Source organism: Nakamurella antarctica (assembly GCF_003860405.1).
In the GTDB taxonomy this organism is placed as follows: Bacteria; Actinomycetota; Actinomycetes; order Mycobacteriales; family Nakamurellaceae; genus Nakamurella; species Nakamurella antarctica.
On sequence record NZ_CP034170.1, the window covers coordinates 1 to 57,227 of the forward strand.

53 protein-coding genes, 2 tRNA genes and 3 pseudogenes (1 of these 58 running past the window's edge) are annotated in these 57,227 nt (G+C 61.2%); 27 read left to right on the forward strand and 31 right to left on the reverse strand.

Translation table 11 applies throughout. The features are described 5' to 3' along the window. Positions 1 to 100 precede the first annotated feature (100 nt). From dnaA to EH165_RS00050, 11 genes are all read left to right on the forward strand, one after another. Complete coding sequence (dnaA, locus tag EH165_RS00005) at positions 101 to 1,573, forward strand: chromosomal replication initiator protein DnaA (RefSeq protein WP_277870507.1); 1,473 nt, start codon at positions 101 to 103, stop codon at positions 1,571 to 1,573. 564 nt (positions 1,574 to 2,137) lie between these two features. Further along, positions 2,138 to 3,253, forward strand: coding sequence for a DNA polymerase III subunit beta (dnaN, locus tag EH165_RS00010; RefSeq protein ID WP_124797480.1), 1,116 nt, complete (start codon positions 2,138 to 2,140; stop codon positions 3,251 to 3,253). 62 nt (positions 3,254 to 3,315) lie between these two features. Next, complete coding sequence (gene gnd / locus EH165_RS00015) at positions 3,316 to 4,221, forward strand: phosphogluconate dehydrogenase (NAD(+)-dependent, decarboxylating) (protein WP_124797481.1); 906 nt, start codon at positions 3,316 to 3,318, stop codon at positions 4,219 to 4,221. Between the two features lie 114 nt (positions 4,222 to 4,335). Further along, the gene (gene recF / locus EH165_RS00020; protein WP_124797482.1) at positions 4,336 to 5,562 is read left to right on the forward strand and encodes a DNA replication/repair protein RecF; all 1,227 of its coding nucleotides are present in this window, start codon (positions 4,336 to 4,338) and stop codon (positions 5,560 to 5,562) included. Further along, positions 5,559 to 6,131, forward strand: a complete 573-nt coding sequence (locus tag EH165_RS00025) for a DciA family protein (RefSeq protein ID WP_124797483.1) — start codon at positions 5,559 to 5,561, stop codon at positions 6,129 to 6,131. The genes recF and EH165_RS00025 overlap by 4 nt, the downstream gene beginning before the upstream one ends. A 264-nt stretch (positions 6,132 to 6,395) precedes the next feature. Continuing rightward, complete coding sequence (gene gyrB / locus EH165_RS00030; RefSeq protein WP_124797484.1) at positions 6,396 to 8,372, forward strand: DNA topoisomerase (ATP-hydrolyzing) subunit B; 1,977 nt, start codon at positions 6,396 to 6,398, stop codon at positions 8,370 to 8,372. Between the two features lie 210 nt (positions 8,373 to 8,582). After that, positions 8,583 to 11,123 (forward strand): DNA gyrase subunit A, encoded by a 2,541-nt coding sequence (gyrA, locus tag EH165_RS00035; protein WP_124800192.1) that lies wholly within the window; start codon positions 8,583 to 8,585, stop codon positions 11,121 to 11,123. Continuing rightward, the gene (locus EH165_RS00040; RefSeq protein WP_124797485.1) at positions 11,120 to 11,674 is read left to right on the forward strand and encodes a DUF3566 domain-containing protein; all 555 of its coding nucleotides are present in this window, start codon (positions 11,120 to 11,122) and stop codon (positions 11,672 to 11,674) included. The genes gyrA and EH165_RS00040 overlap by 4 nt, the downstream gene beginning before the upstream one ends. Positions 11,675 to 11,782: 108 nt before the next feature. After that, positions 11,783 to 11,856, forward strand: a tRNA-Ile gene (locus tag EH165_RS00045). Between the two features lie 37 nt (positions 11,857 to 11,893). Beyond that, positions 11,894 to 12,016 carry a DLW-39 family protein gene (locus EH165_RS15935; protein WP_239020627.1) on the forward strand — a complete coding sequence of 41 codons (123 nt, stop codon included), beginning with the start codon at positions 11,894 to 11,896 and terminating at the stop codon, positions 12,014 to 12,016. Between the two features lie 32 nt (positions 12,017 to 12,048). Continuing rightward, positions 12,049 to 12,121 (forward strand) — tRNA-Ala (locus EH165_RS00050). A gap of 1,187 nt (positions 12,122 to 13,308) precedes the next feature. Here the strand turns inward: EH165_RS00050 and EH165_RS15940 are convergent. The 3 genes and pseudogenes from EH165_RS15940 to EH165_RS00070 form a co-directional block, all read right to left on the reverse strand. Then, positions 13,309 to 13,902, reverse strand: a pseudogene (locus EH165_RS15940) (transposase family protein); the annotation flags it as partial. 505 nt (positions 13,903 to 14,407) lie between these two features. After that, positions 14,408 to 14,914, reverse strand: a complete 507-nt coding sequence (gene ispF, locus EH165_RS00065; RefSeq protein ID WP_124797488.1) for a 2-C-methyl-D-erythritol 2,4-cyclodiphosphate synthase — start codon at positions 14,912 to 14,914, stop codon at positions 14,408 to 14,410. Beyond that, positions 14,898 to 16,325: a CorA family divalent cation transporter gene (locus EH165_RS00070; RefSeq protein ID WP_124797489.1), complete on the reverse strand. Its 1,428-nt coding sequence runs from the start codon at positions 16,323 to 16,325 to the stop codon at positions 14,898 to 14,900. Before EH165_RS00070 ends, ispF begins: the two co-directional genes overlap by 17 nt. 32 nt (positions 16,326 to 16,357) lie before the next feature. Between EH165_RS00070 and EH165_RS16670 the strand changes: the two genes are divergently transcribed. After that, the gene (locus EH165_RS16670) at positions 16,358 to 17,149 is read left to right on the forward strand and encodes a glycosyltransferase (RefSeq protein WP_124797490.1); all 792 of its coding nucleotides are present in this window, start codon (positions 16,358 to 16,360) and stop codon (positions 17,147 to 17,149) included. Here EH165_RS16670 and EH165_RS16610 read toward each other — a convergent pair. Then, positions 17,119 to 17,316, reverse strand: coding sequence for a hypothetical protein (locus EH165_RS16610; RefSeq protein WP_338418498.1), 198 nt, complete (start codon positions 17,314 to 17,316; stop codon positions 17,119 to 17,121). The two genes, EH165_RS16670 and EH165_RS16610, sit on opposite strands and share 31 nt — an antisense overlap. Positions 17,317 to 17,553: 237 nt before the next feature. Between EH165_RS16610 and EH165_RS16615 the strand changes: the two genes are divergently transcribed. After that, entirely contained in the window at positions 17,554 to 17,988 is a 435-nt protein-coding gene (locus tag EH165_RS16615) for a hypothetical protein (protein ID WP_338418499.1), read from the forward strand. A 250-nt stretch (positions 17,989 to 18,238) separates the two neighbouring features. Here the strand turns inward: EH165_RS16615 and EH165_RS00085 are convergent. From EH165_RS00085 to EH165_RS00095, 3 genes and pseudogenes are all read right to left on the reverse strand, one after another. Then, positions 18,239 to 18,687 (reverse strand): annotated as a pseudogene (locus EH165_RS00085) (transposase); the annotation flags it as partial. Between the two features lie 305 nt (positions 18,688 to 18,992). Next, positions 18,993 to 19,430, reverse strand: a complete 438-nt coding sequence (locus EH165_RS00090) for a PucR family transcriptional regulator (protein ID WP_164479024.1) — start codon at positions 19,428 to 19,430, stop codon at positions 18,993 to 18,995. A 389-nt stretch (positions 19,431 to 19,819) separates the two neighbouring features. Then, positions 19,820 to 20,248, reverse strand: a complete 429-nt coding sequence (locus EH165_RS00095) for a hypothetical protein (RefSeq protein WP_124797493.1) — start codon at positions 20,246 to 20,248, stop codon at positions 19,820 to 19,822. Here EH165_RS00095 and EH165_RS00100 point away from each other — a divergent pair. Next, positions 20,247 to 20,837, forward strand: a complete 591-nt coding sequence (locus EH165_RS00100) for a DUF6198 family protein (RefSeq protein ID WP_124797494.1) — start codon at positions 20,247 to 20,249, stop codon at positions 20,835 to 20,837. The two genes, EH165_RS00095 and EH165_RS00100, sit on opposite strands and share 2 nt — an antisense overlap. A gap of 163 nt (positions 20,838 to 21,000) precedes the next feature. On the opposite strand, the gene EH165_RS00105 is transcribed toward EH165_RS00100, so the two are convergent. Next, positions 21,001 to 21,771, reverse strand: a complete 771-nt coding sequence (locus tag EH165_RS00105) for a DUF6226 family protein (protein ID WP_124797495.1) — start codon at positions 21,769 to 21,771, stop codon at positions 21,001 to 21,003. Between the two features lie 523 nt (positions 21,772 to 22,294). On the opposite strand from EH165_RS00105, the gene EH165_RS00110 reads away from it, so the two are divergent. From EH165_RS00110 to EH165_RS00120, 3 genes are all read left to right on the forward strand, one after another. Further along, complete coding sequence (locus EH165_RS00110; protein ID WP_124797496.1) at positions 22,295 to 23,158, forward strand: hypothetical protein; 864 nt, start codon at positions 22,295 to 22,297, stop codon at positions 23,156 to 23,158. A 261-nt stretch (positions 23,159 to 23,419) separates the two neighbouring features. Continuing rightward, positions 23,420 to 24,490 (forward strand): NAD(P)/FAD-dependent oxidoreductase, encoded by a 1,071-nt coding sequence (locus EH165_RS00115; protein ID WP_124797497.1) that lies wholly within the window; start codon positions 23,420 to 23,422, stop codon positions 24,488 to 24,490. Positions 24,491 to 24,610: 120 nt separating this feature from the next. After that, the gene (locus EH165_RS00120) at positions 24,611 to 25,762 is read left to right on the forward strand and encodes an APC family permease (RefSeq protein WP_124797498.1); all 1,152 of its coding nucleotides are present in this window, start codon (positions 24,611 to 24,613) and stop codon (positions 25,760 to 25,762) included. 215 nt (positions 25,763 to 25,977) lie between these two features. Here the strand turns inward: EH165_RS00120 and EH165_RS00125 are convergent, their stop codons facing one another. Beyond that, positions 25,978 to 26,331: a hypothetical protein gene (locus EH165_RS00125; protein ID WP_124797499.1), complete on the reverse strand. Its 354-nt coding sequence runs from the start codon at positions 26,329 to 26,331 to the stop codon at positions 25,978 to 25,980. Between the two features lie 217 nt (positions 26,332 to 26,548). On the opposite strand from EH165_RS00125, the gene EH165_RS00130 reads away from it, so the two are divergent. Continuing rightward, positions 26,549 to 27,535: a DUF2332 domain-containing protein gene (locus EH165_RS00130; RefSeq protein WP_124797500.1), complete on the forward strand. Its 987-nt coding sequence runs from the start codon at positions 26,549 to 26,551 to the stop codon at positions 27,533 to 27,535. Between the two features lie 56 nt (positions 27,536 to 27,591). On the opposite strand, the gene EH165_RS16675 is transcribed toward EH165_RS00130, so the two are convergent. Beyond that, the gene (locus EH165_RS16675; RefSeq protein WP_124797501.1) at positions 27,592 to 27,816 is read right to left on the reverse strand and encodes a hypothetical protein; all 225 of its coding nucleotides are present in this window, start codon (positions 27,814 to 27,816) and stop codon (positions 27,592 to 27,594) included. 169 nt (positions 27,817 to 27,985) lie between these two features. Between EH165_RS16675 and EH165_RS16680 the strand changes: the two genes are divergently transcribed. From EH165_RS16680 to EH165_RS00145, 3 genes are read left to right on the forward strand one after another with little or no spacing between them, the layout of a single operon-like run. Beyond that, positions 27,986 to 28,255 carry a GNAT family N-acetyltransferase gene (locus EH165_RS16680; protein WP_422392163.1) on the forward strand — a complete coding sequence of 90 codons (270 nt, stop codon included), beginning with the start codon at positions 27,986 to 27,988 and terminating at the stop codon, positions 28,253 to 28,255. Further along, positions 28,156 to 28,437, forward strand: a complete 282-nt coding sequence (locus EH165_RS15570; RefSeq protein WP_206426014.1) for a GNAT family N-acetyltransferase — start codon at positions 28,156 to 28,158, stop codon at positions 28,435 to 28,437. Before EH165_RS16680 ends, EH165_RS15570 begins: the two co-directional genes overlap by 100 nt. Positions 28,438 to 28,489: 52 nt before the next feature. Further along, complete coding sequence (locus tag EH165_RS00145; RefSeq protein ID WP_206426015.1) at positions 28,490 to 29,020, forward strand: dihydrofolate reductase family protein; 531 nt, start codon at positions 28,490 to 28,492, stop codon at positions 29,018 to 29,020. A 230-nt stretch (positions 29,021 to 29,250) separates the two neighbouring features. On the opposite strand, the gene EH165_RS00150 is transcribed toward EH165_RS00145, so the two are convergent. Continuing rightward, entirely contained in the window at positions 29,251 to 29,613 is a 363-nt protein-coding gene (locus EH165_RS00150; RefSeq protein ID WP_164479025.1) for a nuclear transport factor 2 family protein, read from the reverse strand. Between the two features lie 50 nt (positions 29,614 to 29,663). Beyond that, a complete protein-coding gene (locus tag EH165_RS00155; protein ID WP_124797503.1) occupies positions 29,664 to 30,125 on the reverse strand; it encodes an SRPBCC family protein in 462 nt (153 codons plus the stop codon). A gap of 232 nt (positions 30,126 to 30,357) precedes the next feature. On the opposite strand from EH165_RS00155, the gene EH165_RS16685 reads away from it, so the two are divergent. Next, positions 30,358 to 30,615 carry a glutaredoxin family protein gene (locus EH165_RS16685; protein ID WP_422392164.1) on the forward strand — a complete coding sequence of 86 codons (258 nt, stop codon included), beginning with the start codon at positions 30,358 to 30,360 and terminating at the stop codon, positions 30,613 to 30,615. Here EH165_RS16685 and EH165_RS16690 read toward each other — a convergent pair. From EH165_RS16690 to EH165_RS00180, 4 genes and pseudogenes are all read right to left on the reverse strand, one after another. Next, entirely contained in the window at positions 30,518 to 30,898 is a 381-nt protein-coding gene (locus EH165_RS16690) for a mycothiol transferase (protein WP_124797504.1), read from the reverse strand. The two genes, EH165_RS16685 and EH165_RS16690, sit on opposite strands and share 98 nt — an antisense overlap. A gap of 172 nt (positions 30,899 to 31,070) precedes the next feature. Beyond that, positions 31,071 to 31,736 (reverse strand): annotated as a pseudogene (locus EH165_RS16695) (formate/nitrite transporter family protein); the annotation flags it as partial. Between the two features lie 269 nt (positions 31,737 to 32,005). Beyond that, a complete protein-coding gene (locus EH165_RS00175) occupies positions 32,006 to 33,070 on the reverse strand; it encodes a DMT family transporter (protein WP_124797505.1) in 1,065 nt (354 codons plus the stop codon). Further along, positions 33,067 to 33,465: an ArsR/SmtB family transcription factor gene (locus tag EH165_RS00180; protein WP_277870508.1), complete on the reverse strand. Its 399-nt coding sequence runs from the start codon at positions 33,463 to 33,465 to the stop codon at positions 33,067 to 33,069. Before EH165_RS00180 ends, EH165_RS00175 begins: the two co-directional genes overlap by 4 nt. A 358-nt stretch (positions 33,466 to 33,823) precedes the next feature. On the opposite strand from EH165_RS00180, the gene EH165_RS00185 reads away from it, so the two are divergent. From EH165_RS00185 to EH165_RS00195, 3 genes are all read left to right on the forward strand, one after another. Next, positions 33,824 to 34,990 carry a calcium:cation antiporter gene (locus EH165_RS00185; RefSeq protein ID WP_124797506.1) on the forward strand — a complete coding sequence of 389 codons (1,167 nt, stop codon included), beginning with the start codon at positions 33,824 to 33,826 and terminating at the stop codon, positions 34,988 to 34,990. Positions 34,991 to 35,250: 260 nt separating this feature from the next. Next, positions 35,251 to 35,847, forward strand: coding sequence for an RNA polymerase sigma factor (locus tag EH165_RS00190; RefSeq protein WP_164479026.1), 597 nt, complete (start codon positions 35,251 to 35,253; stop codon positions 35,845 to 35,847). Further along, positions 35,844 to 36,401, forward strand: a complete 558-nt coding sequence (locus tag EH165_RS00195) for a hypothetical protein (RefSeq protein WP_124797508.1) — start codon at positions 35,844 to 35,846, stop codon at positions 36,399 to 36,401. Before EH165_RS00190 ends, EH165_RS00195 begins: the two co-directional genes overlap by 4 nt. Positions 36,402 to 36,419: 18 nt before the next feature. Here EH165_RS00195 and EH165_RS00200 read toward each other — a convergent pair whose 3' ends face one another. The 6 genes from EH165_RS00200 to EH165_RS00225 all read right to left on the reverse strand — a co-directional run bounded on the left by EH165_RS00200 (position 36,420) and on the right by EH165_RS00225 (position 45,371). Continuing rightward, positions 36,420 to 37,586: an ROK family transcriptional regulator gene (locus EH165_RS00200; protein WP_124797509.1), complete on the reverse strand. Its 1,167-nt coding sequence runs from the start codon at positions 37,584 to 37,586 to the stop codon at positions 36,420 to 36,422. Continuing rightward, positions 37,570 to 39,564, reverse strand: a complete 1,995-nt coding sequence (locus tag EH165_RS00205; RefSeq protein WP_124797510.1) for a beta-galactosidase — start codon at positions 39,562 to 39,564, stop codon at positions 37,570 to 37,572. Before EH165_RS00205 ends, EH165_RS00200 begins: the two co-directional genes overlap by 17 nt. Positions 39,565 to 39,622: 58 nt before the next feature. After that, positions 39,623 to 40,519 carry a carbohydrate ABC transporter permease gene (locus tag EH165_RS00210; RefSeq protein ID WP_124800195.1) on the reverse strand — a complete coding sequence of 299 codons (897 nt, stop codon included), beginning with the start codon at positions 40,517 to 40,519 and terminating at the stop codon, positions 39,623 to 39,625. Position 40,520: 1 nt separating this feature from the next. Next, on the reverse strand, positions 40,521 to 41,459 hold the full coding sequence (locus EH165_RS00215) for a carbohydrate ABC transporter permease (protein ID WP_124797511.1): 939 nt from the start codon (positions 41,457 to 41,459) through the stop codon (positions 40,521 to 40,523). Positions 41,460 to 41,657: 198 nt separating this feature from the next. Continuing rightward, positions 41,658 to 43,112 carry an extracellular solute-binding protein gene (locus EH165_RS00220; RefSeq protein ID WP_206426017.1) on the reverse strand — a complete coding sequence of 485 codons (1,455 nt, stop codon included), beginning with the start codon at positions 43,110 to 43,112 and terminating at the stop codon, positions 41,658 to 41,660. A gap of 75 nt (positions 43,113 to 43,187) precedes the next feature. Next, positions 43,188 to 45,371 carry an alpha-galactosidase gene (locus tag EH165_RS00225; protein ID WP_124797512.1) on the reverse strand — a complete coding sequence of 728 codons (2,184 nt, stop codon included), beginning with the start codon at positions 45,369 to 45,371 and terminating at the stop codon, positions 43,188 to 43,190. Between the two features lie 236 nt (positions 45,372 to 45,607). On the opposite strand from EH165_RS00225, the gene EH165_RS00230 reads away from it, so the two are divergent. Further along, positions 45,608 to 46,855, forward strand: coding sequence for an ATP-binding protein (locus EH165_RS00230; RefSeq protein ID WP_124797513.1), 1,248 nt, complete (start codon positions 45,608 to 45,610; stop codon positions 46,853 to 46,855). Here EH165_RS00230 and EH165_RS00235 read toward each other — a convergent pair. Beyond that, positions 46,844 to 47,224, reverse strand: a complete 381-nt coding sequence (locus EH165_RS00235; protein WP_164479027.1) for a TraR/DksA family transcriptional regulator — start codon at positions 47,222 to 47,224, stop codon at positions 46,844 to 46,846. The genes EH165_RS00230 and EH165_RS00235 overlap by 12 nt on opposite strands. Positions 47,225 to 47,376: 152 nt before the next feature. On the opposite strand from EH165_RS00235, the gene EH165_RS00240 reads away from it, so the two are divergent. Then, positions 47,377 to 49,659 (forward strand): MMPL family transporter, encoded by a 2,283-nt coding sequence (locus tag EH165_RS00240; RefSeq protein ID WP_124797515.1) that lies wholly within the window; start codon positions 47,377 to 47,379, stop codon positions 49,657 to 49,659. A gap of 59 nt (positions 49,660 to 49,718) precedes the next feature. On the opposite strand, the gene EH165_RS00245 is transcribed toward EH165_RS00240, so the two are convergent. The 8 genes from EH165_RS00245 to EH165_RS00275 form a co-directional block, all read right to left on the reverse strand. Further along, complete coding sequence (locus EH165_RS00245) at positions 49,719 to 51,077, reverse strand: APC family permease (RefSeq protein WP_124797516.1); 1,359 nt, start codon at positions 51,075 to 51,077, stop codon at positions 49,719 to 49,721. Between the two features lie 41 nt (positions 51,078 to 51,118). Next, on the reverse strand, positions 51,119 to 51,295 hold the full coding sequence (locus tag EH165_RS15220) for a hypothetical protein (protein ID WP_164479028.1): 177 nt from the start codon (positions 51,293 to 51,295) through the stop codon (positions 51,119 to 51,121). A gap of 280 nt (positions 51,296 to 51,575) precedes the next feature. Further along, on the reverse strand, positions 51,576 to 52,931 hold the full coding sequence (locus tag EH165_RS00250; protein ID WP_124800197.1) for an aspartate aminotransferase family protein: 1,356 nt from the start codon (positions 52,929 to 52,931) through the stop codon (positions 51,576 to 51,578). A gap of 85 nt (positions 52,932 to 53,016) precedes the next feature. Continuing rightward, positions 53,017 to 54,291 carry an ABC transporter substrate-binding protein gene (locus EH165_RS00255; protein WP_206426018.1) on the reverse strand — a complete coding sequence of 425 codons (1,275 nt, stop codon included), beginning with the start codon at positions 54,289 to 54,291 and terminating at the stop codon, positions 53,017 to 53,019. A gap of 65 nt (positions 54,292 to 54,356) precedes the next feature. Next, on the reverse strand, positions 54,357 to 55,199 hold the full coding sequence (locus EH165_RS00260) for an ABC transporter permease (protein ID WP_124797517.1): 843 nt from the start codon (positions 55,197 to 55,199) through the stop codon (positions 54,357 to 54,359). Next, complete coding sequence (locus EH165_RS00265) at positions 55,196 to 56,014, reverse strand: ABC transporter ATP-binding protein (protein ID WP_124797518.1); 819 nt, start codon at positions 56,012 to 56,014, stop codon at positions 55,196 to 55,198. The genes EH165_RS00260 and EH165_RS00265 overlap by 4 nt, the downstream gene beginning before the upstream one ends. Continuing rightward, positions 56,011 to 56,880 (reverse strand): ABC transporter permease, encoded by an 870-nt coding sequence (locus tag EH165_RS00270; RefSeq protein ID WP_124797519.1) that lies wholly within the window; start codon positions 56,878 to 56,880, stop codon positions 56,011 to 56,013. Before EH165_RS00270 ends, EH165_RS00265 begins: the two co-directional genes overlap by 4 nt. After that, positions 56,877 to 57,227: the 3' end of a TIGR03842 family LLM class F420-dependent oxidoreductase gene (locus EH165_RS00275; RefSeq protein ID WP_124797520.1), read on the reverse strand. It continues 675 nt past the right edge of the window; 351 of the gene's 1,026 nt are visible here — the last part of the coding sequence; its start codon lies off the right edge, out of view — the gene reads right to left on this strand; its stop codon occupies positions 56,877 to 56,879. The genes EH165_RS00270 and EH165_RS00275 overlap by 4 nt, the downstream gene beginning before the upstream one ends.

Here is a 57,227-nt window from a genome sequence, read left to right on the forward strand (position 1 = left end):
TTAGCGTCCACCGTCGGCCCTGCCTGGACCCGTAGTTATGCACCCCTGTGGACAACTACTGTGGACAAATGGGGATCACAGGGTTCAAGGGAGTTTGCGCGTGACTGGACAAGCCGCCGATCTTTCCGCCATGTGGGCCGACATCGTCGCTGAACTATCTCCTGGTCTCACCGGTCAACAGACTGCCTGGCTTTCGTTGGTCCGTCCACTCGGAATGCTGGAGACCACGTGTCTGCTCGCGGTGCCAAACGATTACGTCAAAGAAACCATCGAGCGGACCTTCCGCGATCCGATCACTGCGGCGCTGTCCACCTATCTTCAGTTTCCCGTCACCCTCGCTGTCACTGTCACGCAGGATGAGCCCACCCAACATATGTTCGATGGCCGGGCCGAAACCGGTACGGCTGCCAAGGGTGCTCCATTGGCCGGCGCTGACGAAGAGGAAGAGGACGAGGAAGCGGAGGCTCTTGCCACTGTCACCGAAATCTGGCCGACTTATGCGGGGCGTAGCAACGCCGCCCCACCCAATCCGGCGCACACGAGGCTGAACGACCGATACACCTTCGACACCTTCGTGATTGGATCTTCAAATCGTTTCGCACATGCCGCTGCTGTTGCCGTATCCGAAGCGCCTGCCGCCGCCTACAACCCGCTGTTTATCTGGGGAGAATCGGGCTTGGGCAAGACCCATCTACTGCACGGAATTGGTCACTACGCCCAGCGGTTGTTCCGCGGGATGCGAGTCCGATATGTCTCTTGTGAAGAGTTCACCAACGATTTCATTAATGCCATTCGCGACGATCGCAAGTCCGCATTCCGCGCCCGCTACCGCGACGTAGACGTGCTGTTGGTCGACGACATCCAATTTCTTGAGGGCAAGGAATCAACTCAGGAGGAGTTCTTTCACACCTTCAACACGCTGTACAACGCGAACAAGCAGATCGTTCTGTCTTCGGACAGGCCACCGAAGCGCCTCGAGACGCTCGAGGACCGGATGCGGACCCGCTTCGAGTGGGGTCTCACCACCGATATTCAACCGCCGGAGCTTGAAACTCGTATTGCCATCCTCCGTAAGAAGGCCGCCAACGATCGGATGAGCGCACCAGACGACGTGCTGGAGTTCATCGCCAGCAAAATCGAGCGCAACATTCGTGAGCTTGAAGGCGCCCTTATCCGGGTAACCGCCTTCGCTTCCTTGAACAAACAAGCAGTGGACCTCTCCTTGGCCCAGGTGGTGCTGCGGGATCTCATCAACAACCAAAATTCGAATGACGTCGATGGCGCGACGATCATGGCTGTCACCGCCGAGTACTTCGCAGTTTCTCTCGACGAGCTGTGTGGGCCCCTTAAAACCAAGGCGGTTGCTGGCGCTCGTCAGATCGCGATGTACCTATGCCGCGAACTAACCGATCTAACGCTGCCCAAAATCGGCCAGATATTCGGGAATCGGGACCACACCACGGTCATGCATGCGGCAAAAAAGATCCGGGGCGAGATGGCTGAGCGCCGCCAGACGTACGACCACGTCCAGGAGCTGACGGCTCGGATCAAAGAGCGATCTCGAGCCAACTAGCTGTTTCTTCGCTGCCCGCACCTGTCAGTACCCCCAGATCATGTCGTGATCTGCGCTTTTGCCTGCCAGAAACACGTTAGAACTAACGCCAACACACATAGGTGGCGTGGGTCACAGAGGTAGTGCACATTATGTGGACAAAATTGGGGACAACTTGGGCTTCGAGGTAGGACAACCCTTTCCCGCGTTGTCCACAGTTTCTAGTTGTTCACACCCCCGCCGATACGTCCCCGTGTTGTCCCAGATTGGCCTGGGACGGCGCCACGCATGCTGGGCAGGCCGGACGTGGCCAGTCCCCACAATCCACACCACCTACTACTGATGCTGTTATCTCTACTAAGAATTAAAAACAAAGCACTAGGCATGGGGATAGGTTGGCTGGGACAACTTGCCCTCGCCCAGCCAACGAAAAAACTGGGGGATGACTCTCGAGCCCAAAGGTCGTACGGTGGAGCGTCCGTGGCCATGTGATTTCGTGCGGCGTCATTTGACGTTGCTAGGCGGGCACGTTAGAAACCACACATCATCACGCTGCTTAAACCACGCTCTGAAGGAGACCACAGGATGAAGTTTCGCGTCGCTCGCGAGGACCTCGCTGACGCAGTGGCCTGGGTTGCCAAAAGTTTGCCAGCCCGCCCACCTGTCCCCGTCCTCGGCGGGATTTTGCTCGAGGTTGAGGGCAACACGCTGACCGTTGCGGGGTTCGACTACGAGGTTTCCACCCGGGCTCAGGTGTCGGTTGATGCTGAAAGCGCTGGCCGCGTGCTGGTTTCCGGACGACTGCTCGCCGAAATCGCGCGAGCGTTGCCCGCGCGACCGGTTGATATTTCGGTGGACGGCTCACGAGTAACCATCCTCGGCGGCTCTGCGCGGTTTACCCTCCCCACGATGCCCGTCGAGGATTACCCGTCGTTGCCCGAGATGCCAAGTGCTTCGGGCACAGTGGATGCCGCGATGCTGGCCGAGGCCGTGAACCAGACTGCCGTAGCGGCGGGGCGCGACGATACTTTGCCGATGTTGACCGGTGTTCGTATCGAGATCGAGGGGGACAAGCTCACGTTGGCCGCGACCGACCGGTTCCGGCTGGCGGTCCGCGAGGTCAGCTGGACCCCTGACGTACCCGACATGTCGACCGCTGTTCTCGTTCCAGCTCGCACTCTGGCTGATGCGGCAAAAACTCTGGGTGGTTCGGAGCCTGTGACGATTGCCTTGGGCGATGGCCTTCTCGGCTTGCAGTCGGGTGGTCGCCGCACCACGGTGCGGTTGCTTGATGTTGAATTCGTGAAATATCGTTCGCTGCTGCCAACGACTCATACCACCACAGTCGACGTTTCAGTTGCGGTGCTGGCCGAAGCTATCAAGCGCGTGGCTCTCGTGACGGATCGCGGTCACCACCTGCGCCTCCAGGTTGCCGAAGGGTCGCTTACGTTGACGGCCGGCGGCGATGACGAAGGCCGCGCGGAAGAGAATCTTCCCGTCTCTGCTGACGGCTCCGAGCTGCTGATCGCCTTTAATCCGTCCTACCTTGTCGATGGCCTGGCGGTACTGCGCAGCGATTATGTTCGCCTAGCTTTCACAACCCCAGCACGCCCCGCCCTGCTTCTACCCGTTGATGCTGAGGGCAACCTCAACGAATCGGCCTACCGCTACTTGGTGATGCCTGCCCGTTTACCGGGCTGATCCGTAAGGGAAATAGAGCTAGTGGTAAAGCTGGAGGTACACGGAATGAAAGAGGGTCTTTGATGCAACTAGGTCTCGTGGGTCTGGGAAAAATGGGCGGCAACATGGCCCAAAGGCTACGCAGCGACGGGCACGAGGTCATCGGGTATGACCGCAACCCGGAGTCGAATCGCAGTGCCGCATCGCTGGAGGAGATGGTGGCCGCGTTGTCGGCGCCGCGGGTGGTGTGGGTGATGGTCCCATCCGGTGCCCCGACGCGTGCGACTATTGCCGACCTGGCAAAGGTTTTAGAAGCTGGAGATCTCATCATCGACGGCGGCAACTCGCGCTACACCGATGATCAAATGCACGCAAAGGATCTCGTCGAGCAGGGGATCAAGTATGTCGACGCGGGTGTCTCCGGCGGCGTGTGGGGTTTGACCGAAGGATATGCGCTGATGGTTGGCGGCGATGACGACGCCGTCGCGATGGCGCAACCCATCTTCGACTCCCTCAAGCCAGCGGGGGCCGGTGGATTCGTTCACGCAGGCCCGGTGGGTGCGGGCCACTTCACCAAGATGGTTCACAACGGCATCGAATACGGCATGATGCAGGCCTATGCCGAGGGCTATGAGCTGCTGCAGGCCACGGACCTAGTCCCAAGCCCCGACGCGGTTTTCTCTTCGTGGCAGCAGGGGACCGTCATTAGGTCATGGCTGCTCGACTTGCTGGTGTTGGCCGTCGCCGACGACCCCGGGCTGGAGCAGGTGCGCGGCTATGCGCAGGATTCCGGTGAGGGTCGCTGGACCATCGAGGCTGCGATTGAGCATGCCGTTCCGATGCCCGTGATTACGGCCGCGCTGTTCGCTCGATTTGCATCGCGGCAAACCGAATCGCCCGCGATGAAAGTGATTGCGGCCCTTCGTAATCAGTTCGGCGGCCACGCGGTTGGCACCGCTGGCAGCACGACGGATGTTCCCGTCAGCTAGCCCGTCTTTGGTCGTTGTGTGCCGAGTGGTGCGCTATCACCCGGAGACCCCGGGTTTCTGGCGACGAAAACGCCGCTCGGCAAATTTTTGCCGATGTGTTCAGGATGGGGAACTGTGTACACCCGGCACCTTTCGGTAGCGGACTTCCGGTCGTGGACCATCGCGGAGTTGCCCTTGACGCCGGGGATCAATGTGTTGGTGGGGCGTAATGGCGTCGGCAAAACCAATTTGGTCGAGGCGCTCGGATATCTCGCGACACTGTCTTCACATCGAGTCTCCGGTGATGTGCCATTGATTCGGCGCGGCGCTGAGCGGGCCATTGTCCGGGCCGCGGTGGTGCACGAGAGCCGCGAGCTGATGCTCGAGGTCGAGATAACCGCGGGCAAGGCTAATCGGGCCAGACTCAACAAATCCCCTCTCACGCGGCCGCGCGACATGCTCGGCATTTTGCGGACGGTATTGTTCGCGCCCGAGGACCTGGCGCTGGTGCGCGGCGACCCATCGGAGCGCCGCCGGTACCTTGACGAGGTGCTCATCATGCGGGCACCGCGGTTCGCTGGCATCAAGAGTGACTATGACCGAGCGTTGAAGCAGCGCAATTCGTTATTGAAATCTGCTGGAGCAGCACGCCGGGCGGGCGGTGGCGACTTGTCCACCTTGGAAGTGTGGGACGAACAGCTTGCCGGCTATGGTGCAACGCTGTTGGCGGCGCGCCTGGCACTGGTCGATGAGATCCGGCCGCACGTGGCTGCTGCCTATGCCGATCTTGCGCCGACGTCGGCTCCCGCCGACTTGATGTATCGCTCGTCCTTGGGTGCAGCATTACCGGCTGGCGGAACGGAGGATGATCTCAGGGCCGCCTACCTCGAGGAGATGCAGCGGCTCCGACGCGCGGAGTTGGAGCGCGGTATTTCGCTCGTGGGTACCCACCGTGACGACGTTGACCTCATTTTAGGCCCTGGGCTCGCGAAAGGCTATGCCTCCCATGGCGAGTCATGGTCTTTTGCGCTGGCGTTGAAGATGGGCGGATTCGGGTTGCTACGCAGCGACGGTGTTGATCCGGTGCTGATTTTGGACGACGTTTTTGCCGAATTGGACTCTTCGAGGCGGTCCAGGCTGGCCTCGCTGGTTGCGGATGCGGACCAAGTGTTGATTACCGCTGCGGTAGGGGCCGACGTTCCCAGCGAACTTGCTGGTGCGCAGTATCTCATTACCGAGGGCGCCGTGACGGCTGTGATTAAGCATCCCGCACCCGGGGAGATGGAGTCCGACCAGATGATGCCTACGCAAATAACGTCTGCGCAAATGACGCCCGCTCACATGATGGAGGATAAGGAATGACGGACGACCACTTTCCTTCTCTGAACACCTCAACCCCGAAACCTGATGGTGCACCGACAATCCCGCCGCGGGGAGCCGACCTTGCCCGCGAGGCATTGGCGCAGGCTCGGGCGCGAACAGCAGCAAAGCGCAAGGCCGCCGGCCGTACCGGAGTGGCCGGTCGTAATGGCGCCGCGGGGCAACGTCGCAGGTGGTCCGGTGCGGGACCGGACCAGCGCGATCCGAAGCCACTGGGTGCAACGCTCAAGGTGTGGCTGAAGGATTCCAGCGTAGGAGCCGATTTGGACAAGGCGAACTTGTTGGGCCGCTGGCCGGACATTGTGGGTCCAGAAATCGCCGCGCACTGTGATCCGAGTGATTTGGTCGACGGCGAACTGACGTTGATAGCGGAATCCACCGCATGGGCCACTCAGCTCAGGATGATGTCACCGCAGATTATGGGAAAGATTGCGAGCGCCATCGGCCCCAATGTGGTGACGAAGATCCGGGCGCGCGGACCATCAAGCCCTTCTTGGCGCTTTGGCACCCTTCATGTGCCGGGCCGGGGTCCCCGGGATACCTACGGTTGAGCCGGCGCACGAGCGAGGTTTGCTGCTGGCGCTAGCCGCCAAAGCGATCGGATCAGGTCGCTAGTACCGAATGCCTCCGGCTGCATCAGAAAAATCGAGCCACGGGCCAATCAGGCGCCGGTAAACGTGCTCTAGACCGGACTGGGGGACTAGGATAGAGAGCGGCGTGTTCGCAGAGGGCTCTAGCAGCCTCGCTGCTGGATTTCACTCGCTCGCAATCTGTTCTACCGCGACGCCCCCAAAAATCAGGAGATTCGAACCTGCATGGCAACAACTACAGCTCATGAGTACAACGCTTCTTCGATCACCGTCCTCGAAGGCCTGGAGGCAGTTCGAAAGCGTCCTGGAATGTACATCGGCTCGACGGGCGAAGTGGGCTTACACCACATGGTCTGGGAGGTCATCGACAACTCCGTCGATGAGGCGATGGCCGGATACGCCGATACCGTTGAGGTCACGCTGAAGCCCGATGGCAGCGTTGCGGTGAAGGACAACGGCCGCGGGATTCCGGTGGAGATGCACGCGCAGCAAAAGCGTCCCACCGTCGAAGTGGTCATGACTATCCTGCACGCGGGTGGCAAGTTCGACTCCGACTCGTATGCCACCTCCGGTGGTTTGCACGGTGTGGGTATTTCCGTTGTCAACGCCCTCTCGACTCGGGTGGATGTGGATATCGAGCGGGGTGGCAAGGCGTACTACCAGCGGTACAACTATGCCAAGCCAGGCAAGTTGGAGGACCGCGGTCCGAGCAGTAAAACCGGTACCACCGTTACCTTCTGGGCCGACAAAGACATTTTCGAAACCACGACCTACAACTTCGAAACCATCTCGCGGCGGGTGCAGGAAATGGCCTTCCTCAATAAGGGTTTGACCATCAAGCTGCGGGATGAGCGACCCAAGGAAGTGATTTCCTCTGATGGCAGCGTGAAGCCGGCGACAGAGTTTGTGCCCGTGGAGCGCGCGTTCCATTACCCCGACGGCCTTGTCGATTACGTCAAGCACCTCAACGCTTCTCGCGAGCCAGCTCATGAATCCATCATCGGGTTCGAGGCGAAAGGCGACACGATGGAGGTGGAGGTCGCGATGCAGTGGAACAACACGTACACCGAGAGCGTTCACACCTTCGCCAACACTATTAACACCATCAATGGCGGCACCCACGAGGAGGGCTTTCGGGCTTCGTTGACGACGGTGGTCAATAAGTACGCGACGGAGAAGAAGCTGCTCAAGGGCGCCGACGACAAGCTGTCCGGCGATGACGTTCGTGAAGGTCTCGCTGCGATTATCTCGATTCGCCTGCGGGAGCCGCAGTTTGAAGGCCAGACCAAAGGCAAGCTCGGCAACACGGAGGCAAAATCCTTCGTACAGAAGGCGTGTAACGAATGGTTGACAGATTGGTTTGAGCGCAATCCCACTGAAGCTCGCAAGATCATTAGCAAGTCCATTGCCTCGGCCCAGGCCCGCGCCGCCGCACGAAAGGCTCGAGATCTGGTGCGCCGCAAAGGCGCCTTGGAGATCGGCGGCCTTCCCGGCAAACTGGCGGATTGCCGCTCGACCGACCCGGGCGCCTCTGAGCTCTACATCGTCGAAGGCGACTCGGCTGGTGGTTCCGCCAAATCGGGTCGGGACTCGATGTTCCAGGCGATTCTGCCCATTCGCGGCAAGATCATCAACGTCGAAAAGGCTCGCATCGACAGGGTTTTGAAAAACACCGAAGTGCAGAGCCTGATCACCGCTCTCGGCACTGGCATCCATGACGAGTTTGATGTCGCGAAGCTTCGGTACCACAAGGTGATCCTGATGGCCGACGCCGACGTGGACGGACAGCACATTCGAACATTGCTGCTTACTTTGCTGTTTAGATTCATGCGGCCGCTGATCGAGGGCGGGTTCGTGTACCTGGCGATGCCTCCGCTGTACAAGATCAAGTGGAGCCGCGGTGAGCCGGACTTTGTCTACACCGATAGAGAACGTGACGCCTTGATGGCGATGGGCCTAGAGAATGGCCGCAAGGTCAACAAGGATGACGGGATCCAGCGGTACAAGGGACTTGGCGAGATGAACGCGAAGGAACTGTGGGAAACCACTATGGACCCGGCGCACCGTCTGTTGCAGCAGGTGACGCTGGACGATGCGGCCACCGCCGATGAACTGTTCAGCGTGCTGATGGGGGAGGACGTCGAATCACGGCGCGCCTTCATCATCCGCAACGCACGTGATGTCCGTTTCCTGGACTTCTAAGCGCTCAATCCCCATCCCTCAACTAGACATACACACTTTCTATCCACATGTGGATAGATTCCTTACCCGAATGGGTGAGCAACTTATGCGAAGGCCTTGAACGTGGCAGATAGCCCAGATGACAAGAACCCCCCAGTAGGCGGAACTGACGGCGCTGGCGCCGAACCGGTGCTGCACGATCGGATTGAACCGATCGAAATCCAGGACGAGATGCAACGCTCGTTCATCGACTACGCGATGTCCGTCATCGTGTCGCGGGCCCTGCCGGACGTGCGCGATGGGCTCAAGCCGGTTCACCGTCGCGTGCTGTACGGGATGTATGACTCGGGCTTCCGCCCCGAGCGTTCGCACGTCAAGTGCTCCCGCGTCGTCGGCGACGTGATGGGTAACTACCACCCGCACGGCGACTCATCGATCTACGACACCGTAGTGCGAATGGCGCAGCCCTGGTCGCTGCGCTACCCGATGATCGACGGCCAAGGTAACTTCGGTTCCCCCGGTAACGACCCGGCGGCCGCCATGCGGTACACCGAGTCGAAGCTGACACATCTTGCGATGCATATGCTCTCGGGTATCGACGAGGACACCGTCGACATGGTCGCCAACTACGACGGCAAGACCACCGAGCCGACCGTGCTGCCCAGCCGAATCCCGAACCTGTTGATGAACGGCTCGTCCGGCATCGCCGTCGGGATGGCCACCAACATTCCGCCGCACAACCTGCGCGAGATCGCGGCCGGCGTCATGTGGTCGCTGCAGAATCCGGAAGCCAGCGACACCGAACTTCTCGAGGCTCTGCTCGAGCGTATCCCCGGACCCGACTTCCCCACGGGCGCCTTAATTGTCGGTAAGGACGGCATCGAGGACGCCTACCGCACGGGCCGCGGCTCCATCCGGATGCGCGCCGTCGTCGAGATCGAAGAGGACGCCAAGGGACGCACCATCCTCGTCGTTACCGAACTGCCCTACCAGGTCAACCCCGACAACCTGGTAGAGAACATCGCGCAGCTGCACAAGGACGCCAAACTTGCCGGTATCGCAGACATTGCGGACGAGTCCAGCGACCGCGTGGGCCGGCGCATCGTCGTCACCCTCAAGCGCGACGCCATCGCCAAGGTGGTGCTGGCCAACCTTTACAAGCACACCCAGCTGCAGACGTCGTTTGGCGCGAACATGCTGTCGATCGTCGACGGGGTGCCGCGCACGCTGCGCCTCGACCAGATGGTGTTCTACTACGTCAAGCACCAGATGGAAGTCATCACCCGCCGGACCCAGTTCCGACTGGATGCCGCTGAGCGCCGCGCCCACATTCTGCGCGGCTTGGTCAAGGCACTCGACGCCCTGGACGAGGTGATCGCCCTCATCCGCGCCGCCGAGACCGTAGACGTCGCGCGCCTCGGGTTGATGGAACTGCTCACGGTTGACGAGATCCAGGCCAACGCAATCCTGGAAATGCAGCTGCGCCGGTTGACGGCGTTGAACCGCCAGCAGATTATCGACGAGTTGGCCGCGATCGAAGTCGAGATCGCCGACCTGCTCGACATTCTCGCTAACGAGGATCGCAAGCGGCAGATCATCATGGATGAGCTGACCGAGATCGTCGACAAGTACGGCAACGACAGGCGCTCCCGGTTCGTCCCTTACGACGGCGACGTCAACATGGAAGACCTGATCGCGCAGGAGGACGTGGTCGTCACGATCACTCGCACCGGATACGCGAAGCGCACCAAGACGGACCTGTACCGAGCGCAGAAGCGCGGCGGCAAGGGAGTGCAGGGCGCGGCGCTAAAACAGGACGATATTGTCGCCCACTTCTTCGTGACCTCCACGCACGACTGGCTGTTGTTCTTCACGAACAAGGGCCGTGTCTACCGGGCAAAGGCCTACGAACTGCCCGAGGCAAGCCGCACCGCCCGCGGGCAGCACGTAGCGAACCTGTTGGCATTCCAGCCGGATGAGAAGATCGCCCAGGTCATCCAGATCCGCGACTACGACGTGTCCCCGTACCTGGTGCTCGCCACCAAGGGTGGTTTGGTGAAGAAGTCCAAGCTGACGGACTTCGACTCGAACCGCAGCGGCGGCATCGTCGCAGTGAACCTGCGCGACGACGACGAACTGGTCGGCGCCGTGCTGTGTTCCTCCGATGACGACCTCCTGTTGATCTCGGCCGAGGGCCAGAGCATCCGCTTCCACGCCACCGACGAGGCACTTCGGCCAATGGGCCGCGCCACCTCCGGCGTCCTGGGCATGCGGTTCAACTCCGGTGACGAGCTGCTGAGCATGGACGTGGCGCAGGAAGGCAAGCACGTACTGGTCGCGACCAGTGGCGGCTACGCCAAGCGCACCGAAATCGACGAGTACCCCGTCCAGGGTCGCGGCGGTAAAGGCGTCCTGACGATCCAGTACGACAAGCGACGCGGCAAACTGGTGGGCGCTCTGATCGTCGAAATTGACGACGAGGTCTATGCCATCACCTCCGGTGGCGGTGTCATCCGGACCACAGCCAAGTCGGTGCGAAAGGCCAAGCGCCAGACCATGGGTGTGCGATTGATGAACCTGTCCGATGGCGTCAAGCTGATCGCTATTGCGAAAAACCCGGACGCTGTCGAGGCAGCCGAAGCCGTAGCCGCGGGCGATGTGCCGGACGTAGATGGTGATACCGATTCGAACATGGCGGACGTCAATGTGATTGATACTGAATCAGACGACGAAACCGAATCCGGCACAGAAGGGACACAGGTGAGCGAATGAGCAACCCTGGTTTGCAACCACCTCAACGCGGGGCCGCACCCGCCGCAGCGGTGAATACCGTCAACGATCCCGCATCCGCAGGGGTCTCTTCGGCGCCTATGGCGGGTCGGGCCCAACCAGCTGCACCTCGAGTGGACAGCAGACCGGTAAACAGCCGTACCACGAGGCCCGCGGCAAAGAAGGTTCCGCGGATTACCTCATTGCAATTGAAGCGCGTGGACCCCTGGACGGTCCTGAAGGTGTCCCTGATCGTGTCGATCGTGATGTTTTTTGTGTGGATGATCGCGATCGGTCTGCTCTACCTGCTTTTTGGGTCCCTCGACGTGATTAGCCGAATCAACGACGGGTGGACCACCGTGACCTCCGCGTCGAGCGAAGGTTCCACACCTAGCGCCCTGATCACCCCGGGCGTGGTGTTCTCGGTGGCGGCCGTGATAGGCGCTATCAACATCGTGCTGACTACCGCGCTGGCCACCATCGCAGCGTTCGTGTACAACGCCGCCGCTGGAATGGCCGGTGGTGTTGAGCTCACCCTTGGCGAGCGGGACTAGCGCGCTACTGGGGCAGCTCTGACCTGCTGTTTTGGGTCAAGCTGCCCCGGTGCGGTAATCTCGGCACTTGGGCCCGACGGAAGCAATTCCGGAGGGTCCGTAACATGAGGGCCTATAGCTCAGACGGTTAGAGCGCTTCCCTGATAAGGAAGAGGTCGGAGGTTCAAGTCCTCCTAGGCCCACACAGTGTTTCCCTGCTGAAAATTCAAGGAGAACCACATGAAGAAGCTCCTGGTGTTGCTCGGACTGGCTGGTGCGGCTTATGCACTGGTCAATCAACGTAAGAAAGCGGCAGCTGCCGAAGCTGCCCTCTGGGACGAAGCCACCGGCGTGTCCCGCTAGCAGTATTGGCCGTCGCCCGTCGGCGGCCACGAGGGGCCTTAGCTCAATTGGTAGAGCGCCGCTTTTGCAAGGCGGAGGTCAGGAGTTCGATTCTCCTAGGCTCCACAAAGAAGAGGTCAGACCCAGCGTTCTCGGGTCTGACCTCTTCTTTATTTAGTGCTGTGAATCGAGTGGGCCCACGCCGAGCGCTAGCGAGGTGGGGATCTCCTAGGCTCCACTAGTGTCATTGCAGTTCAGGGCTGGTTTCCGAACTCAGGAGACCGGCCCTGATTCGTCTCCGGTACGCAGTGGGTACGCAGCAGTTCGGGCTGCCTCCGCCGCATCGTTCAATTTTTCTGTCACCGGATCAAAGTCGTTGGGGGAAAAGATCTGCTTAGTTCTCCAGGGTGAGTGCCGCCGACTTGCGGCCCAGCATGGCTAAGACAGCTTTGACATGGGCTCCGGCCTGCATAGCCTAGAGGCGGCTGTGTGCTGCAAGCCGTGCGGCGTGACGAGCAGAAAATGAGGATCAAGTGCCCTGCAACGCGCGACGGCTTTGGAGTAATGACGCGACCGAAAGGCTGACACCCTCAGTACGTTGCCCTTTGCTCCAGTGAATGCCCAGCTCTACTGCGATCCAGGCCTTCGGAACACCATCCGAAATCTACCTTCTGATCAACTCCCAATCTTCTAAAGCGTTCACACTTCAATCGTTGAGTGGCCACTTCTCAAGCGTCAACACTGTCCAGTTATCAAGCGCTAACGACAAACCCCAATGGGCGGTCCCAACAGCCGATTCGCTTCCGGTCTCCTGACAACGGCCGTTCGGACAAGCGTGTCCGGAAGCCAGGTTCGCCTGCCTAAGCGCGGAGTTCGACCCGGATAGATGTTCAAGTTCTCAATGGATCGCCCAAGTCGTTAGTCGCGCTTGCGTAGTGGCCTGAGTCGTGCCGCAGGCTGTTCCGTGGGACGCTGGATGGTTTCGACTGGCGGCCCCGCTTCCGCGTTCCTCATCTGATGATTCCGAGCCGCGATTTTGTCTTGGCCTTGGGCTAGCGCCTTTGCCTCGCGCTAGCTTTCTAGCCAAGCGGGCTTCAAGGACTTCTTCAGCGTTTCTGATGAAATCAATCGCGCTGCCCGCCTGATATTGCTTCGGAATGTCATCCCTAGTTTCGTTACTTCGATTTCGTCATCGGTCATACCGTCATGGGCCCTCGCTCGCCATTCCCAGTGTTGAGCGCCATACTCCAGATCGTCGTAAGTCGGTGAGAATTTTGGAGGGTCGCCCTAGAGTTCATAGTCATTACCGATCTCAGGCCCGTCTTCTTCGCAAACGCGGAGAAGATGCGTTGCTGACTGCGCAACCGGCCGTCCCGGTTCTCACTGGCCCGATAGCCCAGATCCAGCAGTTCGTCGGTGATCAGCCGGTACCCGAACTCCCGGTCGTCCTGGTGTACGTACACCGAGGCATTAATCAACTTGGCATCATCCCAGCCCCGTTGCGTCACAGGATCTTGGCGCCATTTGTAAACGCTTGCTTGGAAAAGCCAAGCACCCGGCAGGTCACCGCGACCGGCACCCGAACGGGTGCATTTGGTGCGGCAGGTTCAAGGACCAGCGGATACGTCATTTTGGGAAAGTGTCCCTGGACAAATGAGCAACAGCCAGGCGCATCACCTCCGCTTGCTGCTCCAGGAGCCGGATTCGCTTGCGGGCTTCCCGCAGCTCAGCGGAATCTGTCACTGCTGGCGCGGCCAGGTCGTCGGCGATATCGGCTTTATTCACCCAGTTGTGCGCTGATGCTTCGGGAATACTGAAGTCCTTCGCAATCTGGTCCACGGGACTGCCCTTTTGCGGGCGAGGGCGACCACATCGTTGCAGAATTTTTCTGGACAGGGTTTTGGCATGAGGTCCATCTTTCCAGCCAGGATTAAATCTTCGCAGGGGCGACGGTCAACCAAACTCTGGGCAGTCCCACATTCAAACACCAGCACTGCTATAGCCACACGTTCTCTACCAAAGCCCATCTGACACCCGCAAACTGGACTTCCCACAAACGTTCATTTTACAATCTGCATCAACGACCAGGGTTCAAGCGCCAGCGACACCATCGAATATCTCGGCCCCATCGACTACAAGATACCGTCAACACAGGCCAACCAGGCCGCCTGAGACAGTCACTCCCACGGGGAGACTTAGAACCGCTTAGTGACTTGGGGTATAGTCTGGGTCCGCCAATCCCGCTGCGCGAATGTTGACCACGTGCTCAAGGAATTTGTTGCGAGTGCGGCCCGGCCCTTTAGCACAACCGTAGCGATCGAAGTGGTTTCAGATATCGCCTTCGATTCCCCCGATGCCCGATTCAGAAATGGACCCGAAACGCAAATCATGCTCCGAGGCGCGGCTCTGCACTTACAGCGTGGAACGGAGCAGCACTGTGACTGTTGCACTAGCAGCTTCACCACGGCCCTCTAGTCCGAGCCCGTCGTGCGATCGAGCCTTCACAGAGACCTGCTGACGTCGAACACCCAGCGCGGCTGCCAGGTTGTCGGCCATGTTTTCAACATGCGGTCGCAAACGGGTAGTCCCCAGGGTAACAAAGCTGTCGAGGTTCACCAGTTCATAACCAGCTCGTCGAACGTATTGCCCAAATTCTCGAACGAAATCGAGGCTCCTCGCGTCTTCAGCGTCTGGATCGTTTTCCGGATAGTGAGTGCCGAGATCCCCATCCGCGATCGCTCCGGCTAGGGCATCTACGACAGCGTGAGACAGGACATCCCCGTCGCTGTGTGTGTCAAAGCCGGCTTGCGCGTCCTCGATAACAACTCCTCCAAGACAAAGCACCCTGCCTGGTACTAAGGCGTGAACATCGTGGCCGTGGCCGATTCGGTAGGGACCGACATCAATGGGATCTGGCATTCGACAAGCGTGTCACGAATTGCAACGTCAGAGCTAACAACACCGCGAGAATTGGGCCTCCGAGTCCGACCAAAACTGCAGCCACCGGGGACGAGTGCCTCAGCACGACGGCAACCGTCACCAGCAATCCAATTACGCAGGTGGTTCCAGACCACAGGGTGGGCTTGCCGGCTCGCCCCCAAGTAAGCACACCGATTGAGGACAGAGAGAGTCCGAACATTAAGGCAAAAAGCTCCAGCAGCGAACCCGAAGACCCCGGGCTGAGTTCTCGAACATTGGTTCCGTAGACGCCGGCTACCAGAGTCGGTACAAATAGGACAGCAGTGACAGCGGTGAGAACCTTGTTGAGTCGCTCCTGACCCTTCTGGGACTCCGCAGCGGCGTAAGCTTGCGCCCCTTGACTGACGCTGCTCAACAACTCGAACGCTGAGCGGAGGGACTCACGCGCCTGCCGAAGATCAGCACCCAAGTGCTGCTGCACGTCGTTAAAGAGGTCTTGGAGCCCAGGTACACCGCCCACTACGGCTGATACCTCCGCGCGTCGAAGATAGAAGCGCTGACTCACGCGGACCCGGTCTAAATACCCTGCCAGCACGCCGATGTCTCGCTGGAGGGTAGGGAGGTTGATGGTCGAGTAGGCCTGCTGACCTCGCGCTAACTGCGCGAAAAGCTGGGACTCCCACACCTCTAACTCTGTGGTCCAGGTCCCCAAAAAATAGCGTTCGTGGGCCGAAGCCTCCCTGAACCAATCGAGAAGGCGGGCGTCCACTGTTCGTGAATCATCTAGCATCATGGCCAGCGATTCGCGTTTGCGGGACGGAATAGCATGGTGTGGCCAACGAACATCTATCGCGTTCCAGTAACCATTCGGTGGGGTCCAAACTACGAGAAGGCCGACGTTCCACCGAACGACCCTCGCCCAGCGTGTAGCCGAGATAACCGCCAGAGAACCACCTCTCGTGCTGGGCAGGGTGTTCACGGGCACGTCTATAAATGAAGCTCCGAGGGCTGCCCACGACTCGGGTGCTTCGGTGTCGCGATTGGAATTTACGGTGACCGCTGCGTAGTCCGGAAGATTCGGCAGTTCGTCCAAAATGCAGGAAGGAACAAACTGCCGAAGCAGTGCATCAATAGTCGGGAGTCCCGGAGTGCCATCCAGGGCGACCTCGATATGGACCAGATCGAACTGTCGACCTCCGTCTGTCAGAAGAGTAGAATCACCTACTACTTCAAAGTTCAAATGTTCTATCAAAATCGGAACGTGATGACCCGGAAAGCGATCCTCCCACTCAAACAGAGAGGCGAACCAACCCGCGCTCGCCAGCGCGGAGCGCGTGTCAAAAGCTGCTGCTAGGAGAATACTGGGCGACAACCACCGCTCCGGACTCCCCGATTGCGTTACCAAGTCCATTTGTTGCCCTGCCCTTTACTAGATTGAGCTACATGGTGACATCGAAAATCGTAGGGACCTGCCAATTTAGTGTGCTGACTGCCTGCCTTCCCGAACGTTCGGTTTATTTGAACGAAGCGGCCGCGAGTGTAGCCCGCGCGCGCGAGCTTGTTTCCCCAAACGAATTGGAATGGATCATCGCAGTCGATGGTCCCGGAGACCTACCTGATGTGACTGCTCAGGCAAGAGTCGTCCGCATAGAAAGGCGCAGCGGGATAAGCGCAGCACGAAACGCGGCACTCGCATTCGCTCGAGGGGACCTCATAGCTCCGCTCGACGCGGATGACACGTTAGTTGCTGACGGGCTTTTAGAAGCGCAAGAGGCGCTTCTCAACGATCACTTAGGTTGGATCGCGTGCAACCGAGTCCTGTTGAGCACCCAGGGAAAGACTGGCCATTGGCACGGTAGGCGGACATGGCAGCCAGGGGGACTCGCAGAGAGTTGGTCCGCCCCCTTCGCTTTCCACCCGAACTCGATCGTGGTGCGTCGAGACCTCATACTTCGATGCGGAGGTTGGCCTGCTCTTGCGACGAACGAAGATCTGTTCCTCGCGATGTTGCTGAGCGAGAGAGCAGCAGGGTTAAGCATCGAGGCCGTGCTGACAAGATACAGGGTATGGGATGGGCAGGAAGTTTCGTCGCCAAGTTACCCCGCGACAAAGAGGATTGCCTTCCGATTCATCGAAGCTTCCCTCAATTCTATTCGCAGGGAGTTTGACAGGGACCCGGTCACGCACCCCAGGCCCGGCGGAGCCTACGGCAAACGCGCAACAGGCACCCGTTGATAAAACGAGCCGTCCTCATCGGAGATACTGGTGGCAACGCCACTGTTCTTCGAGAATGCCTTGAAGAGGCGGGCGTCGTTTCGGGCAAGGTTCCTGAAAGTCTCATGGTCGTACACGTCGGCGACCTTATCCGGTGCAGTGAGCAGTTCCGTTTGGGGAACGCGCATTCTGTCGAAGTTATAGTTGGTCTACTTCGCGACAATCCGATCAACTTCGTGCAACTGCTAGGCAACCACGAGTCGGCTGCGCTTGGTGGGCCTAGACGCAAAGGTTGGGATGTCGAAGCAAGTCTCACTCAGGACACATGTTCTTCGTTGATTGCGCTCTGGAAATCGGGGGCTATTCGCCTCGCATGCGCCTTGGATACCGTCGACCTAGGATCTGTCCTAGTTAGTCACGCGGGGTTGACGCGCGCAAGATGGCTAGACATAGGGCAACCCGCGAATGCGGCCAAGGCAGCCGCAGCTGTCAACCGCGACATGCAGCTTCCCATCCGTGACTGGGCTCGACCGGGACGGCTTGTCGGCGATATGGACGCCGCCGCCGACACAACCTGGGCAGAAGTCAATCTGGAGCTATACCAGCCCTGGCTTCTAAACGGCGACGCGCCATTCAGCCAAGTTCATGGCCACTCGTCACCTTTCAATTTCCAGCAGGACAGCTGGTGGCCTGATGCTACCTCACTCGTCCGAGCAGCAACGCGCGTGGACAAGCGCATCCGACGCACGGTTACTTTGCTGACGCCATCGATCAAAGCCATCGCGATCGATTGGAATTTAGGTGATGTCCCGATCGATGACGTTCCATCCTGGCCGTTACTGCAGCTTGATTGTCATTAGTTCTTTATTTTGGTTATAAACAAACATCTCATTAGTTCGAAGTCTTGGCACTATCAACCCGTGGAAGCGACATTTTCGCGCCTTAGCCTCGATCTTTTAGGGGGTGGTTGAGGTTTCCTGGTTGAAGTGGTTTTTGGTCGTTTTGCGGACTCGTTTCTGTTGTGTGTGGGCCTTGGGTCGCTGTGTGGGCGCCAGTTCCACGTGCCGGTCATGGTTGCTGCGGTTTGCTCGGATTGGTTGTTGTGTCTGGTCAGGCGAGGTTCGGTGGGTTATAAAGGCGGTCTAGAGCGGCGGCGATCAGTGCCCGGTGGGGTGCGTGTCCGGAGAGCCGTAGGTGCACGCTTCGGGTTCGTTTGGCGATGTATCCGGCAATCGAGAACAGCAGCAGGCGTAGTCGTTTGGGTTCCCACCCGCGGGACGCACTGTCTGTGAGGGCCAGCATTTGCGTCCAGGCGGCGATATCGGTGGCTAACGCCACGATGGCGAGCCAGATTTGGTTTTGGTTGAATCCGTGTAGCGGCAGGTTCCGGAGACCGGTGGGGGTACCGCTCGGCCCTTTGGGGCTGGGGAAGCTTTCGTGGCCCGGATGCGGTCTTCGCAGCGGGCACGGCGGCGGTGGTGTAGTTCCAGGTCCGCTAGTTGCCCACGGGCGGTGTTGGTGGCGAACGCGGTGAGCCGGTTTCCGTCGATGTCGGTGAACGCAGTTGCGCCCCTGTCCAGCCCCTGTGCCGGGGCGACGCAGAGTGGGCTGATGCGGCCTCCTGGCCGCCTGCGGGAACTGGGGCCCAGTCTTGATAGGGAATGTGTTTCGAGGCCCCTTGTCCTAGTGTCTGAACCACGACGACCCATCTACATCTGACGGAGCACGCTCATCCAGCCACCCAGGTAAGCCACCAGAAGCGGCATCGCAGGCTTCGCACCCGCACCCGCACTCGCACCCGCAGTCGGCGAGGGGCGCGGGGCGCCACCGCCCGGGGGCCACCTGGCGGAGGCCACCAAGAGCCTCATCCTTGATTTGTAGGGTCCGCGGCCCCGACCTGTGTACTGCGGTCGGACCGGAGTTCGCTCCTCACCAGTGTCCGCTGAAGACCTCGAAGCCGGAAGGCCAATGCGAGCTCTAGGCGCTGGTCGCCGCGTCGCCACCCCGGGCCGAGAAAGGTATCGACGCTTTTAAGGCGGCTGTAGAGCGTGTTGATATGAATGCGCAGCTCGTGAGCAGAGCGTGCAAGATGACCGTCGTTGGAGACGAAAGCCTCGACGGAGGGTAGGAGTGGCGCCCCGCCCCCGGCATCGTGATCGTTCAGTGGCCCGAGTGTGCGCGTCACGAACAGCCCTAGATCTGGTCGGGAGTCGCCGTCAAAGAGTTGCCCGACGAAAAAGCCGAGCTCCTCGGCGCTCGCCGTAATGCCCCTCCTGCCCAGCGCACGGACGAGTCTGAGCACTCGTCCGCCGCGCCGGACCGAATCGCGGACGCCGGAGGAACCATCCCAGCTGACGGCTGCGCTAATAGTGGGAGCCTCCTCACCTGGGTGAGACTTGCAGTACCAGGTGTGACATTGATCAGCCGCCCCCTCCGCGTCCTCGCTATTACGATCACCGAGAGGTGCCCGCGGGTGGTCGCGGCCACGCTTCGCTGCGGTTCCCGCCTGCGGGCGACATCAAGCCATGCCGACCGGGCACGATGTGGGAGTGGCTCCCACACCAGCACCGAGAAGGGCTCGTTAGGTGAGGCTCCGATGCTCTCGACGAGTCGGCGCTCTTCCCTCGAATCACCATCACCGTCTATGACGCCTTCGATGATATGAGCTCGCCCAATGAGCTCAGCATCCGATCACGGTTGTTGGCGCAAGAGCACGTTCGCCACGAGACTCGATGTGTAGGAAACGATCTCCTGCTCGGTCCCGTTCGCATCCTTCAGCAGACCCCGGATCACGCCAAGACGCTCAGAGCCAGCGGAGATGTCAACTTGGAACGCATAGGGAAGCTCGCAGCCTGTGTGCGGCGACGAACGTAGAAGGCGCCGACCCGCATGAGGCACCTCGGCTTGCATCGATTCGTTCAGGTAGGGCAGGGCTGCGTCGAGGATTTCGGAAACGCCGGCACGTTGAGGGCCGCAGTTGCGAGAAGTCGGCGTCGATGCCCGCGTAGTCAATGTCAATCGTGAGGAAACATCGGTCGATGAGGCAGATGGCGGATCACGGATGCCCAGCGCTCTTCCGGTAAGAAAAAGGGCCCTGTCCCTACGCCATACTTTGCTCATGGCTTTTCGGATTGTGCAGCTTGTTCTGTCGTGCGTAGTTCTCGGTGTCGGCGTAGCGCTCCTCTTGGCCCCAGCTCTGGGTTCTGACGGATACTCCACTCTCATCAACGGGCTATCCCTGACCACGGGTTTGCCCTTTGCAGTTATCAATGTCGTTGTAGGTCTCGTTCTGGTTTTGCTCGCCTGGGCAAAGGGTCGTCGGCCGGCGCTGGGTACCGTTGTGCAGCCGCTGTTGACTGGATACACGGTGACTGTTCTACTGACCGTGCTTGACCAGCCAACAACTCTGCTTGGCAGAGCAGCAATGGTCTTGGTCGCCTTCGTGGTGGTGAGCGTTGGTGTTGCTGGCTACCTAGGCAGCAACACGGGTGTCGGCCCTTCCGAGGCGGTATCCCTTGCTTGGGATCCGCCGATACCTTTTCGCTGGAGCTACAGCATTTTCCAAGCGGCCTGTGCGGGAATTGGTTGGTCATTCGGCGCCGCAGTCGGTGCAGGAACACTTCTCGTCATCGTTGCAATGGGCCCTGTTGTCGATCTGTTGGGGAGGAAGATTCACGTTTTCAGTATTCGACCGCTGCCCGCTAGCTGAATCAGGCTTTTCTGTTGGAGCACAGCCGAGTTCAAGAGCGGCACACTGTGTCTTATTGCCATCAACGTTGCTCGGTGGGCAGGGCGAAGACGTCGATTCGTAGTTGCCCCCAGCTCCCAGCCCCTTGCCCCCAGCCCCGCGAGGGACATCGGGAACCTCGTCATTAGGTGGGAAACTGCGAAATGAGGGTCCGGGCAGTCCACCTCTCCGGCCAAGGCACGCCTGCGAACGTCCCTGCTAATGGGGACTTCGCACGGCCTACCCCGCCGAACGATGTCCGCATTGAGTAACCGTGGGCACCCCGCTCGACACGGATCGAGCCGTCGACTACCGACAGCGCCAACGGGTCCATCTCTCTGAGAAGGTCCGCGGAGCCGTCATCGCACGCGTCGCAATCACAGTGAGGCAACCGCGTCAACGCCACGGCCGGTTTGCCTGCTGCGATCGTGACCGAAACCGGCCGTTCGTCGGTCTCAGGTGTGTGAATGACAAAGACCAGCGCAACCGCACCGCTGGCGCGGAATTGCAAGACGAGGCAGCGACCGCCTAATGGGAGCGGCGGAACGCCCAGGAGGACGGGCACCAGATTTGCCCAGCCGCGGTCGAGGAAGAGCTTCGCCCATGCCCGACCGCGGGCTTGGACTAGTAGATACCTTGCAGAATCTTCGCCCCGACTGTATTGCCCTTCCAGCGGCCAAGCGCCCCATCTTCGCGGATTCGCGCACTCGGGCAGTTGTGGCTCATCGGCCGCATCAACGTCGCGCAGTAAGTCGCAGATCTCTGGCGAAATCAACCCCCGATGTTCCCCGATCCCATCAGGACGCCACTCTAGGACATGTTCGTTGAAGTCCTCCCACCATGGAATGGCGGCGCCATGAATCCTCGCCTTGGACTGTGGAGCGGAAAATGCGGCCCAGGTTCCCCCGGTCAGCACGACTGGGGCGTCACCGACGTGCGGTACGAAGAGCTCGCTGCCCGTCTTAAATCCCCCCTCCCGGGACGACTTTCGGAACGCGAATGGGTCACGAACCGGCTACCAGTACCACGCAGGATCCCACTTCAAGAGTCCATAGGAGGGGTCGGAAACCGCAGAAATCGGGGACGCCCTGTCGGGCTTTGCAGATCGATCCAGCTAAGCGGAAATTTGTGCATTAGGCGTGAGGGCCTTTAGTCCCTAGAAAATGGGTAGTTAGACCAGCGAAATAAAACGAATACACCCGTTAGGCGCCAAACTGTACTCAATTCACCCATTTGCCAAAGAATGACCGAGCATTAATTCATCCATTCAAAATGTAGGCCGCTGCTACTGTCGAGAGGGATTGCAGCTAGTGCGCCCCACGTAGACGATGACGTTTCCGTGTCCGGCTGACGAATGCTGCGTTGGCCCTGCACCGACGTTGGGCCTGAACGATGGGTAGGGACATAGCGTCCGCACCTTGTTCAATGGAAGGATTTCCATGTCAAAGATCTATCGCCTCCTCGCTGCAGCCAGCATCGCCGTCTTAGCTGGTCTGGCCCTCGTGGCGCCGGCAAGTGCCACCGCACCGGGCGACACCATCACCTACGAAGCCACTATGAACCCAGTGGAGTTGAACACCCCAGCAGGCGCAGCCTCCGGCAAGGTCACCGTGTCGATTACCGGCGATCAGGTCACAGTGACCGAGGACGTCAAGGGCTTGGCAGACAAGCTGCCTGCAGACACCGCCGTACTGGCCTCTCTCGGCATCCCGGCGGCCTTCGCCGGCGCGGCCTTCCCGCATTTGCAGCACATTCACATCGACGGCATGGGTCAGTGCCCCACCGCTGCTGCTGATACGGACAAAAATGGTGTCGTCGACACCGTCGAGGGCCAGCCCTCTTACGGCAAGATCGGCACCACGCTGTCAATTTCGGGTGCCACTGATGCCTCCACCGCAGCGGACGTGACCTTGGTCCCGGGCGGTGCGAACTACACGTACAAGCGCACGTTCACCATTAACGCCGAAACGTTGGCGGCCATCAAGGCCAATAAGGCAGTCGTCGTCATGCATGGCTTGAACCCGGCCACCGCGGCCCCTGCCGCGTTGACCGCCCCCAACTCGTTGGGTGTCACACTGCCGGGCGCCGACAAGAAGGTCGCAATGGTCGCAACCGCTCCGGCTCTCTGTGGTGTTCTGAAGGCTTCGCAGATGGTTGTGACCCCCGTTGGTGCAGCTGACACCGGCGGCGGCAGCATGGCTGCTCGCTCCGACAACGGACTCTTGTTCGGTCTGGGTGCGGCCCTGATCGCCGGCGCTGGCGCCATCCTCTACACCCGCAAGCGTTCTGCGCTGCAGAAGTAGTTTCTTTGCGCCACTGAGTTCCGGCGCTTTTAACGATGAGGAAATGCCCCACTCCGATTTTCCGGAGTGGGGCATTTTCGTCTGGCTTCTTACGGCTGGCAGGGCAGCCCCGCATCTGGGATCATTAGCCCGCTGTGAGCGGGTAAATGATCCCAGATCCCGCAAGGTGAGCTGGCGCGGAAAGCCTCCCGCGTAGCCTGATGCCAGAGGCTCACGACGAGCCGTCTTCCGCCATTCCACTCAAGTCTTCGAGGTCATCGAGTGCCAATCCTGCTCCTGGTCGGGGCGGGCCATGCCCACCTCTACGTCGTCAAGCGCGCCAAAGAGCTTGCTGGTGCTGGGTATCAGCTGCACTTGTTGGCCCCCCGATACTTCGATTACAGCGGTGTCGCGTCGGCGACTGCGGCGGGGGCACTTCCGAAAAACACGGGGCGCATCGACGTGGGTGCGCTGGCGGAACGATCCGGTCTCGCATTTCATGAGGGCACACTCGTGGGTCTGGATCTGCAGAAAAACATAGCGGTGACGTCGACCGGCGGCCGCGTGTCTTATGACGTCATCTCGCTCAATATCGGCAGTGTGGTTGCTCCGGCGGGGATGCAGGTCGACCCTTCCGTCATGCGAGTCAAGCCATTGAGTGGACTTGCGGAACTGGACGATCGGCTCACAACTGCTGGGCCGCAGGCGATTACAGTAATCGGGGGCGGTGCTTCCGGTGTCGAGCTCGCAGCCCATCTGTCCGTAAGCCCACACGTCACACAGGTCCGGTTGGTCGACTCCGGACCGGCCATCGGGTCGGATTTGCCCCAAGGCGCCCGCAGGCGAATCGATAGGTTCCTTCACGCGCGGGGCGTCGACATCCACACCGGATCTGCGGTACGTGAGATCGGCGCACAAAAGTCCATCTGCGAGAACGGTTCTGAGATTCCTCATGACCTTGCCCTGCTTGCCGTCGGGCTGACGGCGCCCCCGTTACTCGCCGAAATCGGGCTGGGCGACGAGCGCGGGGTGCCGGTGCGGGCGACGCTGCAGCACCAGGCCCGCGACGAGATCTATGCGGTGGGCGACTGCGCGCGTTTCCTCCCGCAGCCGCTGCCCCGAATTGGGGTTCACGGTGTCCGGCAAGGTCCGGTCCTGTATGAGAGCCTGCTCGCCCGTGTGGAGCAGCAGCCACTTCCGGTCTACACACCGCAACGATTAGCACTGTCAATTCTTGATCTCGGTGACGGCGTGGGCCTAGCGGTGTGGGGACGCTTCTGGTGGTTCGGAACATTTGCATTGAGGCTCAAGAGGTATATCGACAGGCGCTGGCTCAAGATGTATCAGCGGTAGGGCCCGAAAACACGTGCCTGCAAGTCGCACTCTCTACTACCCTAGGAGCCATCCGGTGCTGACTCTCGCTTGTGCCCTCATTCAGTTCCGCGCACCGTTGGCGATCAATGAGAGCGCCAGATGACGGGCCCCGCAAAGCCTCTCGATCGGCGCGCGGTGATTACGGCGTCGGTGACACCATTGGCGTCCATTCTCGGCTCCGGTTTGTTGATCATCGTCCCAGTGCTCGAGCGGACTCTGGGCGCTTTCGCGGTATTCGGCGCTTTGGGGGTCTGCGCAATTGCCTGGCTGATCGGAACTTCGATTCGACATAACGTGGTGGTCGTCGAGAAGCGCAAAGCGGCAGGTACTCTCGATTCGCTGACCGCTCGGTGTGAGACGTTGGCAGACCTCGTCATCGTTATCGCGTATGTGATTTCGGTGGCGCTGTATCTGCGGATCATGGCCCAGTATCTCGTCGGGTACTTCACCCCTGCCGGGTCGAGGCTTTGGGAACCGATCATTGCTTGCGCCAGTGTTGCGGTGATTGTGGCGATCGGAGTGGCTAGGGGTTTTCGAGGATTAGACCGACTCGATCGGATTTCCATCGCGGCGGTGCTGCTGCTGACAACGGTGCTCGGTGGGGTTCTCTTGTTCCACGGCATCAGCTCCGCGGCATCAGGTTCGTTGACACTTCCACCGATACCGTCGATGCCGCCACTCACAGCGGCGCTCGTCTTAGGCGGCATCGTCATTACCGTCCAAGGTTTCGAAACCGTTAGGTATCTCGGCGATGAGTTCGATGCGCCCACCCGGGTGTGGGCATCGCGGGTGGCGCAGTTGGTCGCCACGTCCATCTACATCGGATTCGTCGCCGTCTCAACCCCCGTCATGGGACTCGGGACCTCGGCGGGACTGGACAACACGTTGCTGGACATCACCTCTCGCATTGCGCCCTGGCTTGCGATACCGCTGGTGCTGTCGGCTGTACTGAGCCAGTTCAGCGCCGCGATCGCCGACACCGCCGCCGCCGACGGCAACATGCGCGGGTTGAACAGTTGGTTCAAAGGTCCTCGCCCCTACCTGGTCGGAGGAGCGGCCGCGATTGCACTGGCCGCCGTCGTTCCGACCCTTACGATCGTGGCCGTCGCATCGCGGGCATTCGCCGCGTACTACGCGCTGCAGTCCGTCATCGCGATGCGAACGTCGACCGGGCTACGGCGCAAGGTCGGATTTGGGGCCCTCGCGCTGCTGATGTTGGCGGTGGCAGTGTTTGCTCAAGCCGCGAGCTGACGTCCAGCCTCTAATACGGATTGAGGGTGTCCAGCCTTGAGGCGCTCCGCGCAAGGCCGAGGGCCTCGCGCAGGGGAGTCGATAATCGCGGTGACGAGATCACGGCTACCGCCGACCAAGGTGGTGTTGGAGTCGCCGTCTGTTGCCACGCAGCACTTCTGATCGTCAGGCCAGAAGATGCTGGGCGACTGGCTGATGAACCATTCCGAGGTTGCTCAATCACCGATGCGGGTAGCTGCTTCGAGGTTGCCGGTGCTGGGGTCCCCGGACGAGTGGTTGCCATGCTCATCCATCGGGACAGCGTTGATGTGATCCCAATTCGCGCATGGATGCATTGTCCGGCCGTGAATCTCGGCCACATCAGCCCAGAGCTTTGCCCCAGGGGCGCGTGGCCCGGCTGGCCCGTCATCGAGGGGGTGAAAGATTCGGACGTACGCCTCGAAGTCCGGCCCCACCGTTTTCGGCACCCACGGGTCGGCGAAAATATCGAGGTTCAGAATCGCCCAGGTGGCGGGCGCGGCGGTCGAAGCCACAGAAGGCGGCGAGAAGGTGGACCGCGAGAAGTCCATTCCTGATTGTTGACCCCGCACATTTCGAAGGCAAGAGCGTGTCGGCGCCCCGTTGGTGCCGATGAGGACGGCACTCGCTTCACGGCTTGCGCACCGCCATCTGCCCCGTATCTGCCGGGCGATGTGTCGGTGACTTCCGGTGAGTCGCGTCAGGTGCAAATCTGAGTCGCGGCGATCTGGCATTGCCGAAGCCCCATTCGCCGGGCCACTATGAACGATGTTGCTTTTTGCCCAAGTACCCCAGCAGTACCGGAACTTTGCCGCCCACGCGGTCAGCTCGCCGTGCTTCGAGCAATGGGCGCTGGCCGTGGCGAATGACCCAGACGTAATCGCCTGGATCGAAACGCTGCCGCAGATCAAGCGGCAACCCAACCTAGTTTTCGCAGCCGCGCGCTGGCACGGGGTGCTGGCGCCCGGTCCGTATGACGGACTGCGTCAGGCGTTGCTCGATGACGACGGGGCAATCCGACAGACCATTCTGGAACGTCGCACTCAAACCAACGAGGTGGGGCGACTGGCGACGCTGATGCCGACCTTCTCCCGGATTGCGGAACAGGCCAAACGCCCCTTAGCCCTGATCGAAGTGGGTGCCAGCGCGGGCCTTTGCCTGTATCCCGACCGGTACGACTACCTTTGGGAGCCAGCCGGAGAGCTCGTCGGCAGTGGCGGGCCTAAGCTGCACTGCGCGACGACGGGTCCGGTGCCGATCCCAGCCGGTTACCCGCGAATAGCTTGGCGGGCAGGGATAGACCTGAACCCGCTGGATGCCACCGACGCGGACACCGCGGCTTGGTTGGAGATCCTGATTTGGCCCGAGCATGACGAGCGGCGGGCCCGGCTGCGGGCGGCAATTGAGGTGGCCCGAGCCGAACCGGTCACCTTGATTTGCGGTGACCTGCTCTCGGGGCTGCCGTCATTGATCGATCAAGCATCCGCCTACGGGGAAGTGGTGGTATTTCACAGTGCGGTGATTGTGTACCTGGAACCACCTGCGCGGCAACAGTTTTCCGAAATGATGCTGGGCCTGGTCGCAGTGGGGAAGTGCCGCTGGATCAGCAACGAGGACCAGGCAGTGCTGCCAGCCATCACTGCAACAGGGCCAGCAGTTCCGACCGAACTGAACACGTTCGTTCTCGGCCTGGACGGGCAAGCGCAAGCTTGGACCCATGCCCACGGCAGCGAGATGACTTGGATCAACAGCTAGAGGCTTGGGTGCGCAGCTTGCCGCGTAGAAGGGCGGCTACCGCGACCCGACCCTGATCACCGAGTCTGATTGCGAGGGTGGTTTTTAGCCGCGCGTTCGTTCCCGTGCTTGTAGTTTCCCGTCACACGAGCCATCAGTTCTTGCTGATCGTCACACTGCATATCCGACAGAAACCGCTCGGCGGCGGCGCCCCGGAGTGTGGTCCCGCGTCGACCATGGTGGCGGATCACCACGCCGTCACCGGTTACTTCACATTCGAACCCACTGGGGCGGTTGACCATGGGCTAAGAATGCCACGTGACATCGTGTCTGCCTTAGCAAACCCGAATGATGCAGGCGAGAATGCTTGATATGACAGTGGAGTTGCCGAAATGGCCGACGATCCCTCCTACCCAGAACGATGTTGTTTTGCGCGAGTTCAGAAGAGCGGACGCGCATCTCGCTGTGGAGATGGGCAGTGATCCCTACATCCCACTCATCGGAACGTTGCCGGCTTTTCCCACCGAACAGCAAGCTGCGGAGTGGGTTGATCGGCAACGTGGACGGCTCGCGGAGGGCCTGGGACTGTCGTTCGCGATCTCGGACTCCCGATCGGGCCGCGCCGTCGGCTCAATTGGACTGTGGCTAAAAACCTTTCGGACGGCCGGGCAACGGTGGGCTACTCGGTGTCGCCAGTCCACCGGGGTCGAGGGTTTGCAAGCAGCGCGCTGCAGGCGGTGACGGCTTTCGCGTGGACCATCCCAGAACTGCATCGGATCGAGTTGTACATCGAAGAATGGAACATCGGATCCCTGCACGTCGCCGAAACGGCGGAATATACACGAGAATGGCTGCTGCGCGGCCATTGTGAGATCGGCGGGACACGACGAGACATGCTCCTGTACGCGTCTGTGCGCCCATAGCCGCTGGCCTAAAGTGCCCGCGGTGTGGCGGCGGGCGGATCAGTCAGGATCGGTGACGAGGGAAGTGCATGCGTTCTGGAACGAACACGAACGTCACATCGGCACGTCGCTCTATGGACGCCGCATGTACGGAACGATGCGCGTCTGGGAGGACGACGACTGGTTGACGGACGGTCCGGCAGTGGGTCGCGAGTACGCCGAGGTCTGGCGCGACGCCGACAAAATCGTCTTCTCCTCGACGCTCGACCGGCCGACGACGGCGCGAACGAGGATCGAGCGGCAGTTCGAACCAGCAGCGGTGCGACAGCTCAAGGAGATGTCCAGCTCCGACCTGAGCATCGGCGGCGCAAGCCCTGCTGCTGCGGCGTTTCGGCACGGCTTAGTCGACGAGTGCGTGCTGCTGCTCTACCCCGTTCTCGTGGGCGGCGGTAAGCCAGCGCCACCCCGGAACGGACGACTCGACCTGGCTGATTCTTACCCTAGGAAGCGTGTAGTTGGAGTTTTTCCCTGCGCCAAAGCTCGATCCGGTGTCGAGCAACTTTATGTGCTGTGTACTGGTGGCCGACGTCGACGAGCTCTATGACGCCATCCGGCGCGCTGGGGTTCCCGAACAGAGCTCCGGTGTGCCTCGCCTTCAACCCGTCCGCAAGAAGCCGTGCCGGCGATCTTATCGACCGAGATGGCACCCAGCTGACTCTCATCGAGCAGCGGTAGCCACGAAGAGTCCAGCTACATGAGCATGTTGGCAACAACTTTCGACACGGTGCGCTCCCTCAGGTGTTCGGGCGGGGGTGTCCTTCTCAGCCAGCAAACCTAACCAACGGATCCGCTGCCGGGAACGATGGTGCCCTGATGGAAGCGCAAGCGTGGCTGCTCGCCGCCGATATCCCAAATCGATGAATGCCGACTTTCTACGGCTGCGGTGTGGGCGAGATAGGTGACGACAATAAGTTCTTTGGACAGATTCAAAAACGCCCAGTCGCTCAGAACCGGCGTTGCATGATCGACTTCCCGTGCGAGTGACGTCACGATCTCGGCACGATTCCACAGGTGTCCGGACCTGCCAATTTCTACGAAATCCGGATGGAGCAATTCCGATACGCGCGCGCTGTTGGCTCGTGTGGACGCCGTCAGGAGCTCGAGTTCGGCTGCGGTGATTGTCTTCTCGTGATCCACGCCAACCAGTCTTCCATCGGTGCCGAATTGACTCAGGTCAGCGCAGCCGGTTAGCTGCCCTCGGCCACCGCTGCGAGCCGGTCGAGCGAGGCCATCAACTTGTCAGCCGTGGTCGCTCTCGCTCGAGCGATGCGGTTTTCGTCCGTCAGTTGGGACCAGTCGTAGGTATGAGTGACGAGGGTCCTCGCAGCGTCCAGCGGCTCGAGTTCCCACCGCCATAGGTGTCCCGGCTGCTGCTTCCCTGGTTCGGAAGGCCGCCACGCAATGAGTCGACCCTCGTCGAACTCGACCACATGGTTTTCTCGCACCGCGTTATCGCGCGTGAGGGTCATCGTGAACATTTCGCCGACGTTCCGGACTCGCTGCCCAGGTGCGGCCTCGGCCAGGTTGGCGTTTCCGTCCCAGCCTGGCTGAAAGGACGGGTCGGCGATCAGTTCAAAGATTCGCTCTGCGCTGGCATGGATCTCGCGGCTGGCAGATGCGACGTACTCAAAGCCCTCGTTGTCGGTCATGTCCACCATTCAACACCGGGGCGCCTCAGGATCCGTGGGGAACGCCATCAATTTCTTGCGGCACCATGAGAGACCTGCAGCTTCGACAGTGAAGAGGGCGATTTACATTGCGCCACAAAATCATTCTCCCGGCTAGGTGCAGCGAGTGACACAGTGTCGTGATGAAACCTTCCGATGCGGCAACGATCGGGTGGTCGTTTATTGGCGACCAGGATGCCCGTTCTGTATGTGACTGCGTTTGGTCCTGCGGCTGAAAAGGCTGCGCCCAAAAATGATCAATATCTGGAGCGATCCCGACGCCGCCGCTTTCGTGCGGTCGGTGGCCGGCGGCAACGAGACTGTCCCTACCGTAGTGATAGACGGTCGCGCCGTTGTCAATCCGGCCCCGAGCGCTAAGCCGACTCAGTGCGCCGGGCGTGCAACTGCTCAACCAGAATCTCGCCGTGTCCCGCGTGACGAGGCAGCTCCGTCAGCAAGTGGGCGTAGATGAATCGCAGGCTCGCTGGATTCCCGCGCCAGTCGAAGACCTCGTCGAGGCCATGTTCGGCCGCAATCTCCCGGGAGCGTTCGCACACGTCGAGGTAGCGGCGCCGTACATCGGTCACGGTGTCGGCGGGAGCGAGGGAAAAGCTTTCGGCGACCGGCTCCGAAATCCCGATATCTTCGCGTAGCACTCCCGCTACCCGGTGGTGGATCCAGACCTGCTCGACTAACGCGGCGTGAGTGACCAGCCCCAACACGGTGCGCTCGTCGCCAGTTCCAGGTGTGGTCATTGAAGCACCATAGCGAGAATCCGTCACCCAACGCCCGAGGCCCCGGCCTCCCGGCGTGCTTGCTTGACCTTCTTTTGCACCCGCAAGAGCCGGATCGCGGTGACCAATGCCAGGCCCCCACCACGTTTCCGAGCGCCGACCACGCGAAGGCACCCAGCCAATCGGCGTAGCCGAACGGCGCCCCGGAGATCAATGCGGCGAACATCAGCAGCGAGTCCAACACGCAGTGGAATAGCCCGGCTACGGCCAGCAAAGCACCGAACAGCACGGCCGGAACCAGTTGAACACCAAGGCTTCCGCTGGCGTGCTGCATCCTCGTCATCAGGGTGATGACGAGGCCGGCCAGCATCGCCAGGGTAAAACTTTGCGCGTTGATGCCTAGCTGCGCGTAATGGGTACCAGCCTCGATGGCGGTTTCGCGGAGATCGGGCAGCGCCGTCATCAGAAGCAGCATCATTAACCAGCCGCCCGCCAGGTTGGCGGCTAACGAGAATCCCCATAGGCCAAAAAGTTGGCGCAGGGTCCCGGCTTTCGCAACCACAGCAGTCACCGGCACCAGGAAGTTTTCGGTAAAAAGCTCGCTGCGGGCAAGCAGCAGTGCGACGAAGCCGATCGAGAACGCCAAGCCCGATAGCACCGGGTTGTCGGTCTGCTCCCGAACCACCAGGTAGGCCAAAACCCCGGTGCCGATATCGATTCCGCCCAGGAAGGTGGTGGCGAACTGCGCCAGAAATGGGCGGCTCAGCCGTTCTGTCCCCTCCTTCACCAGTCGATCGAAAGCCTCTTCGACCTCAGGTTCTGGACGCCCGTCGTTTGTCGAAACTTCGCCTGCTGCCATGCGGTCGCCCTCCAGTTACCGAGTGTCCTTCAATTGTTACAGCCGCAAGCGTCGGCATGTCGGCGAAGTACGGCCCCTGTTCGACTTCCGTGGGGGCACGGCTGGCGTTGGGTCTGGTCAGAATTGTGGGCAGGTCGCACGGACGCGGAGAGAGCGACCGGTTGCAAGGACGGGATTTAAAAGTGCTCCTCAAGCTGTCTAGTTCAGCGATATCCGATCCGTGAAGGGATCTGCCCAGGTTTAGGTCCTGAGCCGGTCAAGGCTCAGTATCAGTGGGCGTGTCGGTGGTGTGAGTCGGGGAAGTGCTGATGTGTGTGGGTCTGCGGCTCATGCGTGTGCAGGTGGCGGTGACCTGGCCCGGATGCGGGTTCACCCCCGCCGACCCGATGCGGGTGGTCGTGGTGTCCGTCGTCATGGGTGTGGAAGTGCTCATGGACGAGCAACTCGTGGGTGTGCGCGTGCTCATGCCGCTCCCTCAGGTGCAGCCAGATCCCGACGGCCATCAGCAATCCTGCAACTAACAGCGGCACGGTGACCTGGTCGCCGAGCAGGACCGCAAGTGCGGCGCCGAAGAAGGGCGCGATAGAGAAGTATGCGCCGGCTCTGGCGGTGCCGACGTGCCGCAGGCCGACAATGAACAGAACCAGGCTCACTCCGTAGGCAAGGAAGCCAACGGTCATCGACGCGGCGATGTTGAGCAACGGCGGGAGCCTCGCCCCGAGAACGAACGCCAGGATGAGGTTGGTCGGTCCGGCAATGAGTCCTTTGACCGCGGCTAACCAGGATGCATCGGTGAGCGCGACCTTGCGGGTGAGATTGTTATCGATTCCCCAAGCCAGGCAGGCCCCCAGAACGGCAATGGATGGCCATGGTGATCCGAGCTCGACACCGGCCGGAACGACAAGCACCACCGCACCCGCCACGATCACCAGCATGCCAAGTGCCACCCACCGATCGACGTTCTCTTTGAACACGACCCAGGCCAACACTGCGGTGAAAACACCTTCGGCATTAAGTAGTAGCGAAGCGCCGGTAGCTGGCAAGTGTGTGAGCCCGATCAGCAATAGGACCGGGCCGATGACGCCGCCGAACAGCACCGCGCCCGCCAGGGGCAACCTGTCCGCCTGCGCGAGGTGCGCCTTCGGCTTCCTGCAAACCAACCGCCACAGGCCAAGACCCACCCCGGATCCGGTGTAGAGCAGACCGGCAAGCAACCAGGGACTCACGTTGTCCAGCAACAGTTTCGCAAGCGGAGTACCGACTCCGAACAGAACCGCGGCCAGAAGCGCGGCCCGCACACCGGCATCCTTGAGCCCGGCCGCCGGCCCGCTCATACCGCCCCATCCGGATGATCGGATGAGGATGTGGGCGTCGGAAACTGAATTGCCCTGTGGTGAGCCGGGCCCTCATCGACGGCATGCTCGGCCTGGAACACTGCGTCTGCCACCAGTTTCCGAGCGTGCTCATCAGTGAGCCGATAGAACACTCGGGTTCCGTCTTGGCGGGTGGCAACCATCCGCGCCCACCTCAACTTGGCTAAGTGCTGCGAAACCCCGGCCGGCGTCTTCCCGACCTTGCCCGCAAGCTCGTTCACCGCCATCTCGCCGGCATGCAGGGCCAGGATGATTCGGATTCGGGTGGCGTCCGCCAGCACACCAAAAACCTCCGCAGCCAGGTCAACGTACGGATCATTCACACCAACGGCCCGACCATGCATATCTGCGTTCACACGCAGAGACGGTACCGCAGCCTTTAGAGCTCGCGGCCGTACCTGAACAGGTTTGCGCCCGATGGCTGTCAAGTTCGCGCCCGGTGGCTGTCAAATTTGCGCCCCGTGGCTGTCAAATTTGCGCCCCGTGGCTGTCAAATTTGCGCCCGGTGGCCGTCAGGTTTACGACGGGCAATGCTGGTGTGTCCTGCGATCTGCTGCGCGTTGCGTGGTGCGGAGGTGCGGAGGTGCTGTTAGTAGCTGCAGCAAACCGTGCCCACCTGATGAGGTTCTGCGGTAGATCTTGGTAGGCGGAGCGTGGGTCTTCAAAAAACTATGAGCGGTTGGTCGTGGGACGGGAGGGGGCATACTTTCTCAAGTGTCTAGCCCCCGTACGCGCCCCTCACCCCTTGCGGTTTCCACTGCGGTCCTGCCGGTTTTGGGGGTGCTTGTTCTAGCACTGGCGTGGACAGCGGAATTGGGTGTCGCGGATCAGGTGCTCATCGCAGTGCTGTTGGTGGCCTGCGTGTTGTCGGCAGTTCACCACGCCGAGGTTGTCGCCCACCGGGTGGGCGAACCGTACGGCTCATTGATTCTGGCCGTAGCCGTCACCATCATCGAGGTGGGGCTGATCATCACCCTGATGCTCTCGGGTACTGCTGGCGCCGAATCGTTAGCCCGCGATACTGCTTTCGCGGCATTGATGATCACCATCAACGGTATCGCTGGCCTGGTATTGCTGCTCGGCGCGCTTCGTGGCCATATCGCGCGCTTCAACGCCGTCGGCACCGCCAGCGCGCTCGCTGTGGCGCTGTCTATCGCGACGTTGACGCTGGTGTTGCCCAAGTTCACCACTGCTGAACCCGGCCCGATCTTCACTGCCTCACAGTTGACATTCGCAGCTGCGGCGTCGGCGGTGCTGTATTTGACCTTTGTGTTTGTGCAGAACATTCGCCACCGCGACTATTTCCTGCCGCCCAAGGTGACCGCCGCAACGCCGGTCGCAGCAGGTGCGAAGCTGCCCGGTGGGGATGAATCGGCAGGTTATCGTGAGCAAGACGGCGAGGATCAACATTCGGTCTCCCCATCGGATAGGGCGGCGTGGACTAGCGCTGCCTTGCTGCTGCTTTCATTGGTGGCAGTTGTTGGGCTGGCCAAGATTGAGTCGCCGGCCATTGAGGCGGGGGTGTCCTCAGCCGGTCTACCCGCATCCTTCGTAGGCGTAGTTATTGCGGTGATCGTGCTGTTCCCCGAAGCGTTGGCCGCGGCCCGCAACGCCGTGCGTGATCGGGTGCAGGTCGGCCTCAACCTCGCCTACGGTTCGGCGGCGGCCAGTATTGGTCTGACCATCCCGACTATTGCCGTTGCCTCGATCTGGTTGCCGGGTGAGTTGATTCTGGGTTTGAGCTCCCTGCAGATCACCCTGCTCGCCTTGACCGGGTTGCTGGCCGCATTAACCCTGCTGCCTGGACGCGCCACTGTGATGCAGGCAACGATGCACCTGGTCGTTTTTGCCTCGTTCCTGTACTTCGCCGCTGTCCCCTAATTTCGCGTCATGAGACTCGCCCTCGTTGCAAAGATCCGTCAAGTGCGCGTGACATGGGCAACATGGTGCACCCGGCCGACACTATCGAAGCTTGCGCGATGTGGCTCCGGCAACGACAATCGAAAATCTTACCCGTGAGACCTCCGGAGCCATTCGCGGTTTCCCACAGAGACCTTCCCGCAGAGACCTTCCCGCCGGAGACCCGGACCACTTCACCCGTTGGGGGAGAGTCGACGGTGGGCCCGCGGACATTACTAGTCATGGGACACAACATGCCGGACTCAGACGCAGAGCTCTGGCGCCGAGCCTGCAGCCATGACGGCCAAGCGTTCGGCCAGATCTACGATCGCCACCGCCAGGCGGTATTCCGCCACTGCCAACGGCGATTGGAGAGTGTCGCGGCTGCCGAGGATCTGGTTTCGATGACGTTTTTGGAAGCCTGGCGCAAGCGCGGGCGGGTCGATTTGACCACCGACTCTGTTCTGCCATGGCTGTTGTCGCTCGCCAACTACCTGATTGCCAACTACCACCGCGCGGCGCACAGGTATCGGAAGTTTTTGGCCCGGCTGCCTCCGGCCGAGGATGAGCCGTCAGCCGAGGCGGAGGCAGTTGCGAGCCTGAGCCGAATCGAGAGAGCGTCCGTGGTGAACGGGATTTTGGACGGACTCCCGGTAACGGATCAGCAAGTCTTGCGACTGTGCGATATCGAGGGTCTCCCGCGGGAGGTAGTTGCCAAGAAGCTCGGGCTCCCGCTCAGCACGGTCAAGTCGCGTCTGGCCAGGGCGAGAGGCCGCGCGCGAATTGCAGTGTCTGACAGCACCTCCACAGAAGAAGCATCGAAAGGAATGAACCGATGATCGACAACGACTTGGCCCCGGACCCTGAATCAGCACAGTCCAACCTCCTCCATGCCAGACGCGTGGCCGCACGTGCCCAGCTGGTTGAAGTCGCTAATCGGCGGCTGGCGCCAGCCTTCATGCCTCAGCAGGCGGTAGCCATCGCGCTAGTAGCGGTGGCCGCGCTAGGGTTGACCGCCTACGCAATATTCAACGACCCGAAAACAGTGTCCGTAACGAGTCGACTCGAATGCTGGACCAGCGATTCTGCTGACTCGCCCATCCTCGGCGTCGCACCCGCTGATGGCTATGTGGACCCAGACGGAAGGACCGTCGACGTTAGCTACAACGGCTACGAGAATGCGATCAGCACCTGCGGTTCGTTGTGGGCGCAGGGCATTTTGACTCAGGCCGGGATAGTGCCGAAGCCGGGTCGCGAGCTAATAGAAAACGGGGCATTGGTCCCGAAGCTTCTGGTGTGCGTGGATGACGCAGGTGCGGCAGCCGTGATACCTACGAACGACCAAACGCTGTGTCAGGCAATGGGTTTAGCGCCCGCATTTCCGATGCCGTAGGGCGAACCGGCCAAGACCTTAGGTCTCGACGCGTTCGATCTGCCGACGCAACGCCACCACAGCTGCGCCACGGGCCCACTCGGTACCGTCAAAGGGCGAAACCTCCACCGGTGCAAGCTCTGTCGCCCAATGCTGTGTCCGACGGGCGTGTTCGAGGACCAGCGGCAGCACCCCTGGTACGACGGTGATGCCTTCGCCGGAAACGAGCACCTTCTCCGGCCCGACGATGGTGGCCACCGTTCCAATCAGCACTCCGAGGGCCATCCCGGCGGCGTTCACCACCTGGCCAGCAACAGGATCGCCCGCCGCTGCGAGCTCGATAACGTCTTCGTAGCTCACATCGGTGTTGCCGGGGGCGGAGGCCACCTGACGGGTGATGGACCCTGACGAGAGGTAGGCACGAACGCAACCGCGGTGGCCACGTTCGCAGAACGGACCTGAATCGGTGATCGGTAGATGCCCCACCTGCCCCACAAACCCGGTGCCGTCCAGCAACCGGTTGTCGACCACCATTCCGCAGCCGACGCCAGCCCCGATGGTGATCAACACGAAGTTGCGCAGGCCGGCGGCGGCGCCAAACCAGTGCTCCGCCGCAGTGAGGGCACGCACGTCGTTCTCGACCACGATGGTGATTCCGGTCCGCCGCCGCACCAGGTCCACTAACGGCACCTGGCTCCACCCCAAGAACGGAGACGCGGTGATCACCTCCGAATGCGGGGGTACCGGACCGGCCAAGCTCACGCCTACGGCGAAAACGGAGGGGTCCACGGCAATCTGTTCGGTGGTGACCTGCGCGATCAGATCCGCCACGCTGGCTGGGTCGTTTGCTCCGATCGGGATCACCTGCTCGAACAGGACGGTCGCGCGCAGGTCAGTGCGGGCCACGCGTAGTTCCGTAGCGGTGAGGTTGATCCCCACCAGGTGCCCCTTGTCGACGTTGAGTTCGACCGGAGATGCTGGTCGGCCTAAGCCATTTGACGGCGCCGCTTCGGAATCTTTGAGTAACCCGCGGCTCACCATGCTCCGCGTAATCCGGGTTAGGCTCGCGGGCGAGACCCCCGACTGCCGAGCCAAATCGGCCCGGGAGCTCGATCCGTGCACCAACAGGTCAATGAGGACCAGCCGCGACGATTCCGATAGCGCTGGCCACGGTATCTCGGCCAGCGGGTTAGGCAGGGTTCTCAAGAACGCTCACACCCCCGGCAGGCACCACGAACGAATCGTGGATGCTTCCGTCGCCGAGCAGGTCGCGTCCGGGCAGGGAAACCTTGGCAGCCGCATCGCTGTGGTTGATGACGAAGGTCCAGCTGGCCGTCTCGCCGCGACGGACGACAACTTCGACCCCATCGGCAACCTCGGCCGAAACGATGCCAGCCGTGCCAAGGACCCGGTCGAAGAGTTCACCGCGTCCGGTATCGCCTAATTCGGTCCCGACGTAGTAGGCCTTTCCGGCGCCAAAGCTGTTGCACGTCAACGCTACCGAGCCAGTGACATTGCCGCCGACGTACTGCGCGAGCACCTCGGCGGAGTCGGCGCGGGCGGTCTCTGACCAGATGGTTCCGGAGCCGAATTCGGTGAGCTCGATCGCGCCGTCGACGGGCAGCGGGCTGAACTCCTCGACGGTGACTCCGAGGACCTCGCGGAATGCTCCGGGGTAGCCGCCGAGCCAAATGTGGTCGTTTTCGTCGACGGTGCCGGAGAAGTAGCTCACGAGTACGGTGCCGCCGCCGCGCACGAACTCGGCAACGGCGTCGCTGGTGGCTTGGTCGACCAGGTACAGCCCGGGGATCAGGAGCAGCTTGTAGCCGGCGAGATCGGCGCCAGGGCCGAGGAAGTCGACTCCGACGTTGCGCCGGTACATCTCGTGATGCCAGCGCTGCACCTGATCCATCACCGAATAGTCAACGCTGGGGTGGGCCTTCTGGTTCAGTGCCCACACGGAGTTCCAGTCGTACAGGATTGCTGTTGACGCGGGCGCCACGGTACTGCCGGCGACCGCGGCTAACGCCTTCAGGTTGGCGCCGAACTCGACCACTTCACGCCACCGCGTACTGTTCGTTCCGGCGTGGGGGAGTAGCGCCGAGTGGTATTTCTCCGCACCGGCCTTGGAGGCGCGCCACTGGAAGAACAGCGCGCCATCGGAGCCGCGAGCGATGTGCTGCAACGAGTTCCGGCGCATCTCACCCGGACCCTTGGCCTGGTTGCGGTTTTGCCAGTTGACCGCTGACGTCGAGTGCTCCATCAATAGCCACGGCTTCCCCTTGGCGAGCGAGCGCATCAAGTCAGCCGTCATTGCCGTGTAATGGGTCGAGTTGACGTTTTCGGACAGCAGGTAATCGTCGTTGGAGACGATGTCGACGTGCTCGGCGAAAGCAAAGTAGTCGACGTGCTCAAAGAACGACATGAAGTTCGTGGTGACAGGCTGCCGCGCATGGGCTCGCAGCTCAGCGGCCTCGCCGAGGTAGCACGCCTCGAATTCGCTTGAGGTGAAACGCTTCCAGTCCAGTTGCTGGGTCGGGTTGATGAACGAGTTGTACGAGACTGCGCTCGGTGGCAGGATCTGGTCCCACTGGCCGTAGCGTTGGCTCCAGAAGTTTGTCCCCCAGCAGCGGTTGAGCTCCTCCAGGGTGCCGTACTTTGCCCCCAGCCAGACCCGGAACGACGCCGCCGACTGCGGGCAGAAGCATTCGAAGTTTTGGCAGCCGTATTCGTTATTGATGTGCCACATGACGACGGCGGGATGGCCCGCGTACCGGCGGACCATCTCGGAGGCCATCGCTACGCTCGCCGCTCGATACTCCGGTGACGACGGGCAGAATGCCTGCCTGCCGCCGTGTACCCGGACAGACCCGAAGGCATCGACAAGACGTGCCTGCGGATTGTTGATGGTGAACCACGGCGGCGGCGAAGCCGTGCTGGTCGCGAGATCGACGGCAATGCCATTGGCGTGCAACAGATCTACAATCTCGTCAAGCCAGTCGAACTGGTATACGCCGGCGCTCGGCTCGAGCAATGCCCACGAGAACACTCCGACGGTGACCAGGTTGACTCCGGCTTCGCGCATCAATGCGACGTCTTCGAGCCACACCTCCCGGTCCCACTGCTCGGGGTTGTAATCGCCGCCGTAGGCCAAGCCGCCAATGTGACCGGTAACCGTATTCACGCACACACTCCTTGCCAACCGCACGAAAGAAAGCCGAACCGTTAAAAAACCGCTGTCCCTACTTGACTGCCCCGGCGGACAAACCGGACTGCCAGAACCGTTGCAACAGCAAGAACATTGCCACCAACGGGACAACAGCAACCACCGACCCGGTAAGCACCAGCGTCTGCAATTCCGGAACATTCTTTGTCGTACCCTGCCAGGCGAAGAGCCCGAGGGTGACCGGGTACAAATCTTGGTCACCCAACATGATCAAGGGGAGGAAGAAATTGTTCCAGATCGCGACGAACTGAAACAGGAATATCGTGACCAGTGCTGGTGCCATCAAACGGGTCCCGATCGTGAAGAAGATTCGGAACTCCCCAGCGCCGTCCAACCGGCCAGCCTCGATCAGCTCGTCCGGAACCGCGGTGGAGGCGAAGATCCGCGCCAGATACACACCGAAGGGCGAGACGATCGAGGGGAGCAAAACGGCCCAATAAGTGTTGACGAGTCCGACCTTCGTGAAGATCAGGAACAGGGGCAGGGCCAGCGCCGTGGCGGGCATCAACACACCGCCGAGGATGATGTTGAACATGCTCTCGCGGCCGCGGAACTTGTATTTTGCCAGCGCGTAACCAGCCAGCGACGCTAGGAGGGTACCCAGGACGGCGCCGCCAACCGCATAAATCACCGAGTTCAACAGCCACCGGAGGTAAACGCCGTCATCGCGGGCGATTAGATTACCGAAGTTGATGAAGAAACTGCTGCTCGGGACCAGGCCGCTGGTGGTGGCCAGCTCGGGCTGCGCCTTGGTGGCGGCCACTACCAGGATGTACACGGGCAGGAGGAAGTAGAACAGCGCGGCCACCATGAAGACCATGGAAATACCTACGACAACTGGGTTCTCGCGGGGACCGCGGCCAGGCTCGGCGGATTCGGGCTTAGTGATGGCCCCATCGACGTTGATCAACATATTAGGCACCGGCCCGTCGGTTGGTGAGCTTGAGGAAGAGGAAGGAAAGGATGAAGGTGCCCACAGCCAACGTCACTGACAGCGCAGCAGACTGGTTGTAGTTGTTCTGGGCCTTGGCCAACACCACCAGGTTCGGGGTGTAGCTCGAAGTGATGGCGGTAGAGATGTTGGTGAACACCTTCGCTTCGGTAAACAGCTGCAGCGTTCCGATGATGGAGAAGACGCCGGTGAGCACCAGGGCGGGAGCCACCGAGGGGATCTTGATCCGCCGCGCGATGTCCCAGTTCGAGGCGCCGTCAAGGCGAGCGGCTTCGAAGATTTCTTGTGGGATGGAGAGCAACGCGGAGTAAATGATCAACATGTTGTAGCCGGCGTACGTCCACGTGACGACGTTGGCAATGGACCAGAGCACGACGTGGGTGCCCAAGAAGTCGATGGAGATGTTGAGCTTGTTGAGCAGCGCCACGATAGGCGACAAGTTGGGGGAGTAGATGAAGCCCCACATGATGGCCGCGATCACACCCGGGACCCCGTACGGCACGAAGAATGAAATCCTCAAGAACCGTTTGAAGTACACCAAGGTGGAGTCGAGCAGCAGAGCGAGTCCCAGCGAGATGAGTAGCATCACCGGGATCTGGACGATACCGAACACGAGCACCCGCAGGATGCTGGCCCGGAAGTCTTGGTCGCTGAACACGGAGGCGTATTGGGACAGACCTGCGAAAACCTGGCTCGGTTTACCGAAGATCCCACCGGTGCGCTCGATCTTGAACAAGCTTTGGTAGAACGCGTAGGCGATGGGGGCTACGTAGAACAGAACGAACGGTATTAAAAATGGGAATAGGAACAACCAGGGCTGCCACTTGCCAGGACCGGATCGCGACTTGGTAGAGGGGGCCGGCGCAAGGCCGGCGGATACGTCTGCCGCTGTGGTGGTCATGGGCTGCGCTCCTGGTTGCTGATGATGCGAGGGCATGTGAGGTCTCGGCACGCCTGTGCAGCGCGACGGGCAAGTTGCGGATAAAGCAACGGCGGGGTCTGTCCGGGGTGATAATTGCACGGACAGACCCCGCCGGTAAAGCGCTGGGGGTTACTGCGAATGACGAGCAGACGCAGCTACCTCAGGGAGTGCGGGAGATTACTTGACGACCGGGATGGCCTGTGCCTCGAGGGAAGCAACAGTCTTCTCCTGAGCCAACTTGAAGGCATCCGCGAGGGTGCTGGTGCCACCAAGGGTTGCGGCGACGCCGTCCTTGATCGCGTTGTACGTGTCGGTCATGGTCGGGCCCCACTGGAAGCTGGCGTCAACGCCCTTGCTGGCCTCGTTGAACACGTCGAAGATCTTCTGGTCGCCGTAGAATGCGACGCCTTCCTTCAGTGCGGGCAGTTCTGCGCCGGCCACTGCGGCCGGGTACAGGCCACCGAGCTTGTTGCCCATGGTCAGGGCCTCGGGGTCGGTGTTCAGCCAGATCGCGAACTGTGCAGCTTCAGCAACGTGCTTGGAGCCCTTCAGCACTGCGGTGGAGGATCCACCCCAGTTACCAGCAGCGTTTCCGCCTGCAGTCCACTGCGGCATCGGAGCAACGGCCCACTTGCCAGCGCCCGCGGGTGCGTTGTCGCGGATGGTGCTGTAGCCCCATGCGGCGCTGATCCAGGTAGCGATGGATCCGTCGTCCCAGGCCTTGTACAGCTCAGGGGAGAAGCCCTGCAGGTTGGTGGCGACCAGCTTCTTGCTGATCAGGTCCTGCCAGTAGGAGTTGACTTCGGCAGCCTTCGGGTCGGAATCAAGGTTGACCTTGACGCCGTCGCCACTGTTGTCGAACAACTTCGCGCCTGCCTGCCACAACAAGCCGGTGTACCAGTTGGGGTCGCCCTGCGAGAAGTGGGTGATGTAGTGGGTCGGGTCTGCAGCGTTGATCTTGGCGGCGGCCTCGGCGTATTCGGCCCAGGTTGTCGGCGGCTTCAGTCCGAGACCATCGAAGATGTCCTTGCGGTAGAACATGGCCATGGGGCCTGCGTCCTGCGGGATTGCGTACACGCCGCCGGAGCCAGCGAAGTCAACCTGTCCCCAGGTCCACGGGATGAAGGAATCTTTGGCTTCCTTGACGCCGGGGACAGCGGAGATGTCTTCCAGGGCGTCCTGGACGCGGAAGTTCGCCAAGGAGTCGTACTCGATCTGGCCAAGGTCGGGCGCGGTGCCGGCCTTAACACCATTGAGGAAGTTCTGGTAGGTACCGCTACCACCGTTGGGGGTGATGCTGACCTTGACCTGGATCTTCGGGTTCTTGGCGTTCCAGAGGTCAACGACCTTGTCCATGCCGGGGACCCAGGTGGAGAAGGTCAGGTTGACGGCGTCGCCAGCCGGCGCTGCGGATTCGGCAGCGGAGGAGGACGTCTCGGCCGGAGCGGCCGAAGACGAGTCAGCCGACGTTGCTGCGGCCGAGGAGGAGGAGGACGCAGCCGGTGCGGCTGACGAGGACGCGGCCGGGGTGGCCGCGCTGTCCGAGCTGGAGCCACATGCTGCGACGCCAAGCGTCATGGCGCCGATGCCGAGCAATGCAATTGCTCGACGGGAGTGTAAAGCGATCTTCATGGTGAGCCTTTCTGGTGCTCTGGGGACTACATGGAAAAATGAAGAGACCCGCTCTCACGGAACTCCAGGGAGAAATCAAGTAGGTAAGGCGTTTTCGGTTCCGACGAGGGGGTCGTCGACGGCGGTGAGGTGAATCAGTTGGGTTCGCTCGGGGAGCAAGGCTGGCAACGCCAGGCCCACTTGAGCAAGCATGCGGCCGGTCAGGTGCGTTCCCGATCGGAACCAGGCTGGCGTCCACGTGGTCTCGAGGAACTCCGACGTCGCCATCAATGGTTCGATGCGGTACGTGGTTCCCGGCGATAAGCCCGGCAGCCGGAACCGGCCAGGCGGCCACGTGGTGGACCGCTGAACGGCAGTGATCCCGGCAACCGCTTCGCGCTGATCCTGGGCAACAACGAGGTGGATCCACATCGCCGGGTCCGCATGGTCGGCGACGACCGCGCGCCCCGTGTGCAGCAGATGGCGGAATTGCTTATGCAGCGCAACCCACTGCGTGAGCCGATGTTGTTCCTCGGGTTGAAGCGCGCGAATGTCCCATTCGATCCCCATGTTGCCCCAGAACGCGGTGGCGGCCCGGAAATCCAAGTGGTGCCTGCGGCCTGTGGTGTGGGACGTCTCCGGCCCCACGTGGGTGCCGATCAGCTCCGGCGGCAGAATGAGCGCGGTCCAGCGCTGAATAGCCTGACGCTCCAAGGCGTCGTTGCAGTCGCTTGGCCACACCCGATCGGTGAACTCCGCGATGCCCAAGTCGAGGCGACCGCCACCTGCTGAGCAGGACTCGATCTCCAGACTGGGTTGGTGCGCCTTGAGCGCGGCCATCAATCGGTAGGTCGCCAGAGTCTGCTGCTGGACACCGGGGGCGCCGGTGGGTTGATGGCCCGCTTCAACAACAGGACGGTTGTGATCCCACTTGAACGAAGCGATCGGGTACCGATCGAGCAGATCTGTGAGGTGGGTGAGGACGTGCTCAAATGCACCTGGATTGGCTAGGTCCAGAACGTATTGATTGCGGCTTGGCTGACCCTGCCGGTCACCTGCGCGGAAGAGCCACTCGGGGTGCGCGGCCGCGAGGGCGCTGTTTAGGCTGACCATTTCTGGCTCCACCCAGAGGCCGAAGTCCATTCCAAGGCCGTGCACCTTTTCGATCAGCGCGCCGAGACCGTTGGGCCAGACGTCCTCGTCCACCCACCAGTCGCCAAGACCACTACGATCGGACCGGCGGCCACTGAACCAGCCGTCATCCAAGACGAACCGCTCGGCTCCCACGGCGGCCGCGGCTTCAGCAAGGCTGACGAGGTCGTGCTCGTTTTGGTCGAAGTACAGCGCTTCCCAGGTGTTTACCACGACGGGGCGGTCTGCTCGCGGGTGGTTCGAGCGCGCACGCAGGTGCTGGTGGAAGCGGCCGGCGAGATCGTTGAGGCCGGCGCCGAAGCTGCCATAGACCTTGGGGGCGCAGTAGCTTTCCCCTGGCGCGAGCGTGACCTCGCCCGCCAGCAGCAGTTCGGCGGCACCGATGAGCCGGCTGCCGTGGAAGGAGCGCTCGGCGGTCAGGTTTTGATTGCCCGACCAGCCAAGATGCACTCCCCACACCTGGCCTGACTCAAAGCTGAAACCGGGCTCGCCAGCGAGCATCACATAACCGGACTCAGGCCCCGGCTTCCCCTTGCGGGAGGCAATTGTATAAGTACCGACCTGGAAGGAAGACCGCTGCGGAGTTCGCTCCCGGGAATAGCGACCGGTGAAAGTCAAGAGTTCGTCGGCGCGGTCTGGTACCGGGAGGAAGGGGTTGATACCTACCAGCTGGTAGTCCCGGTCCGCGCTGGTGTTGGTGAGGGTGACAGTGAGCTCGGCGATGCCGGCGGAGCTGAGGCCCACCTCAATCGTGGCGTTCAGTTGCGCGTGTGCGTCGCTCGCCGCGTATCTGATCGAGGTGGCTTCCGGACCGTCATGTGCGGTGGTTTCTGTCACTATCAATGCAGGTGAGAAGTCCTCGCCGGAGCGACTTCCCGCGATACCGGGGGTGCCCGTCCAGCCATCGGCGGCACTGGGGAGAAGGGCGACCCGGCCAGGGGCTTCGATTCGGCTGTCACCAAAGGGGCCTGTTACTGCAATCGCGAGCTCGGTCAGCTGATTGTTAGACAGGGGGCCGAGGTCGGCGCCCCAGTGCAGAATTGCTGGCAGTTGGTCGTTTCGACTGTCGAGCACCATGCTGACACCACCGGCGCGAAGGTGCGCGAGGAAGCCAGGTGATTTCGTCATTGAAACTTTCCGCCAGACAGCCGCTTTTATTCAGGGCTGGTATTAAAGATGAAATTTAGTGCCGACGATCGCGAGGGTCAAGGGTTCTTTGGTTTCAATTTGGTCTCGGCGTCCCTGCCCCGCGTCTCGTGGACGCTAGAGCTGGGGTTTTGTGTTTCGAGCCTCGCCCCGCGGGTCCCGTCAGGTTAGAAATGTTTAGATTAGACTCAAAATCTAAACAGCTATAAGCTCGCCTGATGGATAGTCCCTACCGCCCGGGCTTCGGCGCGAAACCCGCCGTCCTCGTTGGCCGCGATCTGCAACTGGCCAGAGCGCAAGCAGCTCTCACCCGGATCGAAAATTCAGGCCAATCCCGTTCCGCTGCAATGGTTTTCACCGGTTCACGTGGGTTGGGCAAAACCGTCACACTCGGAGTTATCGGCGACCGCGCGGCCAGTCGCGGCTTTACGGTGGCGGCGGTGTCGATGGACCGTGTGTCGGACAACATCCAAATTATCGTGGCAGCGGTAGCGGAGGCGCTACGCCCGCTGGAAAGCACGGGGCGCAGCAGGGCGTGGCAGCAGTTCAAAGACCGGATGGCCGCGTTATCCATCGAGTTCTCCGCCGGGATCGTCAAAATCGTTGCCGACGCACCGCAGCGATCTGTTCGTGCCGCTGCCACCGTCCAGCGGCAGGTGCTGGCGAGCCTCCTCGTCGATGCGGCGGTGCTGAGCCGCGAACACGACAAGCCAGGCCTGGTCCTCCTGATCGACGAACTCCAGGAAGCACCCTCCGATCAGTTGGTGGTATTGGCCAATGCCATCCAGGACGCCACCAAGGCCGCACACGCGCCGCTGGGAATTTTTGCGGCCGGTCTGCCGCAAACTCCGGAACTGGTGATGGCGGCTGCGTCTTTCACTGAACGCTTCGACTTCCGCACGCTGGGCCGCCTCGATCACATCGCAGCCGAGCGGGCTCTGTTGGAACCAGCGCTGGATCTGGGTGTGCGGTGGGATCCCGCAGCTGCGGCGGCGGCGCTGGACTACGCGGGCGGTTCGCCGTACCTCATTCAGTACATCGGCGACGAAACGTGGCTACAGGCGGGACCAGCAGCCAGATCCGTGCTCAGCATGGCCCACTTCGCCGCAGCCATGGTCGAGGTGCGAGAAAGCCTGGACCACGGCATGTTTCGCGGTAGATGGGCGAAGGCGACGCCCGCCGAGCAAGCGGTGATCTCCGCGATCGCACAGGTGAGCGACGGGCGGGGGGTGGCAGCAACCGCCGCCATCTCTGCGGCGCTGGGAGTGGAATCCAACGCGTGGAGCATGTTCCGACGCTCTTTGATGGACAAGGGCATCATCGAAGCAGCAGGCCATGGTTTGCTGACCTTCACCATCGCGGGGTTCGCGGAATTTGTCCTGCAACTCGGCGCGGGACCAGACGATGTCCGGCCCGGGTCCATCATTCAACGTCGTGCCAACCCAGCACTTGAGTCAGGGCAGTAGGCGTGCGCAGCTCACGCATGTTCTCGCGGCCGGCCGGATAGCCAGGCGACCCGGCGCAATGACGGCGCCACACTCTGCGCATACCCCGTAGCGGCCCTGCGTCAGGTTGCCGAGTGCATGGTCGATTTCACTGAGCCTGGCGTCCTCGTCGCGGATAAGGCCCTCCAGGCGCGATATCTGCAAGGACAGCGGCATTCCGTCCGGGTCGTGCTCGTCATCGTCGGATCCGTCGGCCCGAAGTTGGCGCAGCTGCTCCAGCGCCGCGGCCCAGGTGCGAACAGCTGCCTGGCATTCCTGTCGCTGCGCGAGCAATGCACCGCGTGAGTTGATCGCGTCGGCGGACGCATCCTCTGGCTCCGGTCCAGACATTGGCCCCGCTCCCCCCAGCGCTTCAGGACGTGAGAGCGCACCGATGTATTCGTGGTTGACCCTCGATTGTGCACGTGGTCCTCGATGCCGGAACATATGGCTCGGCCCGTACGGCGTCGGCCTCGCGGCCCCCACAATTTCGAGGAGCAGCAGTGCGCGCACTAGCCCGTTGGTCGGTCCATCATCGCGTCGCCGTCGTGCTCCTGTGGTTGGCCGTCATGGCTGGCTCACAGCTGGTCGGCGCCCTCTCCGGTGGTAACGACTTTAAGTCCGACTTCAACCTGCCGGGAACCGACTCGCAGAAGGTGTTTGACCTCCTCGCTGACGCTCCCACATCCGGCAATGACGGCATCAGTGGCCAAATTGTTCTGTCTACTTCGGGGGGCAACCCGATTGCCAGTGCGGGTGCGGGGCTCCAACCGGCGCTGCAGTCGCTCTGCGCTATCGAAGCCGGCGGGGTGAAGAAGATTTACAGCATCAACAGCCCGTTCGGTTTCATCGCCTGCAAGGGCGAGGCTCCCGCGAAGGCGCAGCCCGTCATTTCGCCGGACGGCAGCACCGCTATCGCTGAACTTCGTTGGGACACCAACGATTTGCTCGCACCCGACGTGCTGCCGATCCAAGATGCCCTCGACACCGCGCTGGCTCAAGGCGTGGCCCCCGGGGTGTCGGTGAACTTTGGCGGGGACGCCTTCGCATTGCTGTTGCAGCAGGAGGGTTTTCCGCCATTCCTGATCGGATTTCTGGCGGCGCTGCTCATCCTGGTCGTGGTTTTTCGGAACTGGCTCGCCATACTGCCGATCGCGACGGCGATCGCCGCGCTGGTCTCTACCCTCGGTTTGACGGCAGGGGTTACCCATCTGATGTCGGTGGCCGAATTTGCGCCGGCGCTAGCCGAGCTGATGGTAATCGGTGTGGGCGTGGACTACGCGCTGTTCATTGTCTCCCGGCACCGACGGAATCTGCGGGCCGGTGTCGGTGTCACCGAGTCGATCCTGAAGGCTATCGACACCTCCGGTAGGGCAGTGATTTTCGCAGGCCTCACTGTCTGCGTGGCGCTGCTCGGTCTGTGCTTGCTGGGAGTCAAGTTTCTCTACGGACCCGCGGTGGTGTCATCGATGGGCGTGGTGCTCACCATGGCAGCTTCGGTGACATTGCTGCCGGCGTTACTGAGCTTCTTCGGCCTGAAGGCGCTGACTGCAAAAGACCGGAAAGCGCTGGCGGCAGGCGGTTTCGAGGCACTGCCAACGTCCGGGTTTTGGACTCGCTGGTCCGCTTACATCCAACGCAGCTCGCTGCTACCGGCGCTGGCGTCGGTAATCGTCCTGGTGCTGCTCGCGTTGCCATTCTTCGGCATGCGCCTAGGGCATGCTGACCAAGGGAACGATCTGCCCAGCTCGACGACACGGCAGGCGTACGACACGGTGGCGAACAAGTTCGGCGCCGGTTACAACAACCAGATGCAATTGGTGGTGCGGGCGTCCGGAGCCGACACCGCGAAGATCGCCGCTGCGTTGCCCGCGGCGGTGCAGCTCGCCGACCCGGGTGCGGTGTTGATCGTGCCACCGGCTCCGGCGATGCAAGGCGGATTGACCTTTCTGCCCCTGATTCCCACCATGGCGCCGCAATCCGAGGCGACCGACCAGTTGATCTCCACGCTTCGGGGGAGAATCCTGCCCGCGGTTATGGCTGAAACCGGCGCCACCGGTGAGGTTCTCGTCTTTGGTAACGCTCCGGTCAACACCGACTTTGCCGCGGTGCTGACCCAACGGATGCCGCTGTTCTTCGCCGCCATCATCGGGCTTTCGTTTCTCCTGCTGATGATTGCGTTCCGGTCGTTGCTGGTGCCGGCGGTAGCCGCCTTGATGAACCTAGTGGCCGCCGCCGCGTCATTTGGGGTAGTAGTCGCGATCTTTCAAAACGGTTTCATGGCCGAAACTCTCGGGATCGGCAAGGGGCCGATAGAGGCATTTATTCCGGTGATGATGTTTGCCATCCTGTTCGGCCTATCGATGGATTACCAGGTGTTCCTCGTATCGTCCATGCACGAGGAGTTCCTGCGCTCCGGCGATAACGGTAAAGCAGTCCGGGAGGGCCAAGCACGCACCGGCGGGATCATCACCGCCGCCGCGTTGATCATGGTGATGGTCTTCTTAGGATTCACCCTCGACCCCAACCGTTTTCTAAAGATGTTCGGAATCGGTTTGGCCACAGCGGTTTTCCTGGACGCCTTCATCCTCCGAACCGTCTTGGTACCCGCCGTCATGCACCTGTTGGGCAGACGCAACTGGTACTTTCCGCAATGGCTGGAATGGGTGCCCAAGGTGTCGATCGAGGGTGGCGATGATGGTGGCGATGATGGCGCCGAAGGGAAAGCCGCCGCGCTGGTTGCCGGAGATAGCGACACAACTGGCCGGGCACGGACGGGCGGGTAGGCAGCGTCAGGCCGTGCACGCGCACGGTCTGCGGGTGGTTCTTCTCGCTTGCTGGCGTGTCAGCCCTGCTGTTCATTGGCCGCCGGCTGCGCCGTGCTGGATCCGTTGTCGTTGTTGGTGCTAAACCTTCTGACGAGAAAAAATAGCGCAAGGCCAATAGCAAGCAGCACACCGGCCCTGAGCCAGATAGCGCCTCCCTGCTGGGTCAGCAAAAGGACGCAGGAAGCCAGCGCAAGATAGGGGATGACCGTCGGGGCGCGGAAGTGCTGGTGCTCGACTTTGTCCTTCCGCAACACCAGCACCGCCACGTTCGTACTGATGAATACGAAAAGCAGGAGCAACACAACAGTTTCGGCAAGTGACTGAAGATCGCCGGTGAGGGTGAGAGCCATCGCCGCCACGGTGGTGACGATAATCGCTACCCACGGCGTTTTGCGGTGGGGCAGAACCTTGCCGAGCGTTCGCGGTAATAACGATTGTTCGGCCATGCCGAATGTCAATCGACTGGCCATGATCATTGTCAGGAGCGCGCCATTGGCAACAGCAATCAACGCCACTAAACCGAAGAGCCAATCTGGCACGCCAAAGCCCGTGGCTTGCACTACTTGTAGCAATGGCCCGGATGAGGCATTGAGTTCTTTCGGAGACAGCGCAATGGAAGACGCGATACCGATGAGCACATAGATAACGCCGGCGGTCAACAATGAACCGAAAAGGGCTTTGGGATAGACACGGTGAACATCGTGGACTTCCTCTGCAACGTTGGCGGAGGTTTCAAAACCGACAAAGGAGTAATAGGCAAGGAGAGAGGCAGCCAAGATTCCGGCAGCAGGGGAAACGTCCGGGTTAAATTCCACGATGCGGGATACGTCGCCGTTGCCTTGGCCCAGCATGAGTCCCACGAGAACGATGACCAGAACCAGCCCCGATACCTCTACGACGGTCATGATCACATTCGCGCGGACAGACTCCTTGACCCCGCGTGCATTGATCAATGCGACAAGCACCAGGAAGACGAGAGCTGCAGGAACTGCGGGAACGTTGAGGAACGGCTTGAGGTAATCACCGGCAAAAGCCAGGCTGAGCCCGGCAGCGCTGGTCACACCCGCAGCGAGCATGCAAAAGCCGACCAGAAATGAGAGCCACGGCAGCTTGAACGCTCGCTCGGCGAATAGAGCAGCTCCGCCGGCTTTAGGGTATTTGGTGACGAGCTCGGCGTAGGACGCCGCTGTCAGCATGGCCAGGAACAACGCCACGAGTAGCGGCACCCAAATAGCGCCTCCCACCTCGCCGGCAACCTTGCCCACCAATGCGTATATTCCCGCGCCGAGAACATCCCCGAGGATGAACAGATAGAGCAGCGGTCCGCTAATTGCCTTCTTGAGTTTGGACTCTTGTTGCGGCTTTGGTGTGGTCATCGAATGAGTGTAAACGGGGAGGTTTTCGGGTCCTATCCCGCCTACCACGGGTCCTGGCTCAACGACCATTCCTGAACTTGTTTGGCGTAGGCACTAAAGGTCTGGAACTGCGGGATTCGCGCCGCCTGCACGACACACTTCAGCAGAGGCAGTTCTTGGTGCTTGCCGTGCACCCGCAAGGTGACTTTCCAATCCATCCCGTCGGGGGTGACGTCCACCCGCAGTAGTTTTCAGGTGACAGAACTGTGTCTAGATGCTGAGCGCAGCGCAGACAACGATAAGCAGCTCACCGTCAATGATCAGCATTGAGTCTTCGTCGACGCGGAAGCGGAGGCGGTTCGGAGACGTCATGGGGGTGATCCTTCGGGGGCAGGCATGGTGGCTGCAGGGCATGCGGTGGTAGAACAAGCACGGGCAGAACCGGGCCGAACAAAGAAGCCGGTCGAGCTTGCCTCAAATTTCAGACTAGCCCGACCGGCGGTGGAACTTTCATAAAAACTACAGCGAGCTGAGCGCCTCGTCGTAGATCGCCAGCGCCTGCTCTACTTCGGCGTCGGTGACAATGCACGGCGGCACCACGTGCACACGGTTCTCCTGAACGAACGGCAGCATGCCCAGGGAGAGCAACTTGGCCTTCAACTCGGCCATCTTCGCAGCGGGCAGCGGGGTCCGGGTCTCGCGGTCGCTGACCAAGTCCATGGCCCAGAACACACCGAGACCGCGGACGTCGCCGATCACTTCGTGGCGCGCAGCCAGCTTTTCCAAACCAGGCCCGAGCACGTCTTCGCCGATCCGCTTGGCGTTGTCGACGATTCCTTCGTCCTGCATCGCGGTCAGCGCTCCGATGATGGACGCCATCGCCAGCGGGTGACCGGAGTAGGTGAGACCGCCGGGGAAAACGGCTTCGTCGAAAGCCGCGGAGATTTCGGGCGAGATCACCACACCGCCGACGGGGATGTAACCGGAGTTGACGCCCTTAGCGAAGGTGATCAGGTCGGGGGTTGTAACGACGCCGTCCTCGGCCAGGCTTTGGAAGGCGAACCAACCGCCGGTGCGGCCGAAGCCAGCCATCACCTCATCGAAAATAAGCTTGATGCCGTACTTGTCGGCGAGGGCGCGCACGCCAGCGAGATAGCCACGCGGCGGCACCATGATGCCGGCGGTGCCGGGGACGGTTTCCATCAGGAGGGCTGCGATGGTGTGGCTGCCCTCGCTCTGGATGACGCGCTCGAGGTGGTGCAGTGCGCGTTCGCATTCCTGCTCCTCGCTGGTGGACCAGAACTCGCTGCGGTAGGCGTAAGGGCCGAAAAAGTGCACGTGGCCGGTGGCGTATTCGTTGGGCATGCGGCGCCAGTCGCCGGTGGCGACGATAGCCGATCCGGTGTTGCCGTGGTAGCTGCGGTAGGTCGAAAGCACCTTATCGCGGCCGGTGACCAGACGCGCCATCCGGATGGCGTTTTCGTTGGCGTCGGCGCCGCCGTTGGTGAAGAACACCTTCTGGAAGTGGGTCTTTTCGCTGCCTTGGTTTGCTTTGTCCAGGATCAGGTCGGCGGCGCGGCCGCGTGTCAAGTTGCCGAACGCGGGTCCGACCGTGGTGAGGATGTCCAACTGCGCCTTGATGGCGTCGAGGACACCCTGGTGCTGGTGACCGATGTTGACGTTCACCAACTGGCTGGAGAAGTCGAGAAGCTCCTTGCCATCGAAATCCCAGACCTTGCACCCTGATCCGCCGGCGATCACCATCGGTTTCAAAGCGCCTTGGGCCGACCACGAGTGAAAGACGTGGGCGCGATCTAATTCAAGGGTGAGTTGTCCGTCGTTGGTCTTGACGGGGGCCTCGGGGGTAGCGGTCACAGCTGAGCCTGGCTTTCTAAAGAGAAATGAGGTGGGGCCGGTGGTGGCCAGTGCGGGCACTGGCCACCACCGGATATATCAAGTGTTACTTGCCGCCCTCGTTGAGGGTGACGGTGATCGGCTTGTACGACTCGCCGGTGACGTCAATGCCTTCCGCCTTGAGGGCGTCGAGCGCCTTCATGACGTAATCGTTGGTGTACGCCAACCCTTCCGGTGCCTTGGTGATGACGGTGCTGCCTTCGAGGTTCTTCGCCGACATAGCGACATCGACCGTCTGCTTCCATGCTGCATCGTTGATGACGCCGATGCCGTCCTTGGACGGCCAGATCAGCTTGTTAACTTCGTTGGTCTGCCATAGCTGGTGGCTGGCGCCGAGCTGAGATCCGGCAGCCACAACGACGCTCGCGGTCTTCTCCGCGTTATCGCGTGCATAGATCCAGCCCTTCAACGCACCCTTGAGGAACTTGACAGTCGTTTCCTGGTAGGTGGTGTCGTTCTGAAGCTTGTCCGTGTTGGCCCAGATGGCATCCTGCAACATCGCGGTGCCTTCGTCGTTCCAGTTGATCGCGTTAAGGTCGGATGGCTGGAAAAGCTTGCCGGTGGCCGGATTCTTGGTCTCCAGAACCTGTGCGTACTCGTTGTACGTCATTGCTTGAGCGGCATCGATCGAACCGTCGAGCAGTGCGTTCATGTCGAAGTTTTGTTGCACCAGCGTGACGTCGGCCGCCGGGTCTAGGCCTGCCTTGGTGATGCCGGCGAACAGTTCGAACTCGTTACCGAAGCCCCAGTTTCCGACATTCTTGCCCTTGAGGTCGGCGGCCTTCTTGAGGTTCTTGTCAGCCATTGATACCTGCAGCGTGCCGGACTTTTGATAGATCTGCGCGACGTCGGTGATACCGGCGCCTTGCTCGCGGGAGGCCAGTGCCTTCGGTACCCACGCGATGGCGTAGTCGACCGAGCCGTTGGCCAGCTGGGTCTGCGGGACGATGTCAACGCCACCCTCGACGATTTGGACGTCGAGGCCTTCGTCCTTCCAGTAGCCCTGCTCGGCCGCCGCGTAGTAGCCAGCGAACTGAGCCTGAGCAAACCACTGCAGCTGGAGCTTGACCGGGATGAGCGGGCCGGTCGGGGCTTCGCTGCTGGACGCGGCCGGGGCTGCAGAGCTGGACGCCGCTGCGGAGCTGGACGTCGCTGGGGATTCACTGCTGGACGCTGCGGGGGCAGCTGAGCTCGACGCCGCAGGCGCCGCCGAGCTGGAGCTGGTGGCGGCGTTATCGCTCGAAGAGCAACCCGCCAGGACGAGCGCGGCCGAGGTGGCCAGGGCCACCGCGCTGAGAGATCGGCGCATTGTGAGCTTCATGTGTCTCCTTGTGTACGTGCGTGGGTGTGTATGCCGGACGGTGAGTGCGGTGACAACTATTTTTGCTACGCCTCCTTCTTCGGCGCCAGCTTGCGCTGGGCGATCCGCTCCAGAAGCAGTGTGACCCCATAAAAGATGAGACCAAGAACAATGGCGCCGAGCACGTAGCTCCACGCGCGCGGGTTATTGCCGCCACCCGCGGCGGATGCGATTCGTCCGCCGAGGCCGTTTTGCAGGCCGCCGAAATACTCCGCGACCACGGCTGCAATGACGGCCAGGGACGAAGCAATCCGGAGTCCGGTGAAAACGAACGGAAGCGCTCCGGGGATGGTGACATTTTTCGTCAGCTGGCGCCTCGATGCGGCGTAGGCATGCATCAAGTCACGGTGAACCGGTAGGACCTGCCGTAGGCCCCGCAGGGTGTTGATAAAGATAGGCGCAAAAATGGTGATGGAGACGATGACGCGGCGCGGGGTTTCCGAGGTGGCGCCGAGCATCGAGAAAAGTACGGGGGCCAGGGCGACAATCGGAACCACCGCAAGAGCGGACACGATGGGAACCAGCATTTTGTTGATCACCACGACTTGGGACGCCACGATCGCGGCCCCTATCGCAATGATCGCGCCGACAACAAAGCCCACGAGAGCGTTCCAGCCGGTAGCGGTGGTGGCTTTGATTAACTGAGGAAACATCTTGCCGGTTTCTGCCACGATGCCCGAGGGGCTGGGCAGCAAATACGGCTTAATGTCCTTGATATCCACCAACAACTGCCAGCCCACGATGACAAGGACGCCTAGAAGTATGGGAGGAAGTACGGCGCGTAACGCGTTCCTGGAGCCGTTGCCCCCCGCAGAATCAGATTTCGGCGGCGCTGTGGTGGTGATGTCAGACGGGATGAACGTCGTCATCGAAGGTCAACCCCCAACTTCGATAGCGACGGGGCGCCGTGGAGCGCCTCGCGAACCTCGGTGACCCCGCTGAAGAATCCGGAGTCCTCGCGCAGGTCGTCGCCGCGGTCGATGCCGCGACCCAAGTCGATCGAGACAATGTCCCGGATCTCGCCGGGGCGAGGGGACATCACGACTACGCGGTCGGACAGGAATACTGCCTCGGGGATGGAGTGGGTGACAAACACGACGGCAGCGCCGGTCTCGGAACAGATCTTGACGAGTTCGGATTGCATTCGCTCGCGCGTCATCTCATCCAGCGCGCCGAAAGGCTCGTCCATCAGCAGTAGTTGTGGCTTCTCGGCCAATGACCGGGCGATGGCGACTCGCTGCTGCATGCCGCCGGAAAGTTGATCCGGGAAGCGGGTTCGGAAGTCAGTCAGACCCACGAGCTCGATGAGCTCACTGGCCCTGGCCTGCCTTTCGGCCTTTCCGACGCCGTGCAATTCGAGGGGGAGTTCAATATTGGCCTGCACGCTGCGCCACGGCAGTAGGCCGGCGCTTTGGAACGCGATGCCGTAATCCTGATCCAGCCGGGCCTGTTTGGCAGATTTGCCAAACACGGTGATCTCGCCCGATGTGGGGGTATCCAAGTCGGCGATCAGCCGCATCAGCGTGGACTTACCGCAACCGGACGGCCCGATCAGTGAGACGAATTCGCCAGCAGCGATTTCCAGATTAATGTCCGAGAGTGCCTGCACGCTGGCGCCTTTGGCCACGGAGAAAATTTTGTTGACCCCGGCGACTGTGACCGCGGGGGAAGTGAGCTCGCTCATGTACTACTCTCCTGTCGGCGGTACCGGGATAGCCCCAGCCCTATCAGTGCGACGAGTCCGGCCGCGGTCAGTCCCATCAAGACGGCCCCCGCGATGGGTGCGTACGGCTTGTTGGGATCGGAACTGGTGGACTGCGCGAACGCGATGATCATTCTGCCAATCCCGCCCGAATAGCCGACGGACACCTCGCCCACCACGGTGCCCACAATGGCGCTCACGGCGCCCAAAGCCAGACCAGGCAACAGATACGGCACGCTGGCGGGCAGGCGCAGCTTGAGCAGCGTCTTCCACCATCCGATTCCGTAGGTGCGCATCAACTCCAAGTGGATGACGGTAGGCGAGGAAAGACCGCGAAGGGCGCCCACTGCCACGGGGAAGAAGGCGAGGAACGAGGCCACTACCGCGACCGACATCCACTTCTCCCACTCAAAAGCTCCGATCTGGATCTTGCCGCCCAAGGTCACGATCACCGGCGCGAGTGCGATCAACGGCACGGTTTGGCTCAGGATCAGCCATGGCAGCACCGCGCGTTCGGCGACAGCAAACCGCTGCATCAGCAGTGCGAGCAAGAAACCAATCAACGATCCGAACAGCCACCCAGCAGCAGCAACCCCGAGGCTATTGAGGCTGGCTTTGACCACTGCCAACCACAGGACCTCCGAACCCTGCGTCGAGTTCACCGATTCGAACGCCCGAGTCACCATGCTCCACAAGTGCGGCATCGCCCGGTCGTCGGACTTCGGCAGAATGCCAGCCACGCCATTGGTGGGACCCAACCACTTGTACAGCTCCCAAATAGCGGCAAGGACAAGCACTCCGAGGATGCCGAAGACGATCCCCGAGAGCTTGTTCCGCGTCCTGGTCACTCGCCGCTTGCCTTCGCTGTGATCTGATCGCGCAGCGCGGGGATGACGGTCTCGCCGTACGCCAGCATGGTCGCTTCCTTATTGTCGTGCTGCAAGTAACCGGCAAACTGGTGCACGCCCAACGCTTTGAGCTTCTCCAGCTTCTCGATGTGCTCCTGCGCCGTACCGAGAATGCAGAAGCGGTCGATGATCTCGTCCGGAACGAAGTCGGCGTGGGTGTTGCCTGCCCGGCCGTGCTGGTTGTAGTCGTAGCCTTCGCGGCCAGCGATGTAGTCGGTGAGCGCCTGCGGGATGTTGGCGTCATTGCCGTACTTCTTGACGATGTCGGCGACGTGGTTGCCGACCAT

Coding starts and splice junctions, on each gene's coding strand:
- dnaN (WP_124797480.1), top strand. CDS start 2,138: ATGAAGTTTCGCGTCGCTCGCGAGGACCTCGCTGACGCAGTGGCCTGG.
- gnd (WP_124797481.1), top strand. CDS start 3,316: ATGCAACTAGGTCTCGTGGGTCTGGGAAAAATGGGCGGCAACATGGCC.
- EH165_RS00025 (WP_124797483.1), top strand. CDS start 5,559: ATGACGGACGACCACTTTCCTTCTCTGAACACCTCAACCCCGAAACCT.
- gyrB (WP_124797484.1), top strand. CDS start 6,396: ATGGCAACAACTACAGCTCATGAGTACAACGCTTCTTCGATCACCGTC.
- gyrA (WP_124800192.1), top strand. CDS start 8,583: ATGCAACGCTCGTTCATCGACTACGCGATGTCCGTCATCGTGTCGCGG.
- EH165_RS00040 (WP_124797485.1), top strand. CDS start 11,120: ATGAGCAACCCTGGTTTGCAACCACCTCAACGCGGGGCCGCACCCGCC.
- EH165_RS15935 (WP_239020627.1), top strand. CDS start 11,894: ATGAAGAAGCTCCTGGTGTTGCTCGGACTGGCTGGTGCGGCTTATGCA.
- ispF (WP_124797488.1), bottom strand. CDS start 14,914: ATGCCAGATCCCATTGATGTCGGTCCCTACCGAATCGGCCACGGCCAC.
- EH165_RS00070 (WP_124797489.1), bottom strand. CDS start 16,325: ATGGACTTGGTAACGCAATCGGGGAGTCCGGAGCGGTGGTTGTCGCCC.
- EH165_RS16670 (WP_124797490.1), top strand. CDS start 16,358: ATGGTGACATCGAAAATCGTAGGGACCTGCCAATTTAGTGTGCTGACT.
- EH165_RS16610 (WP_338418498.1), bottom strand. CDS start 17,316: ATGCGCGTTCCCCAAACGGAACTGCTCACTGCACCGGATAAGGTCGCC.
- EH165_RS00100 (WP_124797494.1), top strand. CDS start 20,247: ATGGCTTTTCGGATTGTGCAGCTTGTTCTGTCGTGCGTAGTTCTCGGT.
- EH165_RS00095 (WP_124797493.1), bottom strand. CDS start 20,248: ATGAGCAAAGTATGGCGTAGGGACAGGGCCCTTTTTCTTACCGGAAGA.
- EH165_RS00110 (WP_124797496.1), top strand. CDS start 22,295: ATGTCAAAGATCTATCGCCTCCTCGCTGCAGCCAGCATCGCCGTCTTA.
- EH165_RS00120 (WP_124797498.1), top strand. CDS start 24,611: ATGACGGGCCCCGCAAAGCCTCTCGATCGGCGCGCGGTGATTACGGCG.
- EH165_RS00125 (WP_124797499.1), bottom strand. CDS start 26,331: ATGGACTTCTCGCGGTCCACCTTCTCGCCGCCTTCTGTGGCTTCGACC.
- EH165_RS00130 (WP_124797500.1), top strand. CDS start 26,549: ATGTTGCTTTTTGCCCAAGTACCCCAGCAGTACCGGAACTTTGCCGCC.
- EH165_RS16675 (WP_124797501.1), bottom strand. CDS start 27,816: ATGGTCAACCGCCCCAGTGGGTTCGAATGTGAAGTAACCGGTGACGGC.
- EH165_RS16680 (WP_422392163.1), top strand. CDS start 27,986: ATGGGCAGTGATCCCTACATCCCACTCATCGGAACGTTGCCGGCTTTT.
- EH165_RS00155 (WP_124797503.1), bottom strand. CDS start 30,125: ATGACCGACAACGAGGGCTTTGAGTACGTCGCATCTGCCAGCCGCGAG.
- EH165_RS16690 (WP_124797504.1), bottom strand. CDS start 30,898: ATGACCACACCTGGAACTGGCGACGAGCGCACCGTGTTGGGGCTGGTC.
- EH165_RS00175 (WP_124797505.1), bottom strand. CDS start 33,070: ATGAGCGGGCCGGCGGCCGGGCTCAAGGATGCCGGTGTGCGGGCCGCG.
- EH165_RS00190 (WP_164479026.1), top strand. CDS start 35,251: ATGGGACACAACATGCCGGACTCAGACGCAGAGCTCTGGCGCCGAGCC.
- EH165_RS00195 (WP_124797508.1), top strand. CDS start 35,844: ATGATCGACAACGACTTGGCCCCGGACCCTGAATCAGCACAGTCCAAC.
- EH165_RS00210 (WP_124800195.1), bottom strand. CDS start 40,519: ATGTTGATCAACGTCGATGGGGCCATCACTAAGCCCGAATCCGCCGAG.
- EH165_RS00215 (WP_124797511.1), bottom strand. CDS start 41,459: ATGACCACCACAGCGGCAGACGTATCCGCCGGCCTTGCGCCGGCCCCC.
- EH165_RS00220 (WP_206426017.1), bottom strand. CDS start 43,112: ATGAAGATCGCTTTACACTCCCGTCGAGCAATTGCATTGCTCGGCATC.
- EH165_RS00225 (WP_124797512.1), bottom strand. CDS start 45,371: ATGACGAAATCACCTGGCTTCCTCGCGCACCTTCGCGCCGGTGGTGTC.
- EH165_RS00230 (WP_124797513.1), top strand. CDS start 45,608: ATGGATAGTCCCTACCGCCCGGGCTTCGGCGCGAAACCCGCCGTCCTC.
- EH165_RS00235 (WP_164479027.1), bottom strand. CDS start 47,224: ATGTCTGGACCGGAGCCAGAGGATGCGTCCGCCGACGCGATCAACTCA.
- EH165_RS00245 (WP_124797516.1), bottom strand. CDS start 51,077: ATGACCACACCAAAGCCGCAACAAGAGTCCAAACTCAAGAAGGCAATT.
- EH165_RS00255 (WP_206426018.1), bottom strand. CDS start 54,291: ATGAAGCTCACAATGCGCCGATCTCTCAGCGCGGTGGCCCTGGCCACC.
- EH165_RS00260 (WP_124797517.1), bottom strand. CDS start 55,199: ATGACGACGTTCATCCCGTCTGACATCACCACCACAGCGCCGCCGAAA.
- EH165_RS00265 (WP_124797518.1), bottom strand. CDS start 56,014: ATGAGCGAGCTCACTTCCCCCGCGGTCACAGTCGCCGGGGTCAACAAA.